The sequence below is a fragment of the Actinobacillus genomosp. 2 genome (genome assembly GCF_029773605.1).
Lineage (GTDB): Bacteria > Pseudomonadota > Gammaproteobacteria > Enterobacterales > Pasteurellaceae > Actinobacillus.
Genome location: NZ_CP103807.1, coordinates 1,554,537 through 1,612,207 on the forward strand (window position 1 = coordinate 1,554,537; position 57,671 = coordinate 1,612,207).

General features: G+C 38.5%; 53 protein-coding genes, 4 tRNA genes and 1 pseudogene (2 of these 58 cut by a window edge). 38 read left to right on the top strand and 20 right to left on the bottom strand.

The genetic code is table 11. From position 1 onward, the window contains the following. The 4 genes in view from NYR60_RS07790 to NYR60_RS07805 are tightly spaced (at most 25 nt apart) and all read right to left on the bottom strand, a layout consistent with a single transcriptional unit that may run on beyond the window. Window positions 1–616, bottom strand: the 5' portion of a protein-coding gene (locus NYR60_RS07790; RefSeq protein WP_279466547.1) for an ABC transporter ATP-binding protein. The gene continues 35 nt to the left of window position 1, outside the view; the window shows 616 of its 651 coding nt (coding positions 1–616); it begins with the start codon at window positions 614–616; the stop codon falls past the left edge of the window. After that, complete coding sequence (locus tag NYR60_RS07795) at window positions 613–1,410, bottom strand: ABC transporter permease (protein WP_279466548.1); 798 nt, start codon at window positions 1,408–1,410, stop codon at window positions 613–615. The genes NYR60_RS07790 and NYR60_RS07795 overlap by 4 nt, the downstream gene beginning before the upstream one ends. Further along, window positions 1,410–2,567 carry a capsule biosynthesis protein gene (locus NYR60_RS07800; RefSeq protein ID WP_279466549.1) on the bottom strand — a complete coding sequence of 386 codons (1,158 nt, stop codon included), beginning with the start codon at window positions 2,565–2,567 and terminating at the stop codon, window positions 1,410–1,412. Before NYR60_RS07800 ends, NYR60_RS07795 begins: the two co-directional genes overlap by 1 nt. 25 nt (window positions 2,568–2,592) lie before the next feature. Beyond that, entirely contained in the window at window positions 2,593–3,777 is a 1,185-nt protein-coding gene (locus tag NYR60_RS07805; RefSeq protein ID WP_279466550.1) for a polysaccharide export protein, read from the bottom strand. A gap of 218 nt (window positions 3,778–3,995) precedes the next feature. Between NYR60_RS07805 and NYR60_RS07810 the strand changes: the two genes are divergently transcribed. From NYR60_RS07810 to NYR60_RS07830, 5 genes are all read left to right on the top strand, one after another. Continuing rightward, window positions 3,996–5,102: a stealth family protein gene (locus tag NYR60_RS07810; RefSeq protein ID WP_279466552.1), complete on the top strand. Its 1,107-nt coding sequence runs from the start codon at window positions 3,996–3,998 to the stop codon at window positions 5,100–5,102. Window positions 5,103–5,111: 9 nt separating this feature from the next. Beyond that, window positions 5,112–8,846, top strand: coding sequence for a CDP-glycerol glycerophosphotransferase family protein (locus tag NYR60_RS07815; RefSeq protein ID WP_279466553.1), 3,735 nt, complete (start codon window positions 5,112–5,114; stop codon window positions 8,844–8,846). 41 nt (window positions 8,847–8,887) lie between these two features. Next, on the top strand, window positions 8,888–10,108 hold the full coding sequence (locus NYR60_RS07820) for a hypothetical protein (RefSeq protein WP_279466555.1): 1,221 nt from the start codon (window positions 8,888–8,890) through the stop codon (window positions 10,106–10,108). Between the two features lie 58 nt (window positions 10,109–10,166). After that, entirely contained in the window at window positions 10,167–11,210 is a 1,044-nt protein-coding gene (locus NYR60_RS07825; RefSeq protein ID WP_279466556.1) for an acyltransferase, read from the top strand. A 227-nt stretch (window positions 11,211–11,437) separates the two neighbouring features. Beyond that, entirely contained in the window at window positions 11,438–12,076 is a 639-nt protein-coding gene (locus tag NYR60_RS07830) for a YagU family protein (protein ID WP_279466558.1), read from the top strand. Between the two features lie 53 nt (window positions 12,077–12,129). Here NYR60_RS07830 and ulaR read toward each other — a convergent pair whose 3' ends face one another. Then, window positions 12,130–12,876, bottom strand: coding sequence for an HTH-type transcriptional regulator UlaR (gene ulaR, locus NYR60_RS07835; RefSeq protein WP_279466520.1), 747 nt, complete (start codon window positions 12,874–12,876; stop codon window positions 12,130–12,132). A 304-nt stretch (window positions 12,877–13,180) separates the two neighbouring features. Here ulaR and NYR60_RS07840 point away from each other — a divergent pair, with 304 nt between their 5' ends. Then, the gene (locus NYR60_RS07840) at window positions 13,181–13,639 is read left to right on the top strand and encodes a PTS sugar transporter subunit IIA (protein ID WP_279466560.1); all 459 of its coding nucleotides are present in this window, start codon (window positions 13,181–13,183) and stop codon (window positions 13,637–13,639) included. A 114-nt stretch (window positions 13,640–13,753) separates the two neighbouring features. Here NYR60_RS07840 and NYR60_RS07845 read toward each other — a convergent pair whose 3' ends face one another. Further along, on the bottom strand, window positions 13,754–14,788 hold the full coding sequence (locus tag NYR60_RS07845) for a methionine synthase (protein ID WP_279466561.1): 1,035 nt from the start codon (window positions 14,786–14,788) through the stop codon (window positions 13,754–13,756). Between the two features lie 18 nt (window positions 14,789–14,806). Next, a complete protein-coding gene (locus NYR60_RS07850; protein ID WP_279466562.1) occupies window positions 14,807–15,784 on the bottom strand; it encodes a putative oxygenase MesX in 978 nt (325 codons plus the stop codon). A gap of 237 nt (window positions 15,785–16,021) precedes the next feature. On the opposite strand from NYR60_RS07850, the gene NYR60_RS07855 reads away from it, so the two are divergent. Next, a complete protein-coding gene (locus NYR60_RS07855) occupies window positions 16,022–16,984 on the top strand; it encodes a hypothetical protein (RefSeq protein ID WP_279466563.1) in 963 nt (320 codons plus the stop codon). Window positions 16,985–17,074: 90 nt separating this feature from the next. Here the strand turns inward: NYR60_RS07855 and NYR60_RS07860 are convergent, their stop codons facing one another. The 7 genes from NYR60_RS07860 to NYR60_RS07890 form a co-directional block, all read right to left on the bottom strand. Then, window positions 17,075–18,295, bottom strand: coding sequence for a capsule biosynthesis protein (locus NYR60_RS07860; RefSeq protein WP_279466564.1), 1,221 nt, complete (start codon window positions 18,293–18,295; stop codon window positions 17,075–17,077). A gap of 23 nt (window positions 18,296–18,318) precedes the next feature. Continuing rightward, window positions 18,319–20,373, bottom strand: coding sequence for a capsular polysaccharide biosynthesis protein (locus NYR60_RS07865; RefSeq protein WP_279466566.1), 2,055 nt, complete (start codon window positions 20,371–20,373; stop codon window positions 18,319–18,321). A 146-nt stretch (window positions 20,374–20,519) separates the two neighbouring features. Then, a complete protein-coding gene (locus NYR60_RS07870; RefSeq protein ID WP_279466567.1) occupies window positions 20,520–21,356 on the bottom strand; it encodes a cysteine ABC transporter substrate-binding protein in 837 nt (278 codons plus the stop codon). Between the two features lie 60 nt (window positions 21,357–21,416). Then, a complete protein-coding gene (locus NYR60_RS07875; RefSeq protein ID WP_279466568.1) occupies window positions 21,417–22,148 on the bottom strand; it encodes an amino acid ABC transporter ATP-binding protein in 732 nt (243 codons plus the stop codon). After that, entirely contained in the window at window positions 22,149–22,817 is a 669-nt protein-coding gene (locus NYR60_RS07880; protein WP_279466570.1) for an amino acid ABC transporter permease, read from the bottom strand. It lies immediately after the preceding gene. Then, the gene (locus NYR60_RS07885) at window positions 22,807–23,466 is read right to left on the bottom strand and encodes an amino acid ABC transporter permease (protein WP_279466572.1); all 660 of its coding nucleotides are present in this window, start codon (window positions 23,464–23,466) and stop codon (window positions 22,807–22,809) included. Before NYR60_RS07885 ends, NYR60_RS07880 begins: the two co-directional genes overlap by 11 nt. Before the next feature lie 219 nt (window positions 23,467–23,685). Further along, window positions 23,686–24,315, bottom strand: coding sequence for an FKBP-type peptidyl-prolyl cis-trans isomerase (locus tag NYR60_RS07890; protein ID WP_279466575.1), 630 nt, complete (start codon window positions 24,313–24,315; stop codon window positions 23,686–23,688). Between the two features lie 348 nt (window positions 24,316–24,663). On the opposite strand from NYR60_RS07890, the gene NYR60_RS07895 reads away from it, so the two are divergent. Then, window positions 24,664–25,395, top strand: a complete 732-nt coding sequence (locus NYR60_RS07895; protein ID WP_279466576.1) for a hypothetical protein — start codon at window positions 24,664–24,666, stop codon at window positions 25,393–25,395. A gap of 64 nt (window positions 25,396–25,459) precedes the next feature. On the opposite strand, the gene NYR60_RS07900 is transcribed toward NYR60_RS07895, so the two are convergent. After that, entirely contained in the window at window positions 25,460–26,071 is a 612-nt protein-coding gene (locus tag NYR60_RS07900; RefSeq protein WP_279466579.1) for a ComEA family DNA-binding protein, read from the bottom strand. 208 nt (window positions 26,072–26,279) lie between these two features. Between NYR60_RS07900 and NYR60_RS09465 the strand changes: the two genes are divergently transcribed. From NYR60_RS09465 to lipA, 16 genes are all read left to right on the top strand, one after another. Continuing rightward, window positions 26,280–26,501, top strand: a complete 222-nt coding sequence (locus NYR60_RS09465; protein WP_431831742.1) for a hypothetical protein — start codon at window positions 26,280–26,282, stop codon at window positions 26,499–26,501. 98 nt (window positions 26,502–26,599) lie between these two features. Next, window positions 26,600–27,577 carry a serine dehydratase subunit alpha family protein gene (locus NYR60_RS07905; protein ID WP_431831754.1) on the top strand — a complete coding sequence of 326 codons (978 nt, stop codon included), beginning with the start codon at window positions 26,600–26,602 and terminating at the stop codon, window positions 27,575–27,577. A gap of 149 nt (window positions 27,578–27,726) precedes the next feature. Next, window positions 27,727–28,443 carry an amino acid ABC transporter permease gene (locus tag NYR60_RS07910; protein WP_279466580.1) on the top strand — a complete coding sequence of 239 codons (717 nt, stop codon included), beginning with the start codon at window positions 27,727–27,729 and terminating at the stop codon, window positions 28,441–28,443. 21 nt (window positions 28,444–28,464) lie between these two features. Further along, window positions 28,465–29,214 (top strand): amino acid ABC transporter ATP-binding protein, encoded by a 750-nt coding sequence (locus NYR60_RS07915; RefSeq protein ID WP_279466581.1) that lies wholly within the window; start codon window positions 28,465–28,467, stop codon window positions 29,212–29,214. A 165-nt stretch (window positions 29,215–29,379) separates the two neighbouring features. Next, window positions 29,380–31,974: a DNA mismatch repair protein MutS gene (mutS, locus tag NYR60_RS07920; RefSeq protein WP_279466583.1), complete on the top strand. Its 2,595-nt coding sequence runs from the start codon at window positions 29,380–29,382 to the stop codon at window positions 31,972–31,974. 273 nt (window positions 31,975–32,247) lie between these two features. Continuing rightward, complete coding sequence (locus tag NYR60_RS07925) at window positions 32,248–32,496, top strand: type II toxin-antitoxin system RelE/ParE family toxin (RefSeq protein ID WP_279466584.1); 249 nt, start codon at window positions 32,248–32,250, stop codon at window positions 32,494–32,496. After that, on the top strand, window positions 32,497–32,805 hold the full coding sequence (locus NYR60_RS07930) for a helix-turn-helix domain-containing protein (protein WP_279439545.1): 309 nt from the start codon (window positions 32,497–32,499) through the stop codon (window positions 32,803–32,805). 139 nt (window positions 32,806–32,944) lie between these two features. Next, on the top strand, window positions 32,945–33,259 hold the full coding sequence (gene rsfS / locus NYR60_RS07935; protein WP_279466585.1) for a ribosome silencing factor: 315 nt from the start codon (window positions 32,945–32,947) through the stop codon (window positions 33,257–33,259). Window positions 33,260–33,281: 22 nt separating this feature from the next. Next, window positions 33,282–33,749 carry a 23S rRNA (pseudouridine(1915)-N(3))-methyltransferase RlmH gene (gene rlmH / locus NYR60_RS07940; protein WP_279466586.1) on the top strand — a complete coding sequence of 156 codons (468 nt, stop codon included), beginning with the start codon at window positions 33,282–33,284 and terminating at the stop codon, window positions 33,747–33,749. An 82-nt stretch (window positions 33,750–33,831) separates the two neighbouring features. Then, window positions 33,832–35,805, top strand: coding sequence for a penicillin-binding protein 2 (mrdA, locus tag NYR60_RS07945; protein ID WP_279466588.1), 1,974 nt, complete (start codon window positions 33,832–33,834; stop codon window positions 35,803–35,805). Further along, complete coding sequence (gene rodA / locus NYR60_RS07950) at window positions 35,798–36,922, top strand: rod shape-determining protein RodA (RefSeq protein ID WP_279466589.1); 1,125 nt, start codon at window positions 35,798–35,800, stop codon at window positions 36,920–36,922. Before mrdA ends, rodA begins: the two co-directional genes overlap by 8 nt. Window positions 36,923–37,097: 175 nt before the next feature. After that, window positions 37,098–37,655 carry a septal ring lytic transglycosylase RlpA family protein gene (locus NYR60_RS07955; RefSeq protein ID WP_279466590.1) on the top strand — a complete coding sequence of 186 codons (558 nt, stop codon included), beginning with the start codon at window positions 37,098–37,100 and terminating at the stop codon, window positions 37,653–37,655. A 94-nt stretch (window positions 37,656–37,749) separates the two neighbouring features. After that, window positions 37,750–38,928 (top strand): D-alanyl-D-alanine carboxypeptidase, encoded by a 1,179-nt coding sequence (locus tag NYR60_RS07960; protein ID WP_279466591.1) that lies wholly within the window; start codon window positions 37,750–37,752, stop codon window positions 38,926–38,928. Between the two features lie 133 nt (window positions 38,929–39,061). Continuing rightward, the gene (gene ybeD / locus NYR60_RS07965) at window positions 39,062–39,361 is read left to right on the top strand and encodes a DUF493 family protein YbeD (RefSeq protein ID WP_279445581.1); all 300 of its coding nucleotides are present in this window, start codon (window positions 39,062–39,064) and stop codon (window positions 39,359–39,361) included. A 20-nt stretch (window positions 39,362–39,381) separates the two neighbouring features. Beyond that, the gene (gene lipB, locus NYR60_RS07970; RefSeq protein ID WP_279466592.1) at window positions 39,382–40,038 is read left to right on the top strand and encodes a lipoyl(octanoyl) transferase LipB; all 657 of its coding nucleotides are present in this window, start codon (window positions 39,382–39,384) and stop codon (window positions 40,036–40,038) included. 107 nt (window positions 40,039–40,145) lie between these two features. Next, on the top strand, window positions 40,146–41,138 hold the full coding sequence (gene lipA, locus NYR60_RS07975) for a lipoyl synthase (protein WP_279466593.1): 993 nt from the start codon (window positions 40,146–40,148) through the stop codon (window positions 41,136–41,138). Window positions 41,139–41,256: 118 nt separating this feature from the next. Here the strand turns inward: lipA and hslU are convergent, their stop codons facing one another. From hslU to gloA2, 4 genes are all read right to left on the bottom strand, one after another. Beyond that, on the bottom strand, window positions 41,257–42,579 hold the full coding sequence (hslU, locus tag NYR60_RS07980; RefSeq protein ID WP_279466594.1) for an HslU--HslV peptidase ATPase subunit: 1,323 nt from the start codon (window positions 42,577–42,579) through the stop codon (window positions 41,257–41,259). A 146-nt stretch (window positions 42,580–42,725) separates the two neighbouring features. Further along, the gene (gene hslV / locus NYR60_RS07985) at window positions 42,726–43,247 is read right to left on the bottom strand and encodes an ATP-dependent protease subunit HslV (protein WP_005613306.1); all 522 of its coding nucleotides are present in this window, start codon (window positions 43,245–43,247) and stop codon (window positions 42,726–42,728) included. 78 nt (window positions 43,248–43,325) lie between these two features. Beyond that, window positions 43,326–44,039, bottom strand: coding sequence for a DNA/RNA nuclease SfsA (gene sfsA, locus NYR60_RS07990; RefSeq protein WP_279466596.1), 714 nt, complete (start codon window positions 44,037–44,039; stop codon window positions 43,326–43,328). A 306-nt stretch (window positions 44,040–44,345) separates the two neighbouring features. After that, window positions 44,346–44,738, bottom strand: coding sequence for an SMU1112c/YaeR family gloxylase I-like metalloprotein (gloA2, locus tag NYR60_RS07995; protein ID WP_279466598.1), 393 nt, complete (start codon window positions 44,736–44,738; stop codon window positions 44,346–44,348). Between the two features lie 97 nt (window positions 44,739–44,835). Here gloA2 and mutY point away from each other — a divergent pair, with 97 nt between their 5' ends. From mutY to ffh, 8 genes are all read left to right on the top strand, one after another. Then, window positions 44,836–45,978: an A/G-specific adenine glycosylase gene (gene mutY / locus NYR60_RS08000; RefSeq protein WP_279466599.1), complete on the top strand. Its 1,143-nt coding sequence runs from the start codon at window positions 44,836–44,838 to the stop codon at window positions 45,976–45,978. Window positions 45,979–45,989: 11 nt separating this feature from the next. Further along, complete coding sequence (locus tag NYR60_RS08005) at window positions 45,990–46,259, top strand: oxidative damage protection protein (protein ID WP_279466600.1); 270 nt, start codon at window positions 45,990–45,992, stop codon at window positions 46,257–46,259. Window positions 46,260–46,282: 23 nt separating this feature from the next. Further along, window positions 46,283–47,383 (top strand): membrane-bound lytic murein transglycosylase MltC, encoded by a 1,101-nt coding sequence (mltC, locus tag NYR60_RS08010; RefSeq protein WP_279466601.1) that lies wholly within the window; start codon window positions 46,283–46,285, stop codon window positions 47,381–47,383. Window positions 47,384–47,507: 124 nt separating this feature from the next. Continuing rightward, window positions 47,508–47,583 (top strand) — tRNA-Phe (locus NYR60_RS08015). A gap of 5 nt (window positions 47,584–47,588) precedes the next feature. After that, window positions 47,589–47,664: transfer RNA gene (locus NYR60_RS08020), tRNA-Asn, on the top strand. A 106-nt stretch (window positions 47,665–47,770) separates the two neighbouring features. Beyond that, a tRNA-Phe gene (locus NYR60_RS08025) sits at window positions 47,771–47,846 on the top strand. A 5-nt stretch (window positions 47,847–47,851) separates the two neighbouring features. Beyond that, window positions 47,852–47,927: transfer RNA gene (locus NYR60_RS08030), tRNA-Asn, on the top strand. Between the two features lie 412 nt (window positions 47,928–48,339). Continuing rightward, window positions 48,340–49,731, top strand: a complete 1,392-nt coding sequence (gene ffh, locus NYR60_RS08035) for a signal recognition particle protein (RefSeq protein WP_279466602.1) — start codon at window positions 48,340–48,342, stop codon at window positions 49,729–49,731. 72 nt (window positions 49,732–49,803) lie between these two features. On the opposite strand, the gene hemL is transcribed toward ffh, so the two are convergent. Continuing rightward, on the bottom strand, window positions 49,804–51,084 hold the full coding sequence (gene hemL / locus NYR60_RS08040) for a glutamate-1-semialdehyde 2,1-aminomutase (protein WP_279466604.1): 1,281 nt from the start codon (window positions 51,082–51,084) through the stop codon (window positions 49,804–49,806). A gap of 429 nt (window positions 51,085–51,513) precedes the next feature. Between hemL and wecA the strand changes: the two genes are divergently transcribed. The 6 genes and pseudogenes from wecA to rffA all read left to right on the top strand — a co-directional run. Then, window positions 51,514–52,593 (top strand): UDP-N-acetylglucosamine--undecaprenyl-phosphate N-acetylglucosaminephosphotransferase, encoded by a 1,080-nt coding sequence (gene wecA / locus NYR60_RS08045; protein ID WP_279466605.1) that lies wholly within the window; start codon window positions 51,514–51,516, stop codon window positions 52,591–52,593. Window positions 52,594–52,613: 20 nt separating this feature from the next. After that, window positions 52,614–53,492, top strand: a complete 879-nt coding sequence (locus tag NYR60_RS08050; RefSeq protein WP_347710224.1) for a transporter — start codon at window positions 52,614–52,616, stop codon at window positions 53,490–53,492. Beyond that, window positions 53,476–54,614, top strand: a pseudogene (gene wecB, locus NYR60_RS08055) (non-hydrolyzing UDP-N-acetylglucosamine 2-epimerase). The gene NYR60_RS08050 and the pseudogene wecB overlap by 17 nt, the downstream one beginning before the upstream one ends. Window positions 54,615–54,673: 59 nt before the next feature. Further along, complete coding sequence (gene wecC, locus NYR60_RS08060) at window positions 54,674–55,942, top strand: UDP-N-acetyl-D-mannosamine dehydrogenase (protein ID WP_279466608.1); 1,269 nt, start codon at window positions 54,674–54,676, stop codon at window positions 55,940–55,942. Next, window positions 55,939–56,565 (top strand): dTDP-4-amino-4,6-dideoxy-D-galactose acyltransferase, encoded by a 627-nt coding sequence (gene rffC / locus NYR60_RS08065; RefSeq protein ID WP_347710225.1) that lies wholly within the window; start codon window positions 55,939–55,941, stop codon window positions 56,563–56,565. Before wecC ends, rffC begins: the two co-directional genes overlap by 4 nt. A gap of 3 nt (window positions 56,566–56,568) precedes the next feature. Beyond that, a protein-coding gene (gene rffA, locus NYR60_RS08070) for a dTDP-4-amino-4,6-dideoxygalactose transaminase (RefSeq protein WP_279466612.1) crosses the window boundary here: on the top strand, window positions 56,569–57,671 show its 5' portion. Its footprint extends 34 nt past the window's final position; the window shows 1,103 of its 1,137 coding nt (coding positions 1–1,103); it begins with the start codon at window positions 56,569–56,571; the stop codon falls past the right edge of the window.

Sequence of the window (57,671 nt, forward strand, 5' to 3'; positions counted from 1 at the left end):
CCATATTCTCAAATTTATACATAATCCCTTTATCTAATACCATTGCATTATCGCAATATTCTTTCATTGCAGACGGGCTATGTGAAACTAAAATAATTGAACGATCTTTACGCTTTTCAAATAATTCATACTTACATTTTGCCGCAAAACGAGAGTCACCTACCGCAATTACTTCATCAATTAAGTAACAATCAAACTCAACTGACAGCGATAAAGCAAAAGCAAGACGTGCTTTCATACCGGAGGAGTATTTCTTAACCGGCTCATATAAATAATCACCTAATTCAGAAAATTCTTCGGTAAATGCTTTCACATAATCAATATCCGCATTATAGATACGACAAATAAAGCGTAAGTTATCCATACCGGTTAAGCTACCTTGGAACGCACCGCTAAAGGCAAGTGGCCAAGAGATTGACATTTGTCGCTCGATAGTACCAGATGTTGGTGGCTCAACACCACTTAACAAACGGATTAGGGTTGATTTACCTGCACCGTTTCGCCCTAAAATACCAATTTTCTCGCCTTTTTTCAGTTCAAAATTAATATCTTGCAATACGGTTTTTTTACCGCTTCGAGTATAGTAATCTTTACTCACATTTTGTACGCTAATCATTGTGGTTCGATGCCTTTACTAAAGTTGTTTACCATGATCAAGCCGAAGAATAGCATAACTAAATCGCATGCTACTAAGTAACTTATGCTTTCATAAGTCGTCACACTATCGCCGAAATAACCGTGACGAAACATTTCCGTACCGTGAATCATTGGTAATAAGGTTGCATATTGCTGTACTTGACTCGGTAGTGCGTGAACAAAGAAAAATGCACCTGAAATGGGTAATAGCACAAAACTTAGCGTTCCCCATAATTTACCGAAAGCATCAAATTTCTGTGCAATAGAACAAATAATTAAACCAAGTCCTAAAGCAAAAAATGCCATTAATACCCATGCCATAACCATATAGAACACATCTTTTGGCATTTCAATCCAACCGATCAGAATTAAGAATGCCATAATAATAATTTGGGCAATCGTTGCACCAGCGACTTCGAGTATCACTCGAGCCAACAATGTATCTAATACTCGTACATTACGGTGATAAAGCAAACTTAAATTTCCTGAAATAGCACCTATTGTACGATTTGAGGCATTACGCCACATCATTGCCATTGGATAGCCGCTGAGAACAAATGCAATCATATTTAGATCGGAAACTCGATCCGCACGAATAAATTTCCACATTAACACAATTAGGAAAGTTAATAAGAGCGGTTCGACAAATAGCCATAGGAATCCTAAATTTTGCCGCCCATACCGAGTAATAATCTCTCGCATAAGCAATGCTCCGATGACTCGGATTTGAATCATCAGAGATTGACGAAAAGTTGTTTGATCACCGTATTGCATTAGTTTTTATGCTCTCTCACACTTGCAAGTAATAAACTTAATACACCATAAAGCATGAAACCGATAAAGAAGGTCGCTAAAATATTATATAAGCGATAAGGCTCTTCCGCCCAATCCGGTTTGCTTGGCTTACTGATAACTTCTAAATAGAGTTGCTGGCGATCCGCCTCATTTTTAGTATTTTGCAATGAGGTTAACGCCGCAGTTAATTGCTGTTGTGCTAATTCATTTGCTAATACTAAACGTTGATAATCGGCAGTTTGAGTTGCAATTGAGCTACTATTATTCCCAGAAAGTTGTTTGGATTGTTGCTCAATTTCAGCTTTTAAACTTTTTTGACGCATTTGTAATGCTTCAACCTGAGGGTTATCCGGCGTAATAGAAAGCAATTGTGCTAACTGGGTTTCAACTCGAATTAATTCACTTTTTAAACTTGAAATTAAGGAAAGTTGCACGCCAGATTGTGCAGGTAAATCAAAAATTTTATTTTTGATACGGTATTTACTTAATGCACTAGCGGTCGAATTTACATTTTTTTCTGCATCTTTTACTGCTTCTTCTGCAAATGAAATGGTATCTTTCCTTGCACGTTCATTTAGTCGGTTAATTAATGTTTCACCCTCTAGGAGTAATTTTTCATTAATTTTTTGCCCTTCTTCGGCGTTAAAGGCTCGAATACGTAAACTCGCAATACCGGAAACGGAATCAAAATTTACATCTAAACGTTCACGAAAATATTTATAGAAAGCCTCTTTACTGCCATTGAAACCAAAGCCGTTAAAACGAGCGATAATATCGCCTTGATTCTCATAGTATTCTCGAATCGGTAATTCATTCAGTAATTGATCAAGGGCGGTACGTGAACGCATATATTCCTGTACGGTATAAGTATCGTCCTGTGAACGGGAAAACCCAGAGCCTTGTAATAAAGCACCGAAACCTGTCATAGATGATTGGTTTTTCGGTGATCTCACCACAAAACTGGATTCTGAAATATAAATATCGGAAGCGACAGAACCAAAATAAAATGCAGACAAAGCCGTAGGAATAACGACAGTTATCCAAAGTAAGGGATTAAGTTTTTTTACCCAATTTTTTTTCTTTTTTAGTGGTTTTTGCATTTTCTCTGCAGGACTTGCACTAAGAGCGGTTTCCATTTTTTATCCTTATCAATTCAATGTATTAATATGCACGAATAGTATTAGTTGTACTCGTAATTGGTGAAGTAATCGAGAAAATCATTCTCAAGAATTTTTGGAATTCAGACAATGGTGCATTTGAAACATACACAATATCTTTATCTTGAATTGGGAAGCGTTGCATTAAAAACAGAGAACGAGGCTCAAGTAAGTTGACTTGATATACGGTCGGTACATCCATTCCAACCCCATAACCTTTTGCTTCCCATTCCATTTGTTGTTCCATATCTAGTTGAGAAAACGGCACATAGCGGAATACAAATACACCTCTAGGATCGGAACGATGATCAAGTAAGCCTCCCATTTTACCGATAGCTTCAGATAGGGTAATCCCCTTACTTGAGAATTTCATCTGTTGATTATTACCCACAGCTCCTAAACCTGTAAAACTATACGGGGTATTTAACAATGAGATGACATCACCGGAACGTAGCGTAATATTTTGGTAAGGATTTGCTATTAGTGTTTCAAACGCAAGAGTTTTGACTTGATTACCACGAGTAAGCTGAACTGTTACATCCTCAATATTTTCCGTTGTACCACCAATTGCCGCAACGGCATCTAATACTCGTTCATTATTTGATGTTAATGGCATACGTACGGTACTACCTTGACGGATAACCGTAACATCGGATGAATTATTATTTGCAATTTTAACTAATACTTGCGGCTGGTTTGCTTTGCGTTTTAAAGCTGAGGTAATTTGAGCTTGAATTGCTTCTGGTGTTTTTCCAGCCACACGGATATTACCGACAAATGGCACATTGATGGTTCCATTTTTGTTAACCATTTGTGGCGGGAGCTGTGTTAAGTGTCCGCTACCTTGTCCTTCAGAACTAAAAGTACCGCCAAATAATACTGCCGGAGGTGCTTCCCAAATAGAAATTTCGAGGACATCACCGATATTAGCAGAACCTGAATAATTTGATCCGCTACTTATGCCAGAAAATCCGGAGAAGTTTTGGCTCTCTTGGAGTGAATATAAATGGTTTACTACAGAGTTATTGAGCTGAACTAGATTGACTTCATTCTGCCCTTGCTGCTGTTCGTTCTCATTAACTTCAGTAACTTCTTTTAGGCTTGGACCTGATGTTGGTAAATTTGAACAAGCGACTAAGCTAGCCGCTAATCCCAAAGAGATGAGTAGTCTAGGTTTGAGTAGTTTCATTTAATTAATGTCTCTTTAATATATAAGGAATACTAACGCTGTTTAGTATAACTCAAAATCTAGATAAAATTAAAAAATAAAATGTTGATTAATGCTGAAATTGCAGTGCTGATATGGATCAAAATTTTATTTGCAAAGAAAGTAAATTTAAAGCAAAGGGGGCTAAAAAGAGAGTATAATTCCAAAGCTATATTAAATAAGATTGAGAAAATATTATAATGAATAGAAAATTTTCTAAATTACTAAAAAGACCTCATATTTTTTTTAGGGATTTTCTAAATAAAAAGTACCCTATTAAGAATACAGAGCTACCTTTTTCAGAATCCGAAGAGTCTAGTCTAATAGAAGCAGGTAAAAAATTAGATAAAATTATCCAAAAAAATACGTATCATCAATCGGATATTGATGTTGTGTTTACGTGGGTGGATGGTTCGGATCCGTTATGGCAATCAAAATATAATCAATATGTGCCAGTCTACCAGGCAAAATCTGCGTTGTATGCGACAGACCGTGCTAGATTTGAAGATCACAATGAACTGTATTATTCGGTGCATAGTGTTCTAAAATTTATGCCTTGGGTTAGACATGTATTTATTGTCACGGATAATCAAAGACCTAAATGGTTAGATGGGTCATATCAAGATAAAATTACCCTTATTAGTCATCAGGATATTATAGATCCAGAATATCTTCCTACATTTAACTCTCATGTCATTGAGGCATTTCTACATAAAATCCCTAATCTAAGTGAAAATTTTATCTATTTTAACGATGATGTTTTCGTTGCAAGGGAACTTCAAGCAGAACATTTTTTCCAAGTGAATGGCATTGCTTCGATTTTTATATCGGAAAAAAGCCTCGTAAAAATGAGAGAAAAGGGAACAATTACCCCAACACTCTCTGCTTCGGAACGTAGCATTCGTTTACTGAATAAGTACTACAATACGAATATTGATTCTCCACTCGTGCATACCTATATCCCTCTGAAAAAAAGTATGTATGAACTCGCATGGGAACGTTATAAGCAAGAAATTCTAGAGTTTTTACCTAATAAATTAAGGACAAATAGGGATTTGAATTTTGCTAATTTCTTAATTCCTTGGCTAATGTACTTTGAAGGAAAGGCAACATCTCGAATGGATATCTGCTATTACTTTAATATTAGATCTCCAAATGCTATTAGTTTGTATCGTAAGCTTTTGCTTAAGAAATCAACAGGCGATGAACCTCATTCATTCTGTGCTAATGATTTTAACAGTAAAAAAGCGATTGAAAATTACCAAGAGAAATTGATTTTAATGCTCTCTGAGTACTATAAACTTTAAGGATAAACAATGAACAATAAATTTAAAAGAAAGTTGAATAAACTGGTAAAGAATCCGGATCTATTTTTGAAAGATATGTACTTTAAACATAGTACAAAATGGAAAAAAACACTAAATGTAAAACATGATGGTACTCATCATTTTACAATTGTTACTGCTGTCTATAACGTTGAAAAATATTTAGATGATTTTTTTGATAGCATTGTCAAACAGAGTTTAAACTTTAAAAAACATATTCAAATTATTTGTGTAGATGATGGTTCTACAGATAATTCTGCAGCAATTATTAAGAAATGGAAAAAAAATTATCCAGATAATATTCACTATTTCTATAAAGAGAATGGTGGACAGGCTTCTGCACGTAATTTAGGTTTAGAACATGTTCAAACTGAATGGGTTACATTTATTGACCCTGATGATTTTATCTCTGCAGATTATTTCCAAAAAATTGACAATTATCTTAATAAAGAAAAGGATATTGCGCTAATTGGTTGCCCGTTAGTATTTTATTTTGAAGATAAAAAGATTTTTAAAGATACTCATCCATTGAAATATAGATTTGCTAATGGAAATACCGCATTATTTATTGAAGATTTAAAGAATCACTTACAACTTTCGGCAAGTACAGCCATTTTCAAAATTAAAGAAATTAGAAAGTCTAATTTATTCTTTGATGAAGAAATGAAACCAAGTTTTGAAGATGCAAAATTTGTTACAGATTATATTTTAAATGCAAATAGGAAGCATAAAGTTGGTTTTATTTCAGACATTAGCTATTTTTATCGTAAAAGAGATGATGGTTCATCAACATTAGATGGGGCGTGGAAAAATCCATTACTCTTTTCAAGAGTTTTAGAAAAAGGGTGTATCGGTATCTTAGAAGATGCCAAATCTAAATTTGGCACTATACCTGAGCATATTCAACGTATTGCACTTTATCATATTATTTGGTACTTCGGACGTATTGTTAATAACCCTAATGCTGTTTCCCATTTGACAGATGAACAGAAGGAAAACTTTGTAGAGTTATTATTTAAAATTTTCTCTTATATTGATGAAAAGACAATATTACGTTTTAATTTGGCAGGTACTTGGTGGTTTCAAAAGGTAGCATTATTAGGTTTGTTTAAAGAAAAATCGCCAAATTCTCAAATTGCCTATATTGAAGATTTTGATTTAAAGAAAGATCAAGTTTTAATTAAGTATTATTCAAATTTTAATGAATTAACTAAATATGTTTTGGATGATAAGAATGTTCTTCCTACATATCAAAAAGAAGTTACCTATGATTTTTTAGGTCATCTATATACCAAAGAATACCGTAGTTGGATTTCTGTAGCAGATGCAAATGAACTATCTTTTTATCTTAATAATAAGATTGTTAAATTGACCTTTGCAGGAAAACAATATGATAAATTAGGGCTTAAAGCTGTTAGAGATGCTTTTGCTAAAAAATCTACAATAAAGAATGATGCATGGATTTTTATTGATAGAGATAATCAGGCTGATGATAATGCAGAACATTTATATCGTTATGTTAATAGAGAATTTCCTAGTCAAAAAATTTATTTTGCATTAAATGAAAGTTCATCAGATTGGGATAGATTAAAATCCGAAGGATTTAATTTATTGGCTTTCGGTTCATCACAATTTGAAAAAGAGTTAAGAGATTGTTCAAAAATAATTAGTAGTCATATTGATGGATATATAACACATTATTTTAAAGATAATTCGTTAGAGGATAAAGATTATATTTTTTTACAACATGGAATAACAAAAGATGATTTATCTTCTTGGTTAAACACTAAGAAAATAAATATCTTAGTTACTGCTACTGAGCCTGAATATAATTCTATTCAGGCAAATGGTACAGCGTATAAGTTTGGTAAAAAGGAAGTACAGCTTACAGGCTTCCCACGTTATGATAATTTACTAAAAGGGAATGTAAATGATACTAAGCAAATACTTATTATGCCAACTTGGAGAAGTACTATTGTTGGGGAATATATTTCAGGAACAAAACGCAAAAGAAATCCAGATTTTATGAAAACAAATTATGCTATTCATTGGCATAACTTTGTAAATAGTAAACTGCTAGAGCAAGTATATAATCAAGGATATAAAATTGTTTTTGCACCACATCCAAGTGTGCAGGAATATATGGATGAGTTTACTGTTCCTGACTATATTAGTATTTACAAATATTCAGAAGGAAATATTCAAGCATTATTCCAGCAAAGTAGTATTTTAATTACTGATTATTCGTCAGTAGCATTTGATGTGGCCTATTTAAATAAAGCAATTTTATACTATCAATTTGATTATGATGATGTTTTTGGTGGAGCAAGCCATACTTATAAAAAAGGTTATTTCAGTTATGACAAAGATGCTTTTGGTTCAATTGCTCGTACGGAAGAACAATTATTATTAGAATTGGAGAAACTTGTAGATAATCAAGGAAAATCCGATCCAATGTATGTTACTCGTATTAATAAAACGTTTGCATTTCGAGATGAAAATAACTGCGAACGTGTTTATCGAGCAATCAAAGCACTTGATGAGCCTGATTCTCAGGAGTTAGATACAGAAATTGTAGCGAATGCTTTACAATCTGCTTATGAGCATAAGGCTTGGGATCTAGTTGAATCTCGTAGTGCAATATTATTGGAGATTGGCACACCAGAACAACAAAAAGTAGCTAAAGTAATGCATTTCGAAGCATTAATGATAGGTAAGAAAAATAAAGAGCAGGCTGAACAATTTTTATCTGAAAATCCGATTGATGAAGCAATGTTTAAGAAGGCAAGTCTAGACGTTGCTCTTTCTCAAAATAATTGGGTGGATATTAATAGATGGCTATCTGCAGAAAAAGAGTTATCTGTTGAACAGCAAATGCGTCTGCTTCAAAGTAATATTATGCTCGAGCAGTTTGAACAAGCAAAAGGCTTGCAAAAAGTGGTAGAAAATTTACCGCTTAGTGATGAGCAAGCACTTATGTTGAAACTGTGGGAAGCGGTTAGCAATGAAGATTGGCAAGCTGTTATTGAATATCAAGAACAAGTTGATGAATTATCACTGCCGACTTTAAGAGTATATTTACCACAATTATTGTTAGCAAGAGCATATCGTAAATTAGAGTTGTTTGAAAAAGCCCATTCACAATTAGTTGCTTTTGAAAAACATTCAGCAGGTTTATTTGATCTTCGTATTGAAATTGCTAAATTAGCTTTAGCTCAACAAAATTATGGTAAAGCTATCGGTCAGTTAGAGAAAGCCTTTAATAATGACATTGAAGCAATGAATGAGAATATGTCGGAAAAATATTTTTCGGCATTGTGGCTTGATAATAAAGTATCGGATTTAACTGAGAAATTGCCATCTGCATTAGTACGTTATCCATCTAATGAGGCATTGAGATTATTGGCGTTTAATGTTGCGATTAAAAATAGTGAATGGCAGGAAGCTCTAGATATTGCACAAACCTTGGCAACCGAACAAAAAGAACAATTGTTGTATCCTATTTGTTTAAGCTATTATCGCTTAGGCCAGTTTGAGGAACTAGATACATACTATGTGAAACCAACTATGGAGCATAGCTATGAATATTGGGAGTTAATTGCTGAGTTTGCTTTATTAATGGGTAATACGAAATTAAGTAAAGATTGTTATAGAACAATGATTGCAAGATTCCCTAATAACCATAAGCAACAAAACCTTGCTATTTTTTCCACATTGTCAAAATAAACCATAATTAATAAGCCCCGAGAGGGGCTTTGAGGAAATGTATGCTACAAGAGCAAACCTATAAAGCAAGTAATGGAATTTCCGTTATTTATAAACAAAAGCAAAATAAATTTGATTTTAAGCATCTCATTTTTGTTTTCTCCGGTTTTTTAAACAGAACACCGGGTAATTATGACTTTGGAAATGCTTTAAATGATTGCCCTGCTAATGTTATTTGGATTAATGATAGCTTTGCAGGGATGTATACTTACTATCTATGTATGAATATGGACTTTTCCGTTGAAGAGGCTGTAACTGAGTTTATTCATCATAAAGTGAGTGAGTTAAATTTAACTTTTGATAACGTAACCGTAACAGGGTTTTCAAAAGGTGGAGCAGCAGCACTTTATTATGGGTTAAAATTGCCTGTAGCAAATATTGTTACAACGGTGCCACAAACTAAAATCGGTAGTTATGTAGCCAAAAACTGGGTACACGTTGCAGAGCATATGTTAGGCAAAATTACGCCAACAAGAATTGCACATTTAGATAAATTAATTGTTCAAAAGTTAAAACAAGATACGAAATTTGATCGTAATATTTACTTATTAACATCAGAAGCGGATATTCAATATCCTAACGAGATTCAGCCTATCCTAGAGGATTTAAGAAAATATAAGAACTTTAATTTATTAAAGACATATTCCTGTTTTGCAAGAGAGCATAATCAAATCACTTCTCATCATACGGCATTGTTATTAGGTATTTATTATTCTTTGGCTTCAGAGGCAACACCTCGATTTAATAATGGAGAAGTAAATTTCTTTGGAACCCAACCATTACCGCCTAAAGAAGCAACAGGAGAACCCTTTGTTGATTTACGTAAGGCAGAAATTAAGGGTAATGTATTATTTGTTGATGGCGTCGCTATCCTGAGAGGTTATGATTTGGTTGAATATGCTGATGTAGAGTATCAGTTAGTATTTAAATCAGAAGGCAAAGAGATTGTTAAGAATTTAGCCAAAACACATAGACCACAATTAACTAGAGAATTATTTGATGGTAAAAACTTAGTTGTTTATGACAAAGGTTGGTTTACGACTTATCAATATAAAGGTGTGGATATTTCGGATATTCCATCTGGCAAATATAGCGTATATATCAATATCAATTTAGTAGATAAATCTGCTTGTGTGCCACTTAAGACAAGGTTAAATACAATTGCTTCGAATAGTCAATCTATGTTGAAAGTTATCAGCAATAGTGTTTATTTGGAAAAATAAATAAAAAGAGAAAGCTAGATTTAGTCAATCTAGCTTTTCTATTCTTAAGGAGAAAAAAATGGATATTAAAGCATTGTACCAAAACATAAATCAGGAATTATCCTCTCCCGAATACAGTATAAAAATGTATCAAGAACAATCTATTTATTGGGAGAAAGAAATCGTTGTATCGTCATCATCACCAGTCAAATTAGCAATAAGTTTAAATGTTAAAGATGAGGCCATTTATTTATATAGACGTGATAGAAATAAATTAGAGAATATCAATGAAATTATCCCTAACTTCAAATTATCCGAAAGAAACAACGTGTTCTTCTATCATATTAAATCGCTTTCTTCGGAAAAAATCTGTGAAATTTTTTCTACCCTAGTTAAGGATGCGGAGAATTATATAAAGAGAGTTCCTGTTCAGAATAGCAAGCAAAAAACGGCTATCTTAGGTAATTATTATGATGATATGAATAATAAAATTATTGCTCCGTCAAACTTGGTTAATGTTCATTTTCAGTTTTTTGGTGCGAATAATCAAATTTCTATTTCTCCTAATGCGAATTTGAAAAATGTATTTATTGAATGTCTAGGGGATAATAATGTTATCATCATTGATGACAATGTGAGAGTAATGGGGAACTGGCGGCTAGGTTTCGGTTGCACACTAAAAATAGGCAAAAACTCAACTTGTACAAACCCAGTCTATATGACTATTGCAGAATCGACCAAATTAACGATTGGTGAAGATTGTATGTTTGCAACCAATAATCAGATTCGTACGGATGATGCACATCCGATTTATGATGTGAATACGGGTAAGCGAATTAATATGTCAAAAGATATTCATATCGGTAATCATGTTTGGATTGGATATAATGCAATGATTCTAGCCGGCTCAGTTATTGGAGATGGTTCTGTGATTGGGGCTGGTTCAATCGTACGAAATAAGTTTCCTAATAACTGCGTTATTGCAGGTATACCTGCAAAAGTTGTGAAAAAAGATGTTTTTTGGGAAAGACCTTTACTGTTAAGAGAGAGTAAGGAAATCATTTTTTCTGAAGAAGAAAGAAATAAGAAAAGTTATTGTAAAAATACAATAGAAATAATATAGGATATATTTCAGTTAATAAGCGGTTAAGTTGCAAGATGTTAGGTAAATTTGACCGCTTTATTTATCTATAACTTAACAATTTGATTTAGAACAAAACTGATAACGTTATCATTACAAATAGATTGAAATCTATATCAATTAGAGAGAAAATATTGTTCATATTTTTGGATTTAATTGCCAAAAATAACCACAAATTTTTTCTTTTTATTTTTTCCTAGGAACTTATTATGGGTCTTTTCGAACAAACAAACCCTAGCCGTCGTCGTTACGGTTTAGCGGTATTCGTAGGTATTATTGCCGGTATTATTTCAGCATTCGTTAAATGGGGTGCAGAGCATCCGTTCCCACCACGTAGCCCGATTGATTTATTCCAATCAGCTTGTCCACAACCTGTTTTAGATGCGTTAAATTCAGGTTCTTTAGCGATGAATAGTGCATTAGAACAATGTTCACGTGCGGTATTAAATCCTCCGGCGGTGTTCTTACGTGATTATATCGGTATCGACCCTTATAATACAGTTGCATTTACTTTTGCAGATCATCCGTTTAACTCAATCGGTGTAACCCATATGATTTTCTCATTAGTGTTTGCGATCGGTTATTGCTTAGTTGCGGAAGTATTCCCGAAAATTAAATTCTGGCAAGGTATCGGTGCAGGTATCATCGCAAATATCTGTGTACACTACATTACATTCCCAGCATTAGGTTTAACACCACCGGTAGCGGAATGGCCTTTATATGAACACATTTCTGAATTAGTGGGTCATATTTTCTGGTTCTGGACGATTGAGGTAATTCGCCGTGATTTACGTAATCGTATTTCAAACGAACCGGATGCGGAAATTCCGTTAAATCAAGCTCGTTAATTTCAATCTAAGTGATTAGTACGATAAAGCCACCCTTTGGGTGGCTTTGTTATTTAAGCAAGAATGATTTCCACTCCTTTATCCCGAATAAGTTTAAGCATTTTAGGGTCAGCTTCTTTGCCGGTAATAAGTATATCCACATCATCAATCTCTCTAAATAACATACCGATTTCTTTACCCAGTTTAGTGCTGTCCAATAACACGACATATTTACTGGCTTTTGATGACATTTGTGCTTCTGAATTGGCAATAATCATATCGGTCTTAAACAGCCCTTCTTGGGTAAAACCTTTACCGCTGGTAAACATAATATTTGCCGCATACATAAATTCGTTCTGTTGATTAAGTGAAAGCGTGACTTGCTTATTTTTATTATATTGTCCGCCCATAATCACTACATCATCGTGTTGTTGCTCAATTAACTCATTGGCAAGCGGTAGAAAATTAGTAATAATTTGCAATTTTTGACCGCATAGTACCTGCCCTAATAATTGCATCGTGGAGCCACAGGTTAAAATCACGCTGTCTCCCTCTTTGCATAATTTACTTGCTGCTTCGGCGATACGGCGTTTTTCTTCCAAATTATTAATGGTTTTTTCTTGTGTTAATGACGTATGTTTGTTAATTGCTTCTGCACCGTTACGCACTTTACGTAATTTTTTCTGTTCGCTCAGTTTATTAATATCTCGTCTGGCGGTTGCCGGTGAGATATTTAAAAGATTCATAATTTCCAATGTAGAAAGCATTTGCTTTGCTTCCAGTAAGGACAATAATTTTTTATGTCTAAAATTTTCGTTCATTATTATGTTCCTATTTTTACTCTCTCATTTGCTGTCTTGGAAAGTGATATAAGATAATCTAATCAAGAGTAATCATAACCTTTTTTGATGTGGTGTGTTGATGAGAAATGTGATCTATCTCTAATTTCTTAAAAAAGTTTATTTATCTCATTTATCCTAAAGAGTATTATGTAAGTGATAATGATATTATTCCTATATAATTCAATGGGATATGTATTATTTGTAAGAGAAAATAACATTGTGTGAGTAGCAATGACGTGAATATTATGAGTAAAATCTTACTTAATTTAGAGGAAGCAAAGTTATGTTAAAAGAGTCTCTTATTGAGAATGATTCTATCCTACTCAATCAAAGTGCGTCAGATTGGAGAGCGGCGATTAAGTTAGGCACAGATTTATTGGAAAAATCGGGAGCAATCGAGCCTCGTTATTATACGAGTATTATTGAAAATATTGAGAAAATGGGTCCTTATATCTTGCTTGCTCCGGGATTGGCAATGCCTCATGCTCGTCCGGAGGAAGGTGTGATTAAAACGTCATTTGCCTTGGTGACGTTGAAAGAACCGGTCACTTTTGATGGGGAAGATGAGCCTGTATCTGTTTTTATTACTTTGGCTGGCAGCGATTCGGATAAACATATGGAAGGGCTAATGGAAATTACGCAAGTATTGGACGATCCTGACAGTGATACAGGCGTGAATCTTGAGAAAATTTTGCGTTGCCGCACCAAAGAAGATGTTTATGCTGTAATTGATCTTGTGTAAGCTGATAAATCAAACAAGCGGTTGATTTTTAAGTGTTTTTTGTTATAAGTAACGTGTGTTCAAAGATTAAAATCCTCGTGAATATATTCAAGCACGAGGATTTTTATTTATGCTTTATTTGGTCGCCAGAATTTCTTGACGCACTATCTCAGTCCCCTTACTCAAGGCTTGTAATTTATTACGAGCAACTTGGCGAGATAACGGTGTCATACCGCAGTTGGTGCTAGGGTAAAGTTTATCGGCATCAACGAACTGTAAAGCTTTTCTTAACGTATCTGCCACTTGTTCTGGCGTTTCAATCTCGTTAGTAGCGACATCAATTGCACCTACCATCACTTTTTTACCACGTACCAACTCGATTAAATCCATCGGTACACGAGAGTTTTGGCACTCTAAAGAAATAATATCGATGTTTGATTTTTGTAGTTTAGGGAAGCTTTCTTCATATTGACGCCATTCTGAACCTAATGTTTTTTTCCAATCGGTATTGGCTTTAATACCGTAACCATAGCAAATGTGTACCGCTGTTTCGCATTTTAAGCCTTCGATGGCACGCTCTAACGCCGCAACGCCCCAATCGTTTACTTCATCAAAAAAGACATTAAATGCCGGTTCATCAAACTGAATAATATCTACACCGGCTGCTTCTAATTCTTTTGCTTCTTGATTAAGAATCGTGGCAAATTCCCATGCTAATTTCTCACGGCTCTTGTAATGTCCATCATATAGCGTATCAATCATGGTCATTGGCCCTGGTAATGCCCATTTTATAGGGCGGTCGGTATGAGCGCGTAAAAATTTAGCATCTTCAACAAAAACCGGTTTGGGACGATGCACTGCACCGACTACGCTTGGTACGCTGGCATCATAGCGGTTACGGATTCGCACAATTTCACGTTTGGTAAAATCCACACCCTCTAAATGTTCAATAAAAGTCGTTACAAAATGTTGGCGAGTTTGCTCGCCATCACTCACAATATCAATGCCTGCTTGAATTTGTTCTTGTAATGAAACAAGTAACGCATCACGCTTTGCTTGCAGTAAATCATCACCAGTTAATTTCCATTCTGACCATAATTTTTCCGGTTCAGCGATCCAAGACGGTTTCGGCAAGCTGCCGGCGGTTGAGGTTGGTAATAATGTTTTCATAAAATTCTCTTTAACTTATTAAATTACTTCCGTTTTTGCCCAATTTGCCAGTAATTCACGATGCGGTTTGATAAAGTATTCATTGGTAAATTCGCCTTGTTTAATGGCTAATTGCGTGCGTTCTTCACGATCATATTCAATGGTGGTCAATGAATAATCTTGGTAGGTTAAACTTGGTTGATAGACTTGTCCTGCAACCGAGTTAGCATTGTAAATTTCTGGGCGATAGATTTTTTGGAAGGTTTCCATTGTACTGATTAAGCCGATTAATTCTAAATTAGAGTAATCGTTCAACAAATCGCCGGTAAAATAAAATGCATACGGGGCAACCGATTTGGGTGGCATAAAGTAGCGAACTTTCATCCCCATTTTCGCAAAGTAATCATCGGTTAATGAATAAGCATTTTGAGTATATTCCGTACCTAAAATAGGGTGGTGGTTAGTGGTTTGCGTATAAGTACGGGTACTTGCTACGCTTAAGCAGAATACAGGTGCTTTAGCCGAAATTTGTTGATAAGCTTCTGAATCGACTAATAATTTAAATAATTTTCCGTGCAACTCACCATAATTAGCTGGCACACTAAATTTTTCTTGGTTCTTATTATGGTTGATTAACCAAACACTAAAATCATAATCGCGTACATAAGATGAGAAACTATTGCCAACAATGCCATCAATACGTTGATTTGTGTGCTTATCCACAATGTAGGTTTTTAGCATTTCAATCGCAGGGAAATGCTCCTCTTGCCCTTCAATTACAATATCCGCAGACACAATTTCAACCTCAACCGCATAACGATCATTTTTCGGATTATCCCAATGAACGAAATCATTAAAACGGTTATTAATCATACGTAAGGTATTGTGTAAATTTTTCTGACGATGTTCTCCTCGAGCGAGATTGGCAAAATTTGTGGTTAAGCGTGTGCTTTGTGCCGGTGAATAGTCTTCATCAAATCTCAGTGTTTTAATGTTGTAGTGGAATGGAATATTCATAATTATTACCTCTGTATTAAATTTCATGACTAATCCTTAATAGAGATAATCTAACGCAAATCAATCATGAATAAAAATGAAACATTTTATTAAAAATTATGAAATAAATTCATAATCTATACATTTAATGAGCTAAGTAAATAATCGGCTGTAATGAGCCAAATATAAATGTATTTTTTGAATCACCGACGACTTTGGATTATGATAACCTCAAATTTCCGAATGAAGATTACGCATATGAAACATTTCAAACTTACCTGCATCGCATTATTTACTACTCTTTCAATTCCCGCTCTTGCGAATGACACCGATCAAACCGAAAATACTTGGGCGGATCAGCAACGTAACTCGGTGCGTACTAAATTACACGATTGGTCAAACGGTATTAACGACTGGCTGGGTGAAACCGATCCGAATAAACCGGCATCAGCCAGTTTACGGGTGATGTTAGACAGTCAATGGAATAAGCATGATCGTTTTTCCTATAAACCGCGTGTGCGAGGTAAAATCAAATTACCGGTATTGAAAAAACATGTCAGCGTGGTATTTGGTGATGAAGATTTGGAAAACCAAGCACGTGATAAAAACCATATTGGACAAAGTTACCGTAATCTGCCTCGTGATCGTAATTATGATAGTCGCCAAGCACGTAACGATAATGCTTCTATCGGTTTACGTTGGTCAAACGAGATTAAGCGTTTAGGGGTTGAAAGTGATTTGGACGGCGGTTTACGTTCGGGCGGTGATATTTTTGGGCGTTTACGTCTAAGCAAAACTTGGGAGATTACCGATAATTTTGGGACTCGCTTAGAACAAATTTATCGCTATGGTACTAATAGTAAACATTATCTGCGTACCAATTTAGAAAATCGTTATATTGATAGTGAAAATACTTTCATTATGAATCATACGTTTTTGCAATATACGCACGATGTTGATGAAGAAACGGGGTGGGGGAATAGTTTTTATCGCCAACATAATTTTACTTCGCTTAAGCGTTTGAGCTATGGTGTGTTTATGGGAGGACGTTTTGATAAAAATTACTCCAAATTTAATTCTTACGGACCATTTGTTAGTTATCGTCAACCTATTTTCCGTCATTGGGTATTCATTCAGCCGGAAATCAGTTTCTACAATGATAAAGATAAAGATCGTAACCACTTTATTAATACCTTTGTGCGTTTAGAAGTGATTTTTTAACTTTTCGTATGATTAAAAAAAGACTGCGTAAAACAAATTACTCAGTCTTTTTTATTGGTAACAAAATCTCGAAAAATAACCGCTTATTAGCTAACTTTGGTTATATGGATAACGTAAAATCACTTTGTTATAGAAGCTACCGTTAATGTGCGTTTTATGTAGATGAAATTTACGATAAGCATTAAATAATTCATCATTTGGTTTTTCCGGATTTTCCCAAAAATCGTTCAGGTTGCCTTGATAGGTCAGTCCGGCAAAATCATAATTTGCTCGTCCTAAGATTTTAACCGGCATATTGTGTAATAGGGCAGAAATACCACTGGTACTATTAAGCGTTACCATTCCTTTACCATAACGTAAAAATACCGGCATTGGCACGTCATGAATATAATGAATCCGTTTTTTCAAATCAGGATATTGTGCAATATATTCATCAATCACCTTACCATAATCAATAAAACCACGATCCATTGGATGATGTTTTACGATGAGATTTAAATGTTTGGGGGCTTTAGTCGCAAAGGAGAGTAGCACTTCTCTCAGCACTGCTTCTACATTAGGATAATCGCTATGTACTAGAATTTGACTATCATCATAAACTTGTAACGGTAAAATGAAAAATTCACCAAATTCTCCCTTCTCAACACGTTTGGCAAAGTTAAGATCATAGAGATAATAATGTAAACGCTTTAATCCGGAAATTGACCATAGTTTTACGTAATACAACACATTTAGGAAACGATGATGTCGATATTTTGGATAATTCTGGCGACGATAGTACGCTGAAACATAATATTGAATCGCCAGTTTTGCCATTGGACAGAAACCTTTGGCAAGATGCTGTGGTTTAGGCGGTTCAGGTAATTCCTGAAACTGCATAAAATAGTCAGCTTGACGAGGAATAGGCGAATAAGCATTTACCCCTGTTTTTTCAAAAGTAACATAGTTAGGGCGAAAATAGCCTTCTTCAAATGCCCAAAAACTCATAGATAAGTTTTGGCAAACTGTTTTTGCAACTTTATGGTATTTACGGTTATCTCCAAAACACACAATACTATCAATTTGATGCTGATAGCAAAAATCGGTTAAGTATTGAGAGAAATTTTCTAATGAATCTCGATATGCAAAAGTATTTTCAATGGTATTAGGGTAGAAATACTCATCGCCAGCATTTAAATTGATTTTAAATGCTATTTTATTTTGCGTTCGTAGCCATTCTGATAGGTCTGTAAAAAAAGTCCCGATTGGCCCTTGTAGTAACAGGATTCTCTCCGAGTTTTCAAGCAAATCATCCAAATAATGGTTAATCATCGGTCATACTCTTTAGAAAAATTTTAGTGTAATACTCGGTAAAGCTGTTTTAGCTTTCCGAATTGTTTTGCTATCCACGGCCGTTTAATACCGCTATGTGATAGTTGTTGTTTTTGTTGTTGTAAAATCTCAATCGCTTGTTCGGCATCGATAATTGCCGCATTTTTCGGATCGACATATTGTGGATAATACACCAGTACCGCTGAAATAAGTTGTTCTAAGCATAATTTTCGATTACGGCGTTCGAGCGATAGATAATCTTCGGTTAAGCCCCAATTTGAGTAGAACGGCAAACCGTAACAATGTACAGTTTTTCCACGTAATAATGCTTCAAAACCGGCTAATGAGGTCATTGTATGTACCTCATCAACCTGATTGATACAGTCTAAGATATTTGCATTTTCGACAATTTCATCAGCAAATTCGACCGCTTGTTCCTGTGGTATTTGTCCCTGTCTATTACCGCTTACTACATCAGGATGCGGTTTATAAATAATATAAGCTTCAGGATTCAATTCACGCACTTTTCGCAGTAAATCCAGGTTTTTCTTAATTTCCGGTGAGCCAAAGCGAATTGAAGCATCGTCTTCCACCTGACCAGGAACTAAAATGGTTCGTTTATCCGTCACACTAAGCTGGAAACCTGAGTTACCAACATTATATTTTCCGATATTCGCTTCCAATAAGCGAGTTTGTAATTTTTTCGCTAAGGCTAAATCCTGTTCGCTAAATTCTTGATGTAATAGAATGTCCTCTAATCTTGAAGGCGTCTGAGCATTAAAATAAATGCCTAAATCGTCAATCACCAGCGATAATGGTGCGACCAAATTCGAACCCAAACCGACCGAACGAATAAAACCGTCTTCCATACGTAAAAGCGGTAAGTTATGCTTTTCAGCATAAGCTAAAATATCTTGTTTCCCTTGGCTCCAAATCAGCAATTTTGCATCACTTTCAAGCGGTCGTTTTTCTAATGATTTTAACGAACGAACAAAATGTAATTTGCACAACGGAAAATTAAAAAACGGCTTGATAACAGCCTGTTTCCATAGGGACATTCCAATGCAATAAAGATGTCCACTTAGACGTTGATTCAGTATTTTAGTTTTACTTAAATAATCAATCACATCAAAAATTGTGCCGGTTTGCCCATTATTCGGATTGATATAACGGCTATATTGTAAATAAGCGGCGACAAATAGCTGTATGAATGAGCGAGGTTGACGACGTTGCTCAGTTTTTAAAATATCAATATTCGGGTGGCGATCATCAGTAACGCCCCAACCGGCGAACCAAGGCACACCGAAAGTTACGACTTTTTTACCTAATAATAATGCTTCAAATCCCATTTGTGAGGTAACACAATACACTTTGTCGATATGTTTTAGTAACGAAAGTGGGTTCACATCTTCCGCAAATAAACGGATACGATCACGATAACGTTGTAAATCGGTTAAATAACCTTTTTTCTTACCGCTAATAACATCAGGGTGTGTCTTTACCCAAATTTGAGCTTGCGGATTTTCATTGATAGCGGCTTCTAACATTTTTTGGAAGTGAGATTCGTCCGCCGAACCGTATTTTACCGCCATATCACCAAAAGTTTGGTCAACAACTAATACAATTTCTGTGTTTTCAGAGGTTGTTGAAACAAAATCAAGATTATGATTATATTTTGATAAGTGATGACGAATGATTAATTGAATGGCTTTTTCTGCCTGATGCAATTCGTCCGCACTTAAATGCGAAGCTAAAATCAGTTGTTCTAAACGAGAAGGACGTGTTGTATCGTAATAGATGCCAAGATCATCATATACCATAGAGAAGGGCGGATAGCTCATTACGCCCAGTCCAAGCGAACGTAAAAAACCATCCTCCAGTGCAATATAAGGAAGATGATGTTGTTTGGCATAATCTCTTGCCTTTTGTGTGGAAGGACGAAGCCCCCAACCAATGACATTATCACTCTTAATCGTTGGTTTAAAACGAGAATAAGCAACGATTTCGCTGTTATGTAAAAAGCTATTAATATAAGGAATCTTTAAAATTCCACGAGAGAAAATGAGAGATTTTGCCATAGCTAAATTTGTTTAGAATTGTAGGTTGGTAAATTATTCAGAAAAATATAGAGTGTACTCTTTAGTAAGAATAAAGTAAATTTTAGTCAATCAAAAAGCCCGAAGAAATAGCGACTTTCTTCGGGCTTTTTTGTAAAGAGAATAGATTATTTTGCAAGTAGCTCAGGTTTATCACCGTAAACCGGTACTAAAGTTTTTTCATAAGCGGCTTTTAATTTACCATTTGTTTTAAAGTCAGCGATTTCTTTATTAATGAAATCCAATAAGGCTTTATCGCCTTTTTGTACCGCTGGTGCAATTTGTTCCGCCGGACCTACACTACCGATTGCTACATCAAAAGTTGGGTTTTCTTTTGCCCATGCCCAAACTAACGCATTATCGTGAGCTAATGCCACACCGCGACCGTCTTTAAGTGCGTCAAAGGTTTCTGTATTTTGGTCGAACTTTAACAGATTGATTTCAGGGTGATTTTTAGTGAAATAAGCATCCGCAGTTGTGCCTTTGTTGACTAATAGGGTTTTGCCTTCTAATTGTTTTAGATCGGTAATTAATGCTCCTTTCGGTGAAACAACACCTAACGCCACATTCATATAAGGTGCGGCAAAATCCACTACTTCAGCACGTTCCGGTGTTTTAGTAAAGTTAGCTAAAATCAGATCAACTTTATTCGATTTCAAATATTCAACACGGTTTGCCGCTTCAGTTAATACAAATTCCACTTTATCCGGACTGCCGAGTAAGTCATTAGCAATCTCTTTAGCAATTTCGACATCAAAGCCTTGGCTTTTTCCGTTGGCATCGACATAACCGAACGGTGGTTTATCACCGAAGACACCAATGCGAATGACCCCTTTTTCTTTAATTTGTGCCACGCTATCTTTTGCTGTTGAAGATTGAGCATTGTTGGCATTATCACATGCTGTTAAGGCAAAAGTAGTCATTGCAGTGACTAGTAATGTTTTTAATGTTGTACTAAGTTTCATAGAACTCTCCTCGTTAATATATTTGGTAAAAAATGAGCTAAATTTAACCGCTTGTATAAATTAATAATCCATACCGGTTAAGAATTGTTTAGCTCTTTCGGTTTGCGGTTGTTTAAAAAACTGATGTGGTGGTGCTTGTTCGATAATGACACCTTTATCCATAAAGATAATCCGATCCGCCACTTTTTCGGCAAAGCCCATTTCGTGGGTAACGATTAACATCGACATACCTTCTTCCGCCAGTTCTAGCACCACATCTAATACTTCTCGCACCATTTCTGGGTCGAGTGCGGCGGTAATTTCATCGAGTAAAATCACTTCCGGATTCATACATAAGGCACGTACAATCGCAATGCGTTGCTTTTGTCCGCCGGATAATTCTCGAGGAAAAGCGTTTTTGCGATCTAATAAACCGACTCGAGCAAGTAATTTATCCGCTTGGGCTTCGACTTCTTGGCGTGAACGTTGTTGGGCTTTGAGCGGGCCTAATAAAATATTCTCGATTACATTTAAATGGGCGAATAACTCGTAACTTTGGAACACCATACCGACTTTTTGACGAGAGGCTTCCCAGCTTAAGTCTTTACCAAATTCGCCGACATCTTGCATCACAATGCTACCGCCTTGTTTTTCTTCCAAGCCGTTTATGCAGCGTAATAAGGTACTTTTACCACAGCCGGACGGGCCTAAAATCACTACGACCTCGCCTTTGGCTAAATCCAAATCTAAATTGGGAATGGCAACCGTTTCGCCATATTTTTTATGTAAATTACGGATAGAAAGTAACGCCATTTAGCTCTCCCATTTATGTTCTAAGCGTGTTGCAAGCAGTGATAGCGGATAACAAATCAGGAAATATAAAACGAAGATTAATCCATAGACAAAAAAGGATGCACTTGGGTTCGTCAATAAGGCGTTCTCAATAATTTGCTGTCCGACTTTAACCATTTCGATCACACCGATTAAGGCGGCGAGCGAACTGGTTTTGACCATACGGGTAAACAGATTAATTGCCCCTGGTAACACTCGGCATGTGCCTTGTGGTAATTCAATATATTGGAAAATCTGCCAACGATTTAAGCCTAATGCACGGGCGGATTCGATTTGGTGTTTTTCAATGGAGGCTAACGCACCTCGTACTAAATCCCCCATTTCGGCAACGCCCCATAAGGTAAATACCCAAATACATACCCAAAAACCGCTGATATGCAGATTAAACCACGTAGATAGCCCGAAGTAGAGGGCAAATAGCCAAACTAGAATCGGCACAATCCGAATAGTTTCTAAATAAAAACGACAAACAGCACGCACAAATACATTATTCGCTCGCATCAGTAAGCCGAATAGTGTGCCGAATACCAAGGATAAACCGACCGAAATAAATGAAATCTGGGCAGTTAGCCATAAGCCTTGTGCGAGTCTGACAGCATTTTGCCCTTCAAATAACCAATCAAATCCCATATTTTGCACTCCGTACTTTATTTTCAAAGTGGCGAGCTAACAGTGAAATCGGCAATAAAATCATTAAATAGCTGGCAAATAACAAGAACAAGGCTTCATTGGTTTTGTAATCCATCCCGATAATATCTTTGGTGACAAACATTAATTCCGCCACAGCAACCGCACTAATGACCGATGTTTCTTTAATTAAAAATAGAACATTTGCACCAATAGCCGGAATGGATACTGCCCAGGCTTGCGGAAAAATGATATAGCGAAATACTTGAAAACGGTTTAACCCAATCGCTTTTGCTGCCTCGGTTTGACCTTTCGGTACGGCAAGTAGACCGGCACGTAATGCTTCTGCCATATAACTAGCACCAAGGAAAACTAAAGTGATAATACCGCAGGTAAAACCATCCCATTTAATGCCGATTTTCGGCAAGCCGTAATAAAGAAAGAAGAGTTGAATGAGCAGAGGAGTATTACGAGATAGTTCAATATACCCACGAGCCAAGCGATTAAACGGTTTGACTTGATAAGCGGTAACAACAGCGATCAATAAGCCGAAAATTAACGACAACAAAATCCCCCAAAATGAAAGTTGGAGCGTAATCACTGCTGCGTCAATAAAGCGTGGAATCGCATTAACAACGTAAGACCAATTCATAGTAAGTAGTAGGTGAGGTTAAGACAAAATGCTTAAAAAATTGATAAAGATTCTGGATCGAATTGAGCGGAAATGGAAAGTATAAGAAGCTATCTTTTATAACCTTTTGTTATGAAAATATAATGTAAAAAAGACCGCTTGTATTTATGGGAAATATTTAGTCAAGAAAAAACCTCTAAGCGTTTAACGCCTAGAGGTGTAATAAGGAGAATAGAACAATTATAGAATATCTAATAATTCTACTTCAAAAATTAATGTAGCAAATGGAGGAATTGATGCACCTGCACCACGTTCGCCGTATGCTAACTCTTGCGGAATAGTTAAACGCCATTTTGAACCGACAGTCATTAATTGTAACGCTTCTGTCCAACCTTTGATGACACCGCCAACCGGAAATTCAGCCGGTGTGCCACGTTTTACTGAACTGTCAAATACAGTACCGTCAATTAATGAGCCGGTATAATGTACACGTACTGTGCTATCTGCAGTCGGTTTTGCTCCATTACCTTCCGTTAATACTTCGTATTGTAAACCGGAGTCAGTCACTACGACACCTTTCGCTTTCTTATTTTCTTCTAAGAATGCTTTGTTATCTGCTTCAATTGCTTTAAATGCTTCTGCTTGTGCTGCTTCCGCTCTTGCACCTAATTCTTGCAATGCTGCAGTTACTTCATTAAGGTCAATTGCCGGAGGGTTTTGGTTTAAGACATCATTGATACCGCGAGCAACTGCTTCTGCGTCAACTTCCATACCGCTGCTTAATAATTGTTGACCGATTTGTAAACCGATACCGTAACCACCTTTTGCTTCTGTGCTATCTAAAGTGACTGAATTAAAATCTAATGCCATAGTTTTTCCTTGTTGTTAATCAAAAATAAAAAGACTTTCGCTTTATGGGGGCGAATTTTAAGAATACAAGTTCAATACAAGGCAATATTTCACTATATAGAGAAGAATAAACGCGAAACGAATACGAAAGTTAACCAAATTTGATTGAATAATCATCAATTAAGTGTGGGTAAATTTTATATAAGTGGATGTTCATTAGTTTGAAATGATAAGTAAATAAGCCATTTTGTGATTGTTTTTTGTATTCTTTAAATAAGTTGAAGCGGATGTTTTTCAAATTGAGTAAAAATGTAAGTTAAAATATAATCTGCTACCTCTTTTTTTGATAGATTTGAGGTGCTAATTTGGATGCTTGGGATTATCAATAAAATTGTTTCATCTTCCCTTTCTATGGCTTTTTTAGGCGTACTTAGTTGGTCAGCAGCCTATTCTTACGGCTGGGCACAGGCTTACTTTTACGGATTTCCCTTATGGTATGTGGATATCGGTGCTGGCAATGTTGCTCGTAGCCTCGGCTATGTGCTTTATGTGACGTTAATTCTTTGCTCCACCTATTTAATCGGGCTATTTTTATTAATTAAGGCGAAACCGTTTCTCAGTGTTTCTTGTGTAAAATTAGTTCGGGCAGGGATTTTATGTGCGATTGCTTCATTGCCGATTTTGATTATCAGCACGTTACTTACCGGTAAAATCCATCAAAACAGTATTATTGCCTATTGCTCTGTTGTGGTACTGTTCACCTTAATTTTCCGTCATTCGATTACTCGACATATCAGCAATATCAATATTCATACCGCTATTAATTTCTTCCAAAGTCATAAGAGTTACGTCTTGATGTTTACCTATGCTTATTTTGTCTTATTTGCCTTTATGGTCGGTTATTTGCGACCGCACTTTAAGACACGTTTTGATATGATAGAGGTAAATGACACCATGTACTATATTTTGGCTAAATACAATAAGACTTTCATTTTATCAAAAGAACTCAAACTAGATAATGATGAATTTTATCTGTATGAGTTAAATCCGAATCAGCTTGGTCATATTCATATGATCGATATTAATCATTCACTTAATTAAATAAAAAAGCGGTCTGATCTTGCAATTTTTTTGCGAAATCAGACCGCTAATCATCTCTAAAGGATTAGAATGTTAAAAATGGTGATACTTTTTCAATCGTTGCAGCACCAATGCCGGAAATATTGGATAATTCAGCAGCATTTTTGATTTTACCGACAGTATTGCGATAGTCGATAATTGCTTTAGCTTTCGCTTCACCGATACCGCTTAAGGTTTGTAAGGTTTTTGCGTCAGCGGTATTAATATTAACTTTTGCAGAAGCCGGTACTTTTGCCATTGATGCTTTAGCTGCGGTTACTTTTTCTGCCGCTTGTGCTTTAACGCCATTCATTTTCTCTGTCGCTTGTGCTTTTACAGCTGTTACCTTTTCTTTCGATACGTTTTTCATATCAGACACTTTATCTTTTGTAGATGTTTTGACTGAATTTAAAGCATCTTTTGCTGTCATCACTTTATTCGTTGTTTGATCTTTTGCGACATTTAAGGTTTCTTTTGCGGTTTTTACTTGCGTATTTAATGCCTTTGTCGCACTTTCTTTTGTCATAGATACTTGATTTTTAGCTGTATTTTTTACTGCATCGCTCATTGTTGAAAGCGGATTGTTCGTTTCCGCAAATGAAGTAGCGGATACAGCCATTGCAACAGCTAGAGTTAGAAGTGTTTTTAATGATTTCATTGTGAGATTTCCTCGGTTAATAGAAAAATAAGATTAAAACGTATTTCAATCAAAAGTTGCCTACTCAGACTGACAAATATATGGTTAGTTCAAAGAATCCCATTGAGTGATGAAACATTGTACAGCTTTTTGCAAAAAATTTTGTTCTAATAATCATTTAAAATCTATAACAACAATAATCTATAACTTGGTAATTAAGGGTTGAAAAATGAGTATAAGTCCGGAATTAGAACAGGCGATTTTGTCCACAGTACAACAAGAAGTTGTGCCGGCATTAGGTTGTACCGAACCGGTTTCTTTAGCATTGGCATCTGCGGTAGCTTGTCAATATTTAGGCACATTACCGGATCGAATCGAAGCTAAGGTTTCGCCGAATTTAATGAAAAACGGTATGGGAGTTACCGTACCGGGACAGGTACGGTCGGTTTAACAATGGCGGCGGCAATCGGGGCGATTGGCGGCGATCCAAATGGCGGTTTAGAAGTCTTAAAACATATTACTGCCGAGCAAGTAGAACTTGCCAAACAAATGATTAACGAGCAGAAAATTGAAGTCAGTATTTCTGACACCGAGCATATTCTCTATTCCGAGGCAACACTATTTAATTCTGATCAACAAGTCAAAGTGCGAATTGCCGCTCACCATACCAATGTGATTTATATTGAGAAAAACGGCGAATTGCTGTTTTCCAAACCGTGTGTTGTGGAAAGTGAAAATGCGGAAAATGTCTTTGCAAATCTTACGGCGAAAGATATTTATGATTTTTCCTTAAATGTGGAATTAGAGAAGATTCGCTTTATTCAACAAGCGGCAATTTTAAATAGTGCGTTATCGCAAGAAGGCTTAAATCAGGATTACGGTTTACATATCGGGCGTACCTTGCAAAAACAAATCGGTAAAGGGTTAATTAGTGATGATTTGCTTAATCGTATTGTGATTGAAACCACAGCGGCGAGTGACGCACGTATGGGTGGTGCAAATTTACCGGCAATGAGTAATTCGGGTTCAGGTAATCAAGGGATTACTGCAACCATGCCGGTGGTCGTTGTCGCTCGTCATTTAGCTGCGAGTGAAGAACAACTGATTCGAGCGTTATTTCTTTCGCATTTAATGGCGATTTATATTCATAGCAAATTACCGAAACTCTCTGCGTTATGTGCGGTAACCACGGCAGCAATGGGCAGCTGTGCCGGTGTGGCGTGGTTATTAACCGGTAAATTTGAAGCGATTAGTATGGCAATCAGCAGTATGATCGGCGATATCAGCGGTATTATTTGTGACGGTGCGGCAAATAGCTGTGCGATGAAAGTTTCAACCAGTGTGAGTTCCAGTTATAAATCAATTTTAATGGCATTGGATAATACCCAAGTCACCGGCAACGAAGGGATTGTTGAACACCAAATTGACCGTTCGATCAACAACCTTTGTGCGATCGCTTCTCGCAGTATGCAATATACGGATCACCAAGTGATTGAAATCATGGTCAGCAAACCAAAAAATATATAATTTCTAGCCACTAAAAATAACAAGCGGTAAAATTTGCGTAAATTTTAGCAAATTTTACTGCTTCTTTTCTTATTTAGCCGTCTAGACGTATACATTTCCATCTATATCCCTTAGAATTTAAAACTCAATAGATTAATTTAGGAAAGCCTGTGTTAGAAAATTTCTTACTGCAAATTCCATTTATGGATGAAGCACGTGTAAAGCTAGTAATAGATGCCTTCTTCCCAATGGTTAAAGCGGCAGTCTTGGTTTCTATTCCGCTAGCAATCGCTTCTTTTATTATCGGTATGGCGATTGCGGTCGGTGTTGCGTTAATTCGAGTGACACCGGTAAACGGTATGCTACACCGCATTGCACTTGCAATTGTGAAAGTGTATATCTCAATTATTAGAGGCACGCCGATGTTGGTGCAAATCTCGGTGGTGTTTTACGGCTTGCCGGCGATCGGAGTGTATATTGATCCGATTCCGGCGGCGATTATCGGTTTCTCGCTGAATATCGGTGCATACGGTTCGGAAACCGTGCGTGCGGCGATTTCTTCCGTGCCGAAAGGGCAATGGGAAGCCGGTTATACAATCGGTATGACCTATATGCAAACCTTCCGCCGGATTATTGCACCGCAAGCGATTCGAGTTGCCGTACCGCCATTAAGCAACACTTTTATTGGTTTGTTTAAAGATACGTCATTGGCTTCTGTGGTGACAGTAACGGAAATGTTCCGTGTCGCACAACAAATGGCGAATATGTCTTACGACTTCTTGCCGGTATATATTGAGGCGGGTTTAATTTATTGGTGTTTCTGTTGGGTACTTTTCTTGATTCAAGCAAAACTCGAACACCGCTTTAACCGCTTTGTGGCGAAATAATGGTTAACCACGGAAAACAAGATGATCAAAATTAGTAATATTCATAAAACTTTTGGTGATAACACGATTTTACGTGGTATTGATCTGGAAATTAAAAAAGGTCAAGTGGTAGTAATTCTCGGACCATCCGGTTCCGGTAAAACTACGTTTTTGCGCTGTTTAAATGCGCTGGAAATGCCGGAGCAAGGCACAATCACGTTTGACGGTTTAGAACCATTAAGCGTGGATTTTTCGGCAAAAAATATCAAAAAACAGATTCTTTCTTTACGCCGTAAATCGGGTATGGTGTTCCAAAATTACAACTTATTTCCACACAAAACCGCATTGGAAAATGTGATGGAAGGCCCGGTATTTGTGCAAGGCAAAAAGCTAGAACAAGCCAAAGAGGAAGCCGAGAAATTATTGGCAAAAGTCGGTTTATCCGATAAAGCACAGCTGTACCCATTCCAATTATCCGGCGGTCAGCAACAGCGTGTCGGCATTGCACGTGCATTAGCGATTCAACCGGAACTGATGTTATTTGATGAACCAACTTCGGCGCTTGATCCGGAATTAGTGCAAGACGTGTTGAATACCATGAAAGAGTTGGCGCTAGAAGGCTGGACAATGGTGGTGGTTACGCACGAAATCAAGTTCGCATTAGATGTGGCGGATGTGGTGGTCGTGATGGACGGCGGTGAAATTGTCGAGCAAGGCTCGCCGGCACAACTTTTCCAGAATCCGCAACACGAACGCACTAAACGCTTCTTACATCAAATTCGTGCGGATTAAACCTTCTGATAAGCGGTTTAAATTAGCAAAAATTTTGCAAATTTAGACCGCTTGTTTCATTCTTTTTATTATTCTCCGAATTATTCCTTTTACGCCCCGCAGTTTTTTCCACTCCCTCAATCTGTTACACTAACTACCAATTTTGATTAACTTAACTGCGAAGCCATGACTCAAGATCTTTCTAAACACACGCCGATGATGGCGCAATATTTGCAACTTAAAGCGCAAAATCCTGATATTTTGTTGTTTTATCGTATGGGAGATTTTTACGAATTATTTTATGACGATGCCAAAAAAGCAGCAGCGTTGTTAGATATTTCTTTGACCAAGCGAGGTGCATCAGCAGGTGAGCCGATTCCGATGGCGGGCGTGCCGTATCATGCGGTAGAAGGCTATTTAGCTAAATTGGTCGCATTGGGAGAATCGGTGGCGATTTGTGAGCAGATTGGCGATCCGGCAACGAGCAAAGGGCCGGTTGAACGTAAAATAGTTCGTATTGTTACCCCTGGTACCGTAAGTGATGAAGCGTTATTGCCGGAACGTCAGGACAATTTAGTCGCAGCGATTTATGAAGAAAAAGGTGTGTTTGCGATTGCAACTTTGGATATGACTTCCGGGCGTTTTTTAATTACCGAATTACCAAATAAAGAAGCGCTTGCTGCCGAATTACAACGCTTACAACCAGCGGAAATTTTATATGCGGAAGACTTTTCTGCTGCTGAAATTCTAAATAATTATAAAGGCTTACGCCGCCGTCCGGTGTGGGAATTTGAGTTAGTCACGGCGATTAATTTATTAAATCGCCAATTCGGTACACAAAGTTTAGCCGGTTTTGGGGTGGAAAAAGCCGTGGTGGCATTATGTGCGGCAGGTTGTGTTTTACACTATGCACAAGAAACGCAACGTACCGCATTACCGCATATCAACAGTATTCATTTGGCGCAAAATAGTGACACTATTTTGCTGGATGCGGCAACTCGTCGTAACTTAGAACTGACCCAAAATTTAGCCGGCGGAACGGAAAACATGTTAGCGGCAGTTTTAGATAAATGTGTTACGCCAATGGGCAGCCGTTTGCTGAAACGCTGGATTCATCAACCGATTCGTGACCTAGAAAAGCTGAAAAAGCGTCAAGATATAATTGACACTTTGCAGAAAGAACAACGTATCGAACTGCTTCAGCCGTTACTCCAAAATGTCGGTGATATGGAGCGAATCCTTGCTCGTGTTGCATTGCGCTCGGCTCGCCCTCGTGATTTAACCCGTTTGCGTACCGCCTTGGCACAATTGCCTGATATTGCAAAAAATGCGAAAAATTTGACCGCTTCGCTTGATGCACTTGTGGCACAAATAGGCGATTTCAGCGAATTACACGCACTGCTTGAACGTGCGATTATTGAAACGCCTCCACAATTAATTCGTGACGGCGGTGTGATTGCAGAAGGTTACAATGCAGAGTTGGACGAATGGCGAGAGCTATCTGCCGGTGCAACGCAATATTTGGAAAATCTCGAAATTCGAGAAAGAGAAGCAACAGGTATTGATACGCTTAAAATCGGCTTTAATGCGGTGCACGGCTACTATATTCAAATTAGCCAAGGGCAAGCGCATAAAGCCCCGATGCACTATGTTCGCCGGCAAACTTTGAAAAATGCCGAGCGTTATATTATTCCCGAGCTGAAAACCTATGAAGATAAGGTACTGAAAGCAAAAGGGGCATCATTGGCGTTAGAAAAGCAACTTTATGATGAGTTGTTCGATTTACTTATGCCTCATTTGGGCGAAATGCAATTAGCAGCGATGGCATTATCCGAATTGGACGTACTGACCAATCTTGCCGAACGAGCGGAAAGTTTGAATTATGTACGCCCAACATTTAGTCATCAACGAGGCGTGAATATCAAAGGCGGCCGCCACCTGGTGGTGGAACAAGTATTAAAAGATCCGTTTATTGCCAATCCGGTATTCTTAAACGCACAACGTCATTTATTGGTGGTAACCGGCCCGAATATGGGTGGTAAAAGTACCTATATGCGTCAAATTGCATTGATCAGCTTAATGGCGTATATCGGCAGTTTTGTGCCGGCGGATAGTGCCGAAATCGGTGCGTTAGACCGCATTTTTACCCGTATCGGCGCAAGTGATGATTTAGCCTCAGGCCGTTCGACTTTTATGGTGGAAATGACCGAAATGGCAAATATTCTGCATCAGGCAACCGAAAACAGCTTAGTGCTGATTGATGAAATCGGGCGTGGAACTTCAACTTATGACGGTTTATCGCTGGCGTGGGCGTGTGCTGAATGGTTGGCTAAGAAAACCCAATCGCTTACCTTATTTGCGACGCACTATTTTGAGCTGACCAGTCTGCCGAGTCAGTTAAAAGGCGTGGCGAATGTGCATTTAGATGCTCGAGAACATCAGGATTCCATCGTGTTTATGCACAGCGTACAAGAAGGTGCGGCAAGTAAAAGTTACGGTTTGGCGGTAGCAGCGCTTGCCGGTGTGCCGAAACAGGTTATTCAACTGGCGAAACAGCGTTTAGCGCATTTGGAAGAAATTTCATTACAAACCAAAGAAGCACACGATAATCCGCAAGGCGATCTCTTATTTAGTGCGGATTTACAAGAAGTCCCGCAAATTCAACCGCTTGCGGTACAACAAAGCGAAGTGGAAAAAGCATTAATGAGCATCGACCCCGATGAACTCACCCCTCGTCAAGCGTTGGATGAGCTGTATCGCTTAAAAAAATTAATGGCTTAAGAAGAGCAAAAGGCTAGTGAGTTTTCACTAGCCTTATTTTTTGTTGAGTGATTATTAATACGTTGATTTTTCGATCTTGATCGCAAAAAAAGAATAATCAAGTTGTATGTTACTTAAACACTTATAAGCTATCTTTCATTGGTTGAAAATCATACGCTTTAAGCGTATAGTGAGGAAACAGTGAAGTTAGTTTTTGTAGAATTACCACCTTTTGATAAATTTCGTTATGAAAATTTAACAGATGATGATTATCGTGAATTTTAAGAATATTTAATGAATAATCCCGAAGCTGGAGATATTGTTCAAGGCATAAACGGTTTACGAAAAATTCGTATATCAACCCAAGCAAGGGGGAAGAAAGGTGGTGCCAGAGTGATTTACTACTATTATGTTAGAGGATCACAAATTTGGTTATTTACAGGGTATAACAAATCAAGAAAAATAGATTTGAATTCAATGGAAAGAAAAGCATTTTCTAAAGTATTAGAACATTTAAAAAATATTGCGGATAGGGAGCTATAAATGGGACGTTTATTTGATGATCTAATGGAAGGGGCGGAAGCCTTAGAACAATACCTTCAAGGCAAAATCACCCTGAGAACCACGGTATTAGAAAAGCCTGAACCGATAGAACTTAGCCCGTCTGAAGTTAAATCGATTCGAGAAAAATTAAATCTGTCGCAAGCGGTTTTTGCACATAAATTACATACCTCCGTGCGGACTTATCAAGGGTGGGAACAAGGTAAAACCAAACCGAATCCACAAGCTACTTTGTTATTACGAATGGTAGACAAATCTCCGCAATTATTAGAACAAATGGCACAGCTCTAAGCCGGTTAAATATAAGCGGTCGTATTGGTAAAAAAATTTGCAAATACGACCGCTTTACTTTTGTCTATTTGTTATATTGCAACGAATTTGTGTTAAAATTTAATATTTGTATTTTAGTAAATTTGAAAGAGAACTGAACGTGGAACAAAACTTAGTCGAATTTTTAACAAAAACTTTAGATGATTTAAAAGCACAAGATGTTTTAGCAATTGATGTGCGTGGTAAATCCAGTATTACCGATACCATGATTATCGCAACCGGTACATCGGTACGTCATGTGGCATCAACTGCAGATCGTTTAAGTGCAGAAGCAAAACAAGTAGGCTTTGAAGTGTTTGGTGAAGAAGGTAAAGCGGTTGCCGATTGGATCGTGGTTGACTTCGGTCAAGCGATTGTGCATTTATTACAAGCGGATGCCCGTGAAATGTATCAATTAGAAAAACTTTGGGCATAACCGTCATTTTGGTGGTGGCACAATGAAAATACAACTAATTGCGGTCGGGCAAAAAATGCCGGATTGGGTAAAGGTCGGTTTTGAAGAATACCAACGCCGTTTCCCAAAAGATATGCCATTTGAGTTGATAGAAATTCCTGCCGGTAAACGAGGCAAAAATGCGGATATCAAACGTATTTTAGAGCAAGAAGGCAAAGCGATGTTAGCGGCAGCCGGTAAGGGAAAAATTGTGACGTTGGATATTCCGGGCAAACCTTGGACAACCGAACAATTAGCGAGCCAATTGGAAGCATGGAAAAATGACGGACGAGATGTGTGCTTATTGATTGGCGGTCCGGAAGGGCTTTCGCCGGAATGTAAAGCTACAGCTGAACAAAGTTGGTCGCTTTCGCCGCTAACTTTACCGCATCCAATGGTGCGAGTGATTGTGGCGGAAAGTTTATATCGTGCGTGGTCGCTAACAACAAATCACCCTTATCATCGAGAATAGCTTGACGGTAAATGAAAAGCACAAAATTTTTAAAATTTTGACCGCTTGTTTCTATTTGCTTGAGAACAAAATGAGATAAACAATGTTTGGTAAACTCGGAAAATTAACCAATCCAAAACCTCGTGAGAAAGTGCGAGATGGGCAAGCAGAGAGTAATCTGTTTGCCCGTCGTGCATTGGTCGCGTTTATCGGGGTGTTGGTATTGACTGGTGTGTTATTAACCAATTTGTATCATTTACAGATTGTCAATTATGACGATTACCAAACGCGTTCTAACGGCAACCGTATCAAATTACTTCCGGTTCCGCCTACTCGTGGTTTGATTTACGACCGTAACGGTAAAGTATTAGCCGAAAATATTACCTATTTTGGGCTTTATATCATTCCTGAGAAAACGGAAAACCTAGAAGAAACGTTAGTTGAATTGCGTGATGTGGTTGGGCTAACTGATGAAGATGTGGAAGTGTTTCGTAAAGAGAAAAAACGTACCTCACGTTATACGCCGATTTTATTAAAAGGCAATTTAAACGAAGAACAAATGGCACGTTTTGCGGTAAACCAATATCGTTTCCCAAGCCTAGACGTACAGGCATACTACAAACGTAATTATCCTTACGGTGAATCGTTGACGCATATTCTCGGTTATGTAGCGAAAATCAACGAAAAAGATAAGAAGAAGCTCGAAGAAGAGGGTAAATTTGGTAATTATGCCGGTTCGCATGATATGGGCAAATTGGGTATCGAAAAATATTACGAAGACCAATTACACGGACAAACTGGTTTTGAAGAGGTAGAAATCAATAACCGAGGTAAGGTGATTCGTAAATTACGAGATCAACCAGGTGTCGCTGGTAGCAGTATTCGCTTAACTATTGATGTTGAGCTACAGCAATATATTCAGAATTTGTTGGGTAATCAAAAAGGTTCTGTTGTAGTGCTTGACCCTCGTGATAGCAGCGTATTGGCGATGGTAACTAACCCGAGTTATGATAATAACTTATTTGTCGGTGGTGTATCAGGTGCGGATTATAAACGCTTATTGGACGATCCGGCTCGTCCGTTATATAGCCGTGCCACGCAAGGGACTTATCCACCAGCGTCTACGGTAAAACCATTTTATGCGGTGATGGGCTTGGCAGAAGGAAAAATTACGCCGTTTAGCACCATTTATGACCCTGGTTTTTGGATTTTACCAGGAACGACACAACGTTATCGTGACTGGAAACGAGGTGGACACGGTTCAACTAATGTCAATAAAGCGATTGCCGAGTCTTCAGATACGTTTTTCTATCAGCTCGCTTACGATACCGGGATTGATAAGATGTCTGAGTGGATGCGTAAATTCGGTTTCGGACAAAAAACCGGTATTGATATTTTTGAAGAATCTGCAGGTGTATATCCTAATAAAGAATGGAAGCAAAAACGTTATAAAAAATCTTGGGTACAAGGCGATACTATTCCGGTCGGGATCGGTCAAGGTTACTGGATTGCAACACCGCTACAAGTAGCAAAAGCACAAGCGGTACTGATTAATAATGGTCGTGTGAATACCCCCCATCTTATGATGGAAGTGATTGGTAGCCATAAAACTGAGCCTTATAAAGATCCGTTACTTTACGAAGATATTCAAGGCGTACCGGAACGTTTTTGGGAAGTAGCAAAATTAGGCATGTACAATGTTGTAAATGCCGGTTACGGTACGGGTAAAAAGGCAGGCGGTTCATTTTATCGTGCAGCAGGTAAAAGCGGTACAGCACAGGTTTTTAACTTAAACGGTGGTAAATATAACAAAAATGCCCTGAAAAAAGAGTTACACGACCACGCTTGGTTTATCAGCTATGCACCTTATGATGAGCCAAAAGTGTCAGTAGCGATTATTTTAGAAAATGCCGGCGGTGGCGGAACAAATGCCGCACCTGTTGCACGTCGAGTCATGGATTTTGCATTAAGTAAAACGTTAAAAGAGCCAACCATTGCATTACCTGACCAACAATTACAAAATCCTGAGCAAAATCAACCGCTTGAAAGCGAAGAAGGACAAATAAACAATGAGTAGTGGTGTTAAAAAGTTTTTTTGGAAGATCTTTTCGCTCGATGTATGGTTGTTGCTCGGTTTATTGGCAATTACAGGTTATGGGTTGTTAGTGTTATATAGTGCGAGCGGTGCGAGTGAAAAGATGTTTACCAATCGTATTGTGCAAGTAACACTCGGATTGGGATTAATGTTCTGCATGGCTATGGTTCCACCACGTTTTTATGAGCGGATTTCACCCTATCTTTATTTGGTCTGTATTATCATGCTTATCTTGGTGGATTTAATCGGAGAAACCAGTAAAGGAGCGCAACGATGGCTGAATTTAGGCTTTGTTCGCTTTCAGCCGTCTGAAATTGCTAAGTTATCCGTGCCACTAATGGTAGCGACTTATTTAGGTTCACGAGCTTTACCGCCAAGTTTAAAAGACACTTTTATTGCATTAGGTATTATTATTTTTCCAACCTTATTGGTTGCGGCACAGCCGGATTTAGGTACGTCAATATTAGTTTGTGCCGCTGGGATTTTTGTGCTGTTTCTAGCCGGGTTAAGTTGGAAATTAATTAGTGCCGGTGTAGTATTCTTAGCCGGTTTTATTCCGATTATGTGGTTTTTCTTGATGCACGATTATCAAAAAACCCGTGTAATGACCTTAATCGATCCGGAAAAAGACCCGTTGGGTGCTGGCTATCATATTATTCAGTCTAAAATAGCGATTGGTTCCGGCGGTTTTAATGGTAAAGGTTGGATGGAAGGCACTCAATCACAGTTAGAATTTCTACCGGAACCACATACCGATTTTATCTTTGCCGTATTAAGTGAAGAGCATGGTATGATCGGTGTATTAATTTTATTAGCGATTTATTTATTTATTATTGCCAGAGGTCTTGTGATTGGCGGTAAATCGGACTCAGCGTTTGGGCGCTTAATTTCAGGCGGTACTTCATTATTATTCTTTGTTTATGTTTTTGTAAACATTGGTATGGTAAGTGGTATTTTGCCAGTAGTTGGTGTACCCTTACCGCTGTTTAGCTATGGGGGGACCTCTTATGTTACCCTGATGGCGGCTTTTGGGTTAATGATGTCAGCTTATGTACATCGTAAGCGAGCAAATGGCAATAATCCATATAGTAAACTTTAAGTCGAACTCTAAGACTGAAATGAGAGAGTTTGAACTTTTGCTTTTTTGCGGTATCAAAAAGCACATACAAGAGCAGTTATCTATCAAAAGAAAGATAAACAGCCACCACAAGATAATCCTGTTTTGTGGGCAAAACACATCGTTACACAGTACGATATCTAAATGAGGAAAACTTATGCGATTAAGTAAAATGGTAACCCTGTTGTTAGCTGGATTCTTAACATTCGGATCATTGAATTCTGTTGCAGCAACCAAACACGCAAAAACGTCAGTCATAAAGAAGCACATTGTTTCTAAAACTGCAAAAAAAGCGGTAAAACAAACCGCGTTGAAAGCGAAAAAAACAGCCAAAACTGTCAAAAAGTCGCTGAAAGAACAACATAAACATACTGCTCGTAACCACTATCAGTCTGGTGTTGCAAGTTACTATGCAGATAAATTTAACGGACGCCGTACCGCAAACGGTGAAAGATTTAGCAATGCAGCAATGACTGCGGCACATAAAACATTACCTTTTGGTACTTTAGTCGAAGTGACCAATACACGTAATGGTCGTTCAGTCGTTGTTCGTGTAAATGATCGTGGCCCTTATGCCCATGCTCGAGTGGTAGATTTATCAAAAGCCGCTGCTCGTCAATTAGGTATGCATCATCATGGTACGGCTCACGTGAAATTAGCGGTGCTAAATAAAAATAAAAAAGCTACTTCGGTAGAACGCGAAGAAGATATTTAATCTATTACATTTCGCATCAGGGTTTGCCGAGTTTCGGCAAGCCCTTGTTTGCTTTATATCACCTGTTATTTCCCCCAATGAATTGGATGCTTTTATGAAAAGAACGTTATTAAAATCCGTAAGCCTTTGTGCTTTAGCTGTTTCTCCTTTTGCGATTGCTGATGCAAATGTCGATTTCGGTATTTCTGCACCGCAATTAAATGCACAGACCTATATTTTAATGGATTACAATTCAGGTAATGTGTTGGCGAGTTTAAATCCGGATCAGCGCCAATATCCTGCATCATTAACGAAAATGATGACAAGTTACGTAGTTGGTGATGCACTTAAACAAGGTAAAGTGAAAAACAGTGATATGGTGACTATAACGGAAAATTCTTGGGCACAAAAATTTCCGGGTTCGTCATTAATGTTCTTAGATTTAAATACGCAAGTATCGGTTGCGGATTTAATGCGTGGCTTAATTATCGTTTCAGGTAATGATGCTGCGGTGGCATTAGCGGAACATACTGCGGGTTCTCAGCAAGCATTTATCGATCAAATGAATAAATTTGGTCAACAATTCGGTTTGAAAAATACCTATTTTACCACCGTACACGGTTTGGATGACCCTAATCAATACTCATCAGCTCGTGATATGGCAATTATTGGATCTCATGTGATTCGTGATCAGCCGGAAGAATACAAAATTTACGCAGAAAAAGAGTTCAAATATAACATTAAAAAACCACAACCGAACCGTAACGGTTTATTGTGGGATAAAACTATGAATGTAGATGGTATGAAGACCGGTCATACAAATCAAGCTGGTTATAATTTAGTAGCATCGGCGACTAACAATAATACGCGTTTAATTTCGGTTGTCATGGGTGTACCGACTTATAAAGGTCGTGAAGTAGAAAGCAAAAAATTACTCCAATGGGGCTTTGCAAACTTTGAAACGGTAAAATCTTTACCGGCAGGTCAAGCCGTTTCCGAACAAAGTGTTTATTATGGTGAAGCGGATAAGGTTCAACTCGGTTCAGTTCAAGATAGTTTTGTGACTGTACCGAAGGGCAAAGCCTCTGAGCTTAAAGCACGTTACGAACTTGAACGCAAAAATCTTGAAGCACCTTTAGTGAAAGGTCAGGTCATCGGTAAAGTGATTTATCAATTAGACGGTAAAGATGTTGCAAGTAGCGATCTACAAGTTTTACAAGATGTGCCTGAAGCCGGTATTTTCGGCAAGGCGTGGGACTGGGCAGTCTTAACAGTTAAAAGTTTATTCGACTAATTTTGACTAGCTTGTAATCCTCAAAATCGACCCCATATTTAGGCGACAAATTAACAAGCGGTGTGATTTGGCAAGAAATCTGCAAAATCATACCGCTTGGTCTTAATAGCAAAAGAGAGAAAAGGATATAGATATGACACAATCAAGAACAGTAAACCTACAAGATTTACCACAAGCAAAATTAAAAGATTTATTAGAATTTCCATGTTCATTTACGTTTAAAGTAGTGGGTACACATCGTGAAGATTTAGTGGATGATGTCGTAGCGGTTACGCAAATTCATGCCAAAGGTGATTACAATCCACGCCAACAACGTAGCTCAAAAGGGACGTATAATTCAGTTTCTATTGATATTATTGCCGAACATATCGATCAAGTTGAAACGCTCTATGTTGAATTGGCTAAAATTTCCGGCGTAAGAATGGTTTTATAATTCTTAACGGAGATAACCTGATGAATCAACTTATTGTTCGCCAACTTGGTGTACAACCGTATGAAGAAATCTGGCATAAAATGCAAGATTTTACCGATACTCGTGATGAAAATACTGTAGATGAAATTTGGCTGGTACAACATCCCTCAGTATTTACTCAAGGTTCTGCTGGTAAACCGGAACATTTACTTAATCCGACTAATATTCCCGTTGTGCAAACCGACCGTGGCGGACAAATTACTTATCACGGTGAGGGGCAGCAGATAATGTATGTGCTAATCGATATCAAGCGTTTAAAAGCACAGGGCAAAGAGGTATCGGTACGCGATCTTGTTACTGCATTAGAGCAATGTGTCGTTAAAATATTAGCGGATTATGGGATTGAAGGTTATCCGAAACCGGATGCACCGGGCGTGTATATTGACGGTAAAAAAATCTGTTCGTTAGGACTACGTATTCGCCAAGGTCGATCGTTTCATGGTTTGGCATTTAATGTGAATATGGATTTAACCCCGTTTAAAAACATTAATCCGTGTGGTTATGCAGGCTTAGAAATGACGCAGTTAAAAGATTATATTGCTGAGCAAGAAGCACAATGTCACCTAATCTCCCCAAAATTAGTAGCTCACTTTTGCAACATTTTAGGGTATAATGAGCAACAAATTGTTAACAAGTAATGCTTGGAAGCGTTTGCCCATTAGTATAAACGCATTAGAATTTTAAAAGCTGTGTAAGGGCGAGGTTTATCCTCGCCTTTGAAATTACATAGAAAAGGATAAACTTAATGACAACAGCAACAGGTAGCAAATCCACTAAAATGGAAGCCTTCAAAATGGAACGTGGCGTAAAATATCGTGACGCTGCTAAAACTTCCGTAATTCAAGTCCGTAATATTGACCCTGACCAAGAGTTACTGCCGAAACCAAGTTGGATGAAAATTAAATTACCGGCGACTTCGGCAAAAATTGACAGTATCAAGCACGGTATGCGTCGCCACGGCTTACATTCTGTGTGTGAAGAAGCATCTTGCCCGAACTTGCACGAGTGTTTTAACCACGGTACGGCAACCTTTATGATTATGGGGGCAATTTGTACTCGTCGTTGTCCGTTCTGTGACGTTGCACACGGTAAACCGTTGCCGTTAGATCCGGAAGAACCACGTAAAGTGGCGGAAACCGTACAAGATATGAAGCTAAAATATGTGGTAATCACTTCGGTTGACCGTGATGATTTAGCTGATCGTGGTGCGGCACACTTTGCTGCAACCGTGCGTGAAATTAAAGCGTTAAATCCGGAATGTAAAGTAGAGATTTTAGTGCCTGACTTCCGTGGCCGTGTAGAACAAGCGGTCGAAATTTTAAAACAAAATCCACCGGATGTGTTTAACCATAACCTTGAGAACGTGCCACGTTTATATCGTGAAGTGCGACCAGGGGCAGACTATAAATGGTCGCTTGAATTACTAAAAATTTTCAAACAAGAGTTTCCGAATATCCCGACTAAATCAGGCTTAATGGTAGGTCTTGGCGAAACTAACGAAGAAATTTTAGAAGTGATGCAAGATTTACGCGATCATGGCGTAACAATGTTGACTATCGGTCAGTATTTACAACCGAGTCGTCACCACTTAAAAGTAGAACGCTATGTACCACCGGAAGAGTTTGATATGTTCCGTGCTGAAGCGGAAAAAATGGGCTTTGAACATGCTGCTTGTGGTCCGTTCGTCCGTTCTTCCTATCACGCCGACTTACAAGCAAAAGGCGAATTAGTAAAATAATTTGCATAGTGGATAAAAAAGAGAAAGCTAGTTGCTTTCTCTTTTTATATTACAATATTATCAATATAGCGAATAAGCGATTAAAATTATGAAAATTTAACTGCTTGTTATTCGTTAATTAAAGAATAAAACGACTTAAATCTTCATTCTCTACTACGTCATTTAACGCATCTTGTACGTATTTCTCATCAATTACGATTTTCTCGCCTGATCGTTCGCTTGCGTCGAATGAGATGCCGTCCATTAGGCGTTCTAATACGGTGTGTAAGCGACGAGCACCGATATTTTCGGTTTTTTCGTTTACACGGAATGCCGATTCGGCAATTTTACTGATTCCGTCTTTGGTAAATTCAATTTCCACACCTTCGGTTTTCATTAACTCACGATATTGTAGCGTTAATGAAGCATTTGGCTCAGTAAGGATTCGTTCAAAATCTTCTTTGGTAAGTGATTTTAATTCGACACGAATCGGTAAACGACCTTGTAATTCCGGCAATAAATCTGATGGGCGAGCCACTTGGAATGCACCTGAACAGATAAATAAAATATGGTCGGTTTTTACCATACCGTGTTTGGTATTGACCGTAGAACCTTCAATAATCGGTAGTAAATCACGTTGTACACCTTCACGAGAAACGTCGCCACCTGAATGTTCACCTTTTTTACAGATTTTGTCGATCTCATCAATAAATACAATACCGTGCTGTTCAACCGCTTCAATCGCTTGTTGTTTTAGCTCTTCTGGATTCACTAGTTTTGCAGCTTCTTCGTCCACCATCACTTTTAACGCATCCTTGATTTTCATTTTGCGTTTTTTAGTTTTGTTCGGCGACATACCTTCAAATAATGATTGAAGCTGCGAAGTCATTTCTTCCATACCCGGCGGCGTCATAATTTCTACGCTCACTTGTGCCGCTACATCGATTTCGATTTCTTTGTCATCAAGCTGACCTTCACGCAATTTTTTGCGGAACACTTGGCGGGTTGAGCTGTTATCGCTTTCTTGTACGTTACCCCATTGATCTTTTGCCGGTGGTAATAACACATCTAAAATACGATCTTCTGCTGCATCTTGTGCACGCATACGGTTTTTCTCAACCGCTTGTGATTTGACTAATTTCACAGCTACATCGGTTAGATCTTTGATAATCGAATCGACTTCTTTACCAACATAACCTACTTCAGTGAATTTAGTCGCTTCCACTTTAATAAAAGGTGCGTTGGCTAATTTTGCCAAACGGCGTGCGATTTCGGTTTTACCCACACCGGTCGGACCGATCATCAGAATGTTTTTTGGAGTAACTTCTTGGCGAAGTTCTTCTGGTAATTGCATTCTTCTCCAACGGTTACGTAGGGCAATTGCCACCGCACGTTTTGCTTCGTTCTGTCCGATAATATGTGCGTCTAATTCCGACACAATTTCACGAGGAGTCATTGACATATTTTTTTGTTCCTTCTAAATAACTCCCCTCCTTAGCAAGGAGGGGAAGGGGGAGATTTGGCAGCGTAGCATTACGCTCATACGAAAATTTGATCCTATCATCAAATCTCCCCTAACCCCTCTTTTCTAAAGAGGGGGACATTTTTTTAAACTTCTTCGATTACGTGATTATGATTTGAGTAAATATCAATATCACCGGCGATTTTTAATGCTTCCGCCACGATTTCTTTTGCAGATAAATTATTTTGCGTGCGAAGTAGTGCAAGTGCTGCGGCTTTTGCATAATTACCACCGGAGCCGATGGCTAACACATCTTGTTCCGGCTCAATTACATCACCCGAGCCTGAAACCAGTAAAAATTCACTTTCGTTTGCCACAATCATCATTGCTTCTAATTTGCGTAGTGAACGTTCTGTACGCCATTCTTTTGCCAGTTCCACCGCAGATTTGATTAAGTGACCTTGGTGTAATTCTAATTTTTTCTCGAATAAATCACGTAAGATAAACGCATCGGCAGTTGAACCTGCAAAACCGGTTACGACTTTATCTTTATACATACGGCGTACTTTGCGTACAGTACCTTTTTCTACACAATTACCTAGCGTTGCTTGTCCGTCACCACCGATAGCAACTTTGCCATCTTTACGAACACATACGATCGTTGTCATATTAAATCCTTGTCCTTTCTTTTAGGGAAAACTGCGGTATTAAATGGGGAGAAATTTGCCTTTTTCAAGGAGAATCGGTCAGATTTCACAAGAAAATTGCAAATTCATCGCAACCGGCTTGTTGTTCGCTAATTCGATTTGAGCTTTATACGCTAACACGTGTACCCTGGCATTTTTCGCTTGTTCAAATAAGGTAGCATATTGCGGATCAATCTGTTTTGCCACGGCAAAACGTTGGATACCGGTGTGTAAAATCGCAAAAAATATGACCGCTTGTTGCCCTGATTCGGCAATCGCAGCCAGTTCTCGCAAGTGCTTTTGTCCTCGTTCCGTTTTGGCATCAGGGAACATACCCAAGCCGTTTTCGGTAAGTAAAGTGGTGGATTTCACTTCTACAAAACAGTCTGGCTGGTTGTTCGCTTTTAGTAAAAAATCAATCCGGCTGTTTTCCGCCCCGTATTTTTGTTCGGGCAAGATGGTTTGGTACTCGGCAAATTCATCTATCCAGCGATTTTCTAATGCCTCTTGCACCAGCTGATTAGCTCGTTGGGTATTTACACAAATAAAATCGCCTGCTTGAGTTTGGGTTAGTTCCCAAGTGTGAGCATATTTGCGTTTAGGATTATCAGAGGTGGAAAACCAAACGATATCGCCGGCAGTGGCACAGCCGGTCATTGCACCGGTGTTGGGACAATGTAGGGTAATTTGCTCGCCGTTAGGCAGCAGAATATCGGCTAAAAAACGTTTATAACGTTTGATTAATATGCCGCAAGAAAGAGAAGGAAATTGCATAATAACCTTTGATTTATAAAGAAAAAAACCGCTTTTTGCAAAGCGGTTTTTGTGTCAAACTGAGTAACGGTTGGTCAGGTTGTTATTACCTGACTGGCGGGTCAGGTAATAACTTAATCTCGATCAGCTTGGTTTAACAATCTGATATAAGGAGAACGAGAAATGAAAGCATTTTGGCTTATCATTATCTTTTTAGTGTTATTACTTGTTTGCTCACCAGCGCAGTAATAACCTAAAACCAACTACACGGCAGGTATTCGCTTGCCGTGTTCTTACTATAAGTCGAGTTGCCTAAATTTTCAACCCTTAAATTTCATAAAACTCTAACGGTAAACCGTCCGGATCTTTAAAGAAAGTGAAGCGTTTACCGGTCAAGTCATCAATTCGAATCGGTTCACATTCCACCGCATTTTTTGCTAAAAATTCGACCGCTTGTTGCATATCTTTCACACGAAATGCTAAATGACGTAAGCCGCAGGCTTCCGGGCTATTTGGACGTTGTGGTGGGTTCGGAAAACTAAATAATTCAATTTGCGAACCATCGGCAAAACGCAGATCGAGCTTATAGCTGTCACGTGCTGCACGATAAGTTTCTTCAATAATTTCTGCACCGAGAATTTGAGTGTAAAAGTGTTTAGAAACTATGTAATCACTAGCAATAATTGCTACGTGATGAAAGCCGAGAATAGGTGTTGACATAAATTTCCTTATAAAAGTTTTGCAAAAAAACTGTTAAATATGACCGCTTAGGTTATGATGCACGGCTTGATATTATTTTGATATTAAAAGGCTTCGAGTGAAAACAAAATTACAGTTCCCTTTAGCACAATCTGATCCAGCTCAGCCGTTTGCCAAAGCGGTATTAGCTTGGTTTGCACAGTATGGGCGTAAACACTTACCTTGGCAACAAAATAAAACCTTATATGGCGTTTGGTTGTCGGAAGTGATGTTACAACAAACCCAAGTTGTAACCGTTATGCCATATTTTGAACGTTTTATTGAACGTTTTCCAACAGTAACGGACTTAGCTGATGCACATATTGATGAAGTGCTACATTTGTGGACCGGTTTAGGCTATTACGCAAGAGCGAGAAATCTGCATAAAGCCGCACAACAAATTCGAGATCAATTCGGTGGAGAATTTCCGACCGATTTTGATAATGTTTTGGCACTTGCTGGTGTTGGGCGCAGTACGGCGGGTGCGATTTTATCGTCCGTATTAAATGCACCGCATCCGATTTTAGACGGTAATGTAAAACGGGTGCTTTCTCGTGCATTTGCGGTGGAAGGCTGGAGCGGTGAAAAAAGCGTAGAAAATAAATTGTGGCAATTAACCGTAAGTGTTACGCCTAACAGCCAAGTTGCTGATTTTAATCAGGCGATGATGGATCTCGGTGCGATGGTCTGTACCCGTAGCAAACCGAAATGCTTGCTATGTCCGTTAGCGAATTTATGCGAAGCAAATCGGCTTGAAGCATGGGATAAATTTCCGGCGAAAAAACCGAAGAAAACTTTACCGGAACGTCAAGTTTATTTTTTGATTATCAAATCAGGTAGCAAGATTTTATTGGAACAGCGTGAAGCAAAAGGGCTTTGGGGCGGATTATATGTATTTCCGCAATTTGAAGATATAGACGAGCTTAAGCGGTCGCTTGCTGAACAGAATTTGCAAATATCTCAACAATTAATTGCATTTCGCCACACATTCAGCCATTTTCATTTAGATATTACTCCGATTTTAGTGGATTTAGATTGGCAAGAAAATACGCAAAATCAACCGCTTATCGTACAAGAAAATTGCGGAAATTATCGCCTTTCAGTATCTTCAAACGCTAATTATTGGTATGATCTACAATTACCGAGCGAAATAGGTTTGGCAACACCCGTAAAACGTATTTTGGATGAACTCAGTTTAATGCTAACAACTAATATTAATTAAGGAATAAAAAAATGGCTCGTACTGTATTTTGTGAGTATTTAAAGCAAGAAGCCGAAGGCTTAGATTTTCAATTATATCCTGGCGAGTTGGGTAAGCGTATTTTTGATTCTATTAGTAAACAAGCGTGGTCTGAGTGGATCAAAAAACAAACGATGCTCGTGAATGAGAAAAAATTAAGTATGATGAATCCTGAGCATCGCAAATTACTTGAAACGGAAATGGTTAACTTCCTATTTGAAGGTAAAGACGTTCAGATCGAAGGTTATATTCCTGTCGAATAGAAATAATAAGGCATTGATTTATAATGAAAAAATATACTAAATATTTACCGTTACTTTTGGTTATTCCATTTTTAGCAGCCTGTGGTAGTAGCAGTTCAACAAAAAAGACGAAAAGAACCAAAACGCGTGTAGATTACAATACTAAAGATACAAATGGCTTAGATATTTTAACTGGGCAATTCTCGCATAATATCGATGATATTTGGGGGAGTAATGAGCTATTAGTAGCGAGTAAAAAAGACTATGTAAAATATACTGACCAATTCTATACTCGTAGCCATATTTCATTTGAAGACGGTCAAATTACGATTGAAACTTTAGGCGATCAAAACCGTTTACGTAACAGTATTATTCATACATTATTAATGGGATCGGACCCTAAAGGGATTGACCTTTTTGCATCCGGTGATGCACCTATTAGCAGTCGCCCGTTCCTTGCAGGACAGGTAAATGACCAGTTTGGGCGTGATATTAATAATGTGGCTATTGCTAATGATTTTGCAACCTATTTAATTCAAAATAAATTACAAACGCGTCGTTTGCAAAACGGGCGAACTGTAACTTATGTCACCATTAAAATGGTGGCAGGACATATTGAAGTACGTGCTCGTCAATATTTACCATTGGTACGTAAAATGGCGAAGCGTTACGGAATTGAACCGAGTCTAATTTTAGGGATTATGGAAGTCGAATCGGCCTTTAACCCTTACGCGGTAAGTTATGCGAATGCGATTGGTTTAATGCAGGTTGTACCTCGTACTGCCGGACGTGATATTTTTGCTCGTAAAGGTCTAGGTGGGCAGCCTGATCGTGCTTATTTATATAATCCTGAGCAGAATATTGATGCAGGTACGCTGTATTTAACTATTTTACGTGATGAATATTTAGATGGTATTTCAGATCCGGTATCAAAACGATATGCGATGATTTCTGCGTATAACAGTGGTTCTGGTGCAGTATTAAAAGTGTTTGATAGTGATAAATATGAGGCGATTGATCGTATTAATGATCTTTCTCCGGATGCGGTATATCGTATTTTAACCACGGCACACCCATCATCACAGGCACGTAATTACTTACGAAAAGTATCTACGGCACGTGAAAAATATGTAAGCATTCGTTAATTTGTTGTTTTTTAATACAAAAAGTATAAAAAAGATTCGTTTAAACAGGCTTTTTTAAATATTTAAAAAAAATGTTTGACGAGGGAGAGCAAAATCAGCATAATGCACTCCGCAACAAGACGTTGCCTCGATAGCTCAGTCGGTAGAGCAGGGGATTGAAAATCCCCGTGTCGGTGGTTCGATTCCGCCTCGAGGCACCATCTATTCCTCCTTAGTTCAGTCGGTAGAACGGTGGACTGTTAATCCATATGTCGCAGGTTCGAGTCCCGCAGGAGGAGCCATATTTAGAAGCCCTGATGAAATCATCAGGGTTTTCATTTATCGCTAATCAAAAAGATTTTTGATTAAGATAATTTTGTTATTTTATAGATTTATAAAATACAGAATGCCTTGATAGCTCAGTCGGTAGAGCAGGGGATTGAAAATCCCCGTGTCGGTGGTTCGATTCCGCCTCGAGGCACCATCTATTCCTCCTTAGTTCAGTCGGTAGAACGGTGGACTGTTAATCCATATGTCGCAGGTTCGAGTCCCGCAGGAGGAGCCATATTTAGAAGCCCTGATGATTCATTCATCGGGGCTTTGTTCTATCTATTTCTTTTTAAAGATAAAAAATGAGCGATTTATTGACTGTTGACTGAAATTTTGTGATCTCTCTCCGATTTTTAGAAAAAATCTGAAAGATTCCTTCGCAAATTATTTATAGTAGAGGTATTATTATAGGAAATAATAAATAAAATGATTCCTCGAATATCGTCCATTTGTGCGACATTACTTTTAGTAGTAGTGTCGCATTTTTTATTGTCTTTATATTTTCTAGTCTCTTATACCTTTCTTACTTTCTTTCTGCAAGAAAGCTAAATTTTTTGTATAATGCTAACATTTTTCGTACTTATTTCTCCGCATTAAGCCATATTTAAGCGGTCGAGTTTCATTAAAATTTTGTAAAAGAGAACAATATGTTTGAGAATCTATCTGACAGACTATCGAAAACCTTACGTAACATTACCGGTAAAGGTCGTTTAACTGAAGATAATATTAAAGATACGCTACGTGAAGTACGTATGGCGTTATTGGAAGCCGATGTGGCTTTACCGGTTGTACGTGAGTTCATTAATAAAGTAAAAGAACGAGCGGTCGGTACGGAAGTAAATAAAAGCCTGACACCGGGTCAAGAGTTTCTCAAAATTGTACAGAATGAACTTGAAATCGCAATGGGCGAGGCAAATGAGGAATTAAATCTTGCGACCCAGCCACCAGCAGTGATTTTAATGGCAGGTTTGCAAGGTGCGGGTAAAACCACCTCAGTTGGTAAATTAGCGAAATTCCTGAAAGAACGTCATAAGAAAAAAGTATTAGTGGTTTCTGCCGACGTTTATCGTCCGGCGGCGATTAAACAGCTTCAAACCTTAGCGGAAGCGTTAAAAGTCGATTTCTTCCCGACAGAGACAAGCCAAAAACCGGTTGAAATCGCGGAACTTGCCTTAAAACACGCAAAACTGAATTTCTTTGATGTTTTAATTGTGGATACCGCAGGTCGTTTACACGTTGACGGCGAGATGATGGAAGAAATCCAGCAAATCCACAGTGTGTTAAATCCGATTGAAACACTTTTCACGGTGGATGCGATGACCGGTCAAGATGCGGCGAATACAGCAAAAGCTTTCAACGAAGCATTACCACTTACCGGTGTAATCTTAACCAAAGTAGATGGTGATGCACGTGGTGGTGCGGCGCTATCTATTCGTCAAATTACCGGTAAACCGATTAAATTCCTTGGTGTGGGCGAGAAAACCGATGCGTTAGAACCGTTCCATCCAGATCGTGTCGCTTCACGTATTCTGGGTATGGGCGATGTGCTATCGTTAATTGAAGATTTACAACGCTCGGTTGACCAAGAAAAAGCGGAGAAAATGGCACAGAAATTCAAGAAAGGTGATGATTTTACCCTTGAAGATTTCCGTGAACAGCTCATTGAAATGAAAAAAATGGGCGGTATGATGTCGATGCTGGATAAACTGCCCGGTGCGAAGAATTTACCTGACCACGTCAAAAATCAGGTGGATGACAAGATGTTCGTAAAAATGGAAGCGATCATTAATTCTATGACGCTGAAAGAACGTGCGAATCCGGATATTATTAAAGGCTCTCGCCGTCGTCGTATTGCGTTAGGTTCCGGTACACAGGTGCAAGACGTAAACAAATTGCTTAAGCAGTTTGATGAAATGCAGCGTATGATGAAGAAAATGCGTAAAGGCGGTATGGCGAAAATGATGCGTGGTATGAAAGGTATGATGGGCGGTGGTTTAGGCGGCCTTGGCGGCTTAGGCGGAATGTTTGGAAAACATTAATCTTTGCTTACTTTTCTGATTTACAAGCGGTCAAATTTCATAAAAAGTGTGAAATTTGACCGCTTTTCGATATTAGAGTGCGGCAAACGCTTTATCTGCAGCTGCTAATGTCGCTTGAATATCTGCATCGCTATGAGCTAGTGACATAAAGCCTGCTTCAAATGCACTTGGTGCAAGATACACCCCCTGTTCCAACATTAAATGGAAGAAACGGTTGAATTTTGCTGCATCACATTTCATCACGTCTTGGAAGTTTGTGATTTCCGCTTGTTCGGTAAAGAATAAACCGAACATGCCGCCGACATATTGAACGGTAAACGGTACGTTATGTTTTGCTGCTAATGCTTTAAGACCTTCTGCCAATGTTTTAGTTTGTGCGGCAAGTTTTTCTTCATTGCCTGTTTTGGAGAGTTCGGTTAAACAAGCTAAGCCGGCTGCCATTGCAATTGGGTTGCCCGAAAGCGTACCTGCCTGATATACCGGTCCTGTCGGTGCAATGTATTCCATAATCTCTTTTTTACCACCAAACGCACCCACCGGCATACCACCACCGATAATTTTACCAAGTGTGGTTAAATCCGGTTTAACGTCGTAATAAGCCTGTGCACCACCTAATGCAACACGGAAACCGGTCATCACTTCATCGATAATAAACACCGCACCGTATTGATCACATAAAGCACGTAAACCTTTTAAGAAATCATTTTTCGGCGGAATACAGTTCATATTGCCGGCAACAGGCTCAACGATTAAACAGGCAATGTCATTTGGATATTGTTCGAAAGCGGTTTTTACTGAGTCTAAATCGTTGTAAGTACAAGTGAGCGTGTGCTTCGCAAAATCAGCCGGTACACCCGGACCGCTTGGCTGACCAAGGGTTAACGCACCGGAACCGGCTTTTACTAAGAGCGAATCGGAATGACCATGGTAGCAACCTTCAAATTTGATAATTTTGTCACGACCAGTATAACCGCGAGCTAAACGAATCGCCGACATGGTTGCTTCAGTCCCTGAGCTAACCATACGAACTAATTCGATAGACGGAACTAATTTAGTCACTAATTCGGCTAAAGTAATTTCGCTTTCGGTAGGAGCGCCGAAACTTAAACCGTTCGGTACGGCTTTTAATACCGCGTCAATAATTGCCGGGTGATTATGACCTAATACCATTGGTCCCCAAGAACCGACATAATCAATATATTGCTTACCGTCCGAATCGGTAATATATGCACCTTCCGCTTTTTGAATAAATACTGGTGTGCCACCTACACCTTTAAATGCACGCACCGGCGAATTTACCCCACCGGGGATAACTTTCTGAGCTTTTTCAAACAATTGTTCTGATTTAGACATAAATGATTCCTTAAATTGAAATTCTGGATAGCGTTGATCGATAAGGTTCAGCTTTACAAAAAATAGTTTAAAAATAACCGCTATGGGTTCCCTTCTGGACTGCCTGAGCGTGTTGAAATTTGTAGGAACATTTTTCTTGAGCAAAGCGAATCTAAAATGTTCCGTTAAACAAATTACAACTAAGTGAAGATAAGCAGTGAAGTGGGGCCGCCTTTCTTTTGGTTACTTTTCTTTGGCGAAGCAAAGAAAAGTAATGGAGAGAATATGTAACTGATTTTCTAAGGTTATGATTAAACCAAATAAAGCAAACTTTATATTTATTCATTTTATAAAAAAAAGCCCAAATAACCTAAAAAAATTTGAGAGTCTTTACCTTTGTGATATTCTGCACATAATTTTTGTTTATTTATTTTTGAGGGAGTCCCCCTTATGTGGCTTACTTTTATTGCTGTTTTTGTGGTGTCGTTCGCCAGTCTGATTTTTATGCGACCGGTCGCAGAAAAAATCGGTTTAGTTGATAAACCGAACTTCCGTAAACGTCACCAAGGGTTAATTCCGTTAATCGGTGGGATAGCTCTTTTTTTAGGTAATCTGACCTTCTATTTTATGGAATGGCAGGATATGCGTTTGCCTTGGCTATATCTTGCGGCAGTAACGATTTTATTAGTCATTGGTGTGTTGGATGACCGTTTTGATGTAAGTCCGTTTTTACGAGCAGGGATCCAAGCTGGTTTAGCCGGTTTAATGATTTATAACGGGCTTTCTTTGGACAGTTTAGGACAAGTAATTGCACCGTTTAGTATTGAGCTTGGGATTCTTGGTATTATTTTTACCGTATTTGTCACGATTGGTGTAATTAATGCGTTTAATATGGTGGATGGTATCGATGGCTTATTAGCCGGACTTTCGAGTGCCAGTTTTGCTGGTATCGGCGTATTGATGTGGTTGGATGAGCAATATACGTTAGCCTATTGGTGTTTTGCGATTATTGTCGTGTTGATTCCGTATGCGATGTTTAACCTGAGTGTATTCGGAGCCAAATGGAAAGTGTTTATGGGGGACTCGGGCAGTACTCTGATTGGCTTTACCATTATTTGGATTCTGTTACTCAGCACCCAAGGTCAAGGACATACGATTAGCCCAATTACCGGTTTATGGCTGATTGCTGTGCCGCTGATTGATATGGTGGCAGTTATTATTCGCCGTTTGAAAAAAGGTAAAAGCCCATTCAGACCGGATCGCTTACACTTACATCATTTAATGATGCGTGCCGGTTTAACTTCTCGTCAAGCTTTAGCTGTCATCACCTTTGGGGCAATAATGTGTTCGACTATCGGTGTATTAGGCGAATACTACTATTGGAATCAATGGTTGATGACGATTGGTTTTATCGGTTTATTTTTTATTTATGCTTATTCGATTACCCATGCGTGGCGTGTGACACGTTTTATTCGTCGTATGAAACGTAGAGCGAAAAGAAAGCTCAACATTGGTAATCAAGCTAAGTAAGCGAATTATTTGAGGATTTTATCTTGTTACGCTATTTATTTACTTTAATTATCACAACGGTAATCGGCGGTGGTATTGGATTTGGACTGAGTTTTGCACAAAAATCAACTTGGACGGCAACCGCACAATTTGAACAACCTAGTATCTCTACGTTGGGAAATTACTACACCTTGTTTTCTACCTATTCTTTCCTAAATGGAGGGGATGGCGTAAGTTATCAGGTTGTGAAAGATGAAAAAGGTGCATTGGTACTAGCACCGGAAAGTGGTGTTAAAGTGGAAGAAAGAGTAAAAACTGAGAGTTATGATGTATTTAAACGTACATTAAGATCACCGGATGTATTAACGGCATTTTTGGCACAAACAGAAACCGTAAAACTAAAAGCACAGCTTGAAAATAAACCGACAACAATCATTGCTCAAAATTTAGCACAACAGTTTGTTTTTCAAGATATTGCAAAATCACAACCGTTTGAGCAATTGAGCGTGACATCGGAAAATCCGGAAGAAGCGAATAAATTACTTTCAGATTTTATTGCTTTCGCAACCCAACAGGCGAAACAAGCCCTAAATGCCGAACTGATTGCTAAATGGAAAGTGTTGTTTCAACAAATTAAAAATGCTGCTGAGATCAAATTAGGTGCAACGCAACAAGGTAATCAAATTGCAGCACAAGATTGGAACGGAAAATTAAATCTAATGCGTTCGGTGCAACCATTAGACGATAAATTAGTACCTTTCAAATTCGTAAAATCACCGAGCGTACCTTTGACTCCATCATCGCCGGCTCAATCATTATGGATAATGATTGGGGCATTAGTCGGTTTATTATCTGGTATGGTAATGGTATCAATGAGCGGTTTATTCCGTAAAAAAGTTACGAATGTCGCACAAAATTAAAGTCTTGACCGTATTCGGCACACGTCCTGAAGCGATAAAAATGGCTCCGCTGGCAATGATGTTGGCGGAGCATACGGATTTTGAAGCGAAAGTATGCGTCACCGGACAACATCGTGAAATGTTGGATCAAGTCTTAGCTTTATTTGATATCCGCCCCGACTTTGATTTGGATATTATGCGAGAGGGGCAGGACTTAACGGAGATGAGCGTACGTATTCTACAATCGCTAAAATCCGTATTTGCACAATATCGCCCTGATATCGTTTTAGTTCACGGTGATACCACTACCACATTTGCTACGGCACTCTCTTGTTATTATCATCAGATTCCGATCGGACATATTGAAGCCGGTTTACGTACTGGTAATCTTTACGCCCCATTTCCGGAAGAAGGTAACCGTTGTCTAACCGCAGTATTAGCCGATTATCATTTTGCTCCAACCGAACAAGCTCGTCTAAATTTGTTACAGGAACGTAAACCGCCACAACGTATCTGGGTTACTGGTAACACCGTACTTGACGCATTGCAGTGCGTTTCCAATCGCATCCGAAATAATGCAGCGTTAATCAAGCAACTTGAACAACATTATGATTTTTTGGATAGCGGTAAGAAACTGATTTTAGTCACAGGACATCGCCGTGAAAATTTTGGCGAGGGTTTCCAGCATATTTGTGAAGCCTTGGTAACGATTGCTCAACAACATTCCGATGTACAAATTGTTTATTCATTACATCGCAACCCGAATGTTTGTGAGCCGGTTACTCATTTACTTTCCGGGTAGAAAATATTTTTGTGATTGAGCCACAAGCATATTTACCCTTTGTTTATCTAATGGAACAGTCTTATTTAATTTTGACCGATTCGGGCGGTATTCAGGAAGAGGCTCCATCATTAAACAAACCGGTTTTGATTATGCGAAATAGTACTGAACGATGTGAGGTGGTACAGTCTGGCTCGGCTCGAATTGTCGGTACGGAAGCGGATAAAATTGTGCAAGAAGTCAACCTGTTGTTATCGGATAAATCTGCCTATCAGGCGATGGCTCAAGCACAAAATCCTTATGGAAGCGGTAATGCTTGCACTAACATTATTGCGATTTTGCAACAAATATTTGAATCATAACAGGCTTTGTTTCCCTCAAGACAAAGCCTGTTTTGTCAAAAGAAAGAGATTGAATAACAATGAAAATGTTTGAACGCATCACGGTGGTTGGTTTGGGCTATATCGGTTTGCCGACCGCTATCGCCTTTACTCGTTCTGCGAGACGAGTATGCGGTGTAGATATTAATCCTGATGTGGTAGCAAGTGTTAATCAAGGGAAAGATCATTTTATCGAGCCTGAACTGGATACAGCCGTTAAACAAGCGGTAGAAAATGGATTACTTTTTGCATCGCAAACGCCTGAAGCTGCTGATGCGTTTATCATTGCGGTTCCGACCCCTTTTACAGACAATCATCAGCCGGATCTTCAATATATTGAGCAAGCGGTACAAGCGATAGCTCCTTATTTAGTCAAAGGAAATTTGATTGTATTGGAATCGACTTCCCCGGTCGGGACGACAGAAAAATTGGCTGAATGGTTGCAAAAACTGCGTCCTGATCTGCATTTTCCGACTCAAGATGAAAACAATACTGATATTTATATTGCTTATTGTCCGGAACGAGTGCTTCCGGGCAGAGTGATGATTGAATTATTTGAAAATGATCGGGTTATTGGCGGACTTACTGCGGAATCAACCCGACAAGCGGTCGATTTATATCGAATTTTTGTCAAAGGCGAGTGTATTGCTACTGATGCTTGTACGGCAGAAATGTGTAAGCTGACCGAGAACAGTTTTCGTGACGTAAATCTTGCTTTTGCCAACGAATTATCAATGATTTGCGATAAACTTAATATAAATGTATGGGAACTGATCCGATTGGCAAATCGTCATCCACGTGTAAATATTCTGCAACCGGGAGCGGGTGTCGGCGGACATTGTATTGCGGTCGATCCGTGGTTTATTGTGGCACAAACACCAGAACAAGCCCGTTTAATTCGTACCGCACGAGAAGTAAATGACAGTAAGCCGCAATGGGTAATAGAGAAAGTCAAACAGGCGTTAGCTGATTGTGTAAATCGTAAAAATTGTTCACCGAGTGAAGTGACGATTGCCTGTTTAGGTTTGGCATTTAAAGCAGATATTGATGATTTAAGAGGCAGTCCGGCATTGGAAATTACCCAATATCTTGCCGATTGGCATTTAGGGACGGTGCTGGCGGTGGAACCGCATATTCGGGAATTGCCCCCATCTTTGATGGGAAAAGTTGAGCTAGTCAATTTTGAGCAGGCTAATTTACGGGCAGATATTTTGGTTTTGTTGGTTGATCATTCGCTTTTTAAGAACGTATCACCCGACCCTATTACTGTTCCGTGGGTAATTGATACAAAGGGGATATGGCTAAAATGAAGCAGCAACATTTTCCGGATCCGTGGTTGTCAGATTTTTTCAGTCGTCCGATCATACAAGCGAAAGTCGTTGCTCAGGATTACGCACAAATTCAACAGTTACAAACTCAAGGTTTTCAATTTGTAGAAGGCGAAATTGAGTTTTGCTTTGATCTTGCAGAATATCAAGAAAAAACCACCGCTTGCCAAGTAGCAACGGCTGAAAATATTGCTGAATTAGAAGCCCTATTCGGACAAGCTTTCCCGACAAGTCGCTTTCGAGAGCCTTGGTTTTCAGTAGCGGAAAATCAATGTTTTTACCGTACTTGGATTGCCCGTGCGGTACGAGGAGAATTTGATCAACTTTGTTTGGTATTAAAAACGGCAAGCGGTCAAATTCAAGGTGGAATTAGCTTACGTTTATCAGAAAATCAGTCTCGAGTCGGTTTATTAGCGGTATCGCCTACCTGTCAACGCCAAGGTGTTGCGGCTGTATTGTTACAAGCAGCACAAAATTGGGCGAAACAGCAAGGATCGGACGTTTTGTTAGTTACGACCCAAATCAGTAATTTGCCTGCGATCAATCTCTATTTAAAGCAAGGGGCGAGAATGTTAACAACGACTTATTGGTTTTATCGGAAATAATGTATGCAGATTCCTTTTAATAAACCGCCGATTGTCGGAACGGAGCTTGGTTATATGCAACAGGCGATGGCAAGCGGCAAATTATCCGGTGATGGTATTTATAGTCAGCGTTGCGAACAATGGCTAGAAAGTCATTTTGGTTCAGCAAAAGCATTGCTTACGCCGTCTTGTACCGCTGCATTGGAAATGGTGGCGATATTAATCGATATTCAAGTCGGCGATGAAGTGATTATGCCAAGTTATACCTTCGTGTCGACAGCTAATGCTTTTGTGTTGCGTGGTGCAAAAATTATATTTGTCGATATTCGCCCTGATACGATGAATATCGATGAAACGAAAATTGAGGCGGCAATTACAGCAAAAACTAAAGCGATTGTGCCGGTACATTACGCAGGTATCGCCTGTGAAATGGATACAATTATGGCGATTGCCGAAAAGTATCGATTGTATGTGATTGAAGATGCGGCACAAGCGGTAATGTCTTTTTATAAAGGCAAAGCATTAGGCACTATCGGGCATTTCGGTTGTTATAGTTTTCATGAAACCAAGAATTATAGTGCCGGTGGAGAAGGCGGAGCTTTATTGATTAATGATGATCGATTTATTGCTCGTGCAGAAGTGATTCGAGAGAAAGGCACAGATCGTAGCCAATTCTTTCGTGGTGAAACAGATAAATATACTTGGCGAGATCTTGGATCTAGTTTTTTAATGTCGGAATTACAAGCTGCTTATTTATATGCTCAACTGGAAGCTGCTCAACAGATTAAACAGACTCGTTTAGCTATGTGGCAACGCTATTTTGAAGTCTTACGTCCGTTTGCCGAACAAGGTCGTATTAGTTTGCCAACTTGTCTGCCTGAATGTGAACAAAACGGACATCTGTTTTATCTGAAATGGCAGGATATGAGTGAACGCAATGCGTTTATCGACTGGTTAAAGCAAAACGGAATTTTGGCGGTCTTTCATTATGTGCCATTACATAGTAGCCCTGCCGGTCAGCGGTTCGGTACTTTTATTGGTCAGGATTGTTTTACTACTGCAGAAAGTGAGCGTTTGGTTCGCTTGCCGCTGTTCTACAATTTGCAACTACAAGAGTTAGATAGAAT

What these genes read in the sequence shown, in the direction of transcription:
- NYR60_RS07795 (WP_279466548.1), bottom strand. Translation starts at nt 1,410, where the DNA reads ATGCAATACGGTGATCAAACAACTTTTCGTCAATCTCTGATGATTCAA.
- NYR60_RS07800 (WP_279466549.1), bottom strand. Translation starts at nt 2,567, where the DNA reads ATGGAAACCGCTCTTAGTGCAAGTCCTGCAGAGAAAATGCAAAAACCA.
- NYR60_RS07805 (WP_279466550.1), bottom strand. Translation starts at nt 3,777, where the DNA reads ATGAAACTACTCAAACCTAGACTACTCATCTCTTTGGGATTAGCGGCT.
- NYR60_RS07810 (WP_279466552.1), top strand. Translation starts at nt 3,996, where the DNA reads ATGAATAGAAAATTTTCTAAATTACTAAAAAGACCTCATATTTTTTTT.
- NYR60_RS07815 (WP_279466553.1), top strand. Translation starts at nt 5,112, where the DNA reads ATGAACAATAAATTTAAAAGAAAGTTGAATAAACTGGTAAAGAATCCG.
- NYR60_RS07820 (WP_279466555.1), top strand. Translation starts at nt 8,888, where the DNA reads ATGCTACAAGAGCAAACCTATAAAGCAAGTAATGGAATTTCCGTTATT.
- NYR60_RS07825 (WP_279466556.1), top strand. Translation starts at nt 10,167, where the DNA reads ATGGATATTAAAGCATTGTACCAAAACATAAATCAGGAATTATCCTCT.
- NYR60_RS07830 (WP_279466558.1), top strand. Translation starts at nt 11,438, where the DNA reads ATGGGTCTTTTCGAACAAACAAACCCTAGCCGTCGTCGTTACGGTTTA.
- ulaR (WP_279466520.1), bottom strand. Translation starts at nt 12,876, where the DNA reads ATGAACGAAAATTTTAGACATAAAAAATTATTGTCCTTACTGGAAGCA.
- NYR60_RS07840 (WP_279466560.1), top strand. Translation starts at nt 13,181, where the DNA reads ATGTTAAAAGAGTCTCTTATTGAGAATGATTCTATCCTACTCAATCAA.
- NYR60_RS07845 (WP_279466561.1), bottom strand. Translation starts at nt 14,788, where the DNA reads ATGAAAACATTATTACCAACCTCAACCGCCGGCAGCTTGCCGAAACCG.
- NYR60_RS07850 (WP_279466562.1), bottom strand. Translation starts at nt 15,784, where the DNA reads ATGAATATTCCATTCCACTACAACATTAAAACACTGAGATTTGATGAA.
- NYR60_RS07855 (WP_279466563.1), top strand. Translation starts at nt 16,022, where the DNA reads ATGAAACATTTCAAACTTACCTGCATCGCATTATTTACTACTCTTTCA.
- NYR60_RS07860 (WP_279466564.1), bottom strand. Translation starts at nt 18,295, where the DNA reads ATGATTAACCATTATTTGGATGATTTGCTTGAAAACTCGGAGAGAATC.
- NYR60_RS07865 (WP_279466566.1), bottom strand. Translation starts at nt 20,373, where the DNA reads ATGGCAAAATCTCTCATTTTCTCTCGTGGAATTTTAAAGATTCCTTAT.
- NYR60_RS07870 (WP_279466567.1), bottom strand. Translation starts at nt 21,356, where the DNA reads ATGAAACTTAGTACAACATTAAAAACATTACTAGTCACTGCAATGACT.
- NYR60_RS07875 (WP_279466568.1), bottom strand. Translation starts at nt 22,148, where the DNA reads ATGGCGTTACTTTCTATCCGTAATTTACATAAAAAATATGGCGAAACG.
- NYR60_RS07880 (WP_279466570.1), bottom strand. Translation starts at nt 22,817, where the DNA reads ATGGGATTTGATTGGTTATTTGAAGGGCAAAATGCTGTCAGACTCGCA.
- NYR60_RS07885 (WP_279466572.1), bottom strand. Translation starts at nt 23,466, where the DNA reads ATGAATTGGTCTTACGTTGTTAATGCGATTCCACGCTTTATTGACGCA.
- NYR60_RS07890 (WP_279466575.1), bottom strand. Translation starts at nt 24,315, where the DNA reads ATGGCATTAGATTTTAATTCAGTCACTTTAGATAGCACAGAAGCAAAA.
- NYR60_RS07895 (WP_279466576.1), top strand. Translation starts at nt 24,664, where the DNA reads ATGCTTGGGATTATCAATAAAATTGTTTCATCTTCCCTTTCTATGGCT.
- NYR60_RS07900 (WP_279466579.1), bottom strand. Translation starts at nt 26,071, where the DNA reads ATGAAATCATTAAAAACACTTCTAACTCTAGCTGTTGCAATGGCTGTA.
- NYR60_RS09465 (WP_431831742.1), top strand. Translation starts at nt 26,280, where the DNA reads ATGAGTATAAGTCCGGAATTAGAACAGGCGATTTTGTCCACAGTACAA.
- NYR60_RS07905 (WP_431831754.1), top strand. Translation starts at nt 26,600, where the DNA reads ATGATTAACGAGCAGAAAATTGAAGTCAGTATTTCTGACACCGAGCAT.
- NYR60_RS07915 (WP_279466581.1), top strand. Translation starts at nt 28,465, where the DNA reads ATGATCAAAATTAGTAATATTCATAAAACTTTTGGTGATAACACGATT.
- mutS (WP_279466583.1), top strand. Translation starts at nt 29,380, where the DNA reads ATGACTCAAGATCTTTCTAAACACACGCCGATGATGGCGCAATATTTG.
- NYR60_RS07925 (WP_279466584.1), top strand. Translation starts at nt 32,248, where the DNA reads ATGAATAATCCCGAAGCTGGAGATATTGTTCAAGGCATAAACGGTTTA.
- NYR60_RS07930 (WP_279439545.1), top strand. Translation starts at nt 32,497, where the DNA reads ATGGGACGTTTATTTGATGATCTAATGGAAGGGGCGGAAGCCTTAGAA.
- rlmH (WP_279466586.1), top strand. Translation starts at nt 33,282, where the DNA reads ATGAAAATACAACTAATTGCGGTCGGGCAAAAAATGCCGGATTGGGTA.
- mrdA (WP_279466588.1), top strand. Translation starts at nt 33,832, where the DNA reads ATGTTTGGTAAACTCGGAAAATTAACCAATCCAAAACCTCGTGAGAAA.
- rodA (WP_279466589.1), top strand. Translation starts at nt 35,798, where the DNA reads ATGAGTAGTGGTGTTAAAAAGTTTTTTTGGAAGATCTTTTCGCTCGAT.
- NYR60_RS07955 (WP_279466590.1), top strand. Translation starts at nt 37,098, where the DNA reads ATGCGATTAAGTAAAATGGTAACCCTGTTGTTAGCTGGATTCTTAACA.
- NYR60_RS07960 (WP_279466591.1), top strand. Translation starts at nt 37,750, where the DNA reads ATGAAAAGAACGTTATTAAAATCCGTAAGCCTTTGTGCTTTAGCTGTT.
- ybeD (WP_279445581.1), top strand. Translation starts at nt 39,062, where the DNA reads ATGACACAATCAAGAACAGTAAACCTACAAGATTTACCACAAGCAAAA.
- lipB (WP_279466592.1), top strand. Translation starts at nt 39,382, where the DNA reads ATGAATCAACTTATTGTTCGCCAACTTGGTGTACAACCGTATGAAGAA.
- lipA (WP_279466593.1), top strand. Translation starts at nt 40,146, where the DNA reads ATGACAACAGCAACAGGTAGCAAATCCACTAAAATGGAAGCCTTCAAA.
- hslU (WP_279466594.1), bottom strand. Translation starts at nt 42,579, where the DNA reads ATGTCAATGACTCCTCGTGAAATTGTGTCGGAATTAGACGCACATATT.
- hslV (WP_005613306.1), bottom strand. Translation starts at nt 43,247, where the DNA reads ATGACAACGATCGTATGTGTTCGTAAAGATGGCAAAGTTGCTATCGGT.
- sfsA (WP_279466596.1), bottom strand. Translation starts at nt 44,039, where the DNA reads ATGCAATTTCCTTCTCTTTCTTGCGGCATATTAATCAAACGTTATAAA.
- gloA2 (WP_279466598.1), bottom strand. Translation starts at nt 44,738, where the DNA reads ATGTCAACACCTATTCTCGGCTTTCATCACGTAGCAATTATTGCTAGT.
- NYR60_RS08005 (WP_279466600.1), top strand. Translation starts at nt 45,990, where the DNA reads ATGGCTCGTACTGTATTTTGTGAGTATTTAAAGCAAGAAGCCGAAGGC.
- mltC (WP_279466601.1), top strand. Translation starts at nt 46,283, where the DNA reads ATGAAAAAATATACTAAATATTTACCGTTACTTTTGGTTATTCCATTT.
- ffh (WP_279466602.1), top strand. Translation starts at nt 48,340, where the DNA reads ATGTTTGAGAATCTATCTGACAGACTATCGAAAACCTTACGTAACATT.
- hemL (WP_279466604.1), bottom strand. Translation starts at nt 51,084, where the DNA reads ATGTCTAAATCAGAACAATTGTTTGAAAAAGCTCAGAAAGTTATCCCC.
- wecA (WP_279466605.1), top strand. Translation starts at nt 51,514, where the DNA reads ATGTGGCTTACTTTTATTGCTGTTTTTGTGGTGTCGTTCGCCAGTCTG.
- wecC (WP_279466608.1), top strand. Translation starts at nt 54,674, where the DNA reads ATGAAAATGTTTGAACGCATCACGGTGGTTGGTTTGGGCTATATCGGT.
- rffC (WP_347710225.1), top strand. Translation starts at nt 55,939, where the DNA reads ATGAAGCAGCAACATTTTCCGGATCCGTGGTTGTCAGATTTTTTCAGT.